The sequence below is a fragment of the Pseudomonas sp. PvP009 genome, assembly GCF_017832995.1.
Taxonomy (GTDB): domain Bacteria; phylum Pseudomonadota; class Gammaproteobacteria; order Pseudomonadales; family Pseudomonadaceae; genus Aquipseudomonas; species Aquipseudomonas syringae.
The window spans coordinates 4,116,179-4,172,861 of record NZ_JAFIBG010000001.1 but is presented as its reverse complement, the minus strand read 5'-3'; the positions used below and the strand labels follow the sequence as shown (position 1 = coordinate 4,172,861).

53 protein-coding genes and 2 tRNA genes (2 of these 55 cut by a window edge) are annotated in these 56,683 nt (G+C 58.7%); 35 read left to right on the top strand and 20 right to left on the bottom strand.

Going from position 1 to position 56,683, the window contains the following annotated elements; translation table 11 throughout:
* The 8 genes from dnaE to ispD form a co-directional block, all read left to right on the top strand.
* Positions 1-2,149 carry the 3' portion of a DNA polymerase III subunit alpha gene (gene dnaE, locus JOE29_RS17875; protein WP_003314309.1) on the top strand. Its footprint begins 1,373 nt before the window's first position, so the window shows 2,149 of its 3,522 coding nt (coding positions 1,374-3,522); its start codon lies off the left edge, out of view; it ends in the stop codon at positions 2,147-2,149.
* A 128-nt stretch (positions 2,150-2,277) separates the two neighbouring features.
* Entirely contained in the window at positions 2,278-3,225 is a 948-nt protein-coding gene (gene accA / locus JOE29_RS17870) for an acetyl-CoA carboxylase carboxyl transferase subunit alpha (RefSeq protein ID WP_003364825.1), read from the top strand.
* 136 nt (positions 3,226-3,361) lie between these two features.
* Positions 3,362-4,699: a tRNA lysidine(34) synthetase TilS gene (tilS, locus tag JOE29_RS17865; RefSeq protein WP_210079728.1), complete on the top strand. Its 1,338-nt coding sequence runs from the start codon at positions 3,362-3,364 to the stop codon at positions 4,697-4,699.
* Between the two features lie 263 nt (positions 4,700-4,962).
* Positions 4,963-6,594 (top strand): CTP synthase, encoded by a 1,632-nt coding sequence (locus tag JOE29_RS17860; RefSeq protein ID WP_003364819.1) that lies wholly within the window; start codon positions 4,963-4,965, stop codon positions 6,592-6,594.
* A gap of 14 nt (positions 6,595-6,608) precedes the next feature.
* A complete protein-coding gene (gene kdsA / locus JOE29_RS17855) occupies positions 6,609-7,454 on the top strand; it encodes a 3-deoxy-8-phosphooctulonate synthase (protein WP_003314314.1) in 846 nt (281 codons plus the stop codon).
* Between the two features lie 139 nt (positions 7,455-7,593).
* Complete coding sequence (eno, locus tag JOE29_RS17850; protein WP_003339565.1) at positions 7,594-8,880, top strand: phosphopyruvate hydratase; 1,287 nt, start codon at positions 7,594-7,596, stop codon at positions 8,878-8,880.
* 190 nt (positions 8,881-9,070) lie between these two features.
* Complete coding sequence (gene ftsB / locus JOE29_RS17845; protein WP_003314315.1) at positions 9,071-9,349, top strand: cell division protein FtsB; 279 nt, start codon at positions 9,071-9,073, stop codon at positions 9,347-9,349.
* Between the two features lie 13 nt (positions 9,350-9,362).
* Positions 9,363-10,073: a 2-C-methyl-D-erythritol 4-phosphate cytidylyltransferase gene (gene ispD, locus JOE29_RS17840; protein WP_003314316.1), complete on the top strand. Its 711-nt coding sequence runs from the start codon at positions 9,363-9,365 to the stop codon at positions 10,071-10,073.
* Between the two features lie 9 nt (positions 10,074-10,082).
* Here the strand turns inward: ispD and JOE29_RS17835 are convergent, their stop codons facing one another.
* Positions 10,083-10,979 (bottom strand): LysR family transcriptional regulator, encoded by an 897-nt coding sequence (locus tag JOE29_RS17835; protein WP_210079727.1) that lies wholly within the window; start codon positions 10,977-10,979, stop codon positions 10,083-10,085.
* A 104-nt stretch (positions 10,980-11,083) separates the two neighbouring features.
* On the opposite strand from JOE29_RS17835, the gene JOE29_RS17830 reads away from it, so the two are divergent.
* The 8 genes from JOE29_RS17830 (at position 11,084) to rpoS (ending at position 18,319) form a co-directional block, all read left to right on the top strand.
* Positions 11,084-12,196 carry an S-(hydroxymethyl)glutathione dehydrogenase/class III alcohol dehydrogenase gene (locus JOE29_RS17830; protein ID WP_003339560.1) on the top strand — a complete coding sequence of 371 codons (1,113 nt, stop codon included), beginning with the start codon at positions 11,084-11,086 and terminating at the stop codon, positions 12,194-12,196.
* Between the two features lie 96 nt (positions 12,197-12,292).
* On the top strand, positions 12,293-13,138 hold the full coding sequence (fghA, locus tag JOE29_RS17825) for an S-formylglutathione hydrolase (protein ID WP_003339558.1): 846 nt from the start codon (positions 12,293-12,295) through the stop codon (positions 13,136-13,138).
* Between the two features lie 53 nt (positions 13,139-13,191).
* Positions 13,192-13,665, top strand: coding sequence for a 2-C-methyl-D-erythritol 2,4-cyclodiphosphate synthase (gene ispF / locus JOE29_RS17820; RefSeq protein ID WP_044311820.1), 474 nt, complete (start codon positions 13,192-13,194; stop codon positions 13,663-13,665).
* Complete coding sequence (gene truD / locus JOE29_RS17815) at positions 13,662-14,720, top strand: tRNA pseudouridine(13) synthase TruD (protein ID WP_058443948.1); 1,059 nt, start codon at positions 13,662-13,664, stop codon at positions 14,718-14,720. The genes ispF and truD overlap by 4 nt, the downstream gene beginning before the upstream one ends.
* Positions 14,708-15,457 (top strand): 5'/3'-nucleotidase SurE, encoded by a 750-nt coding sequence (surE, locus tag JOE29_RS17810; protein WP_003314323.1) that lies wholly within the window; start codon positions 14,708-14,710, stop codon positions 15,455-15,457. Before truD ends, surE begins: the two co-directional genes overlap by 13 nt.
* A gap of 41 nt (positions 15,458-15,498) precedes the next feature.
* Positions 15,499-16,134 (top strand): protein-L-isoaspartate(D-aspartate) O-methyltransferase, encoded by a 636-nt coding sequence (locus JOE29_RS17805; RefSeq protein WP_002554702.1) that lies wholly within the window; start codon positions 15,499-15,501, stop codon positions 16,132-16,134.
* 207 nt (positions 16,135-16,341) lie between these two features.
* Positions 16,342-17,208 carry a peptidoglycan DD-metalloendopeptidase family protein gene (locus JOE29_RS17800; RefSeq protein WP_003391034.1) on the top strand — a complete coding sequence of 289 codons (867 nt, stop codon included), beginning with the start codon at positions 16,342-16,344 and terminating at the stop codon, positions 17,206-17,208.
* A gap of 103 nt (positions 17,209-17,311) precedes the next feature.
* Positions 17,312-18,319 carry an RNA polymerase sigma factor RpoS gene (gene rpoS, locus JOE29_RS17795; protein WP_003314325.1) on the top strand — a complete coding sequence of 336 codons (1,008 nt, stop codon included), beginning with the start codon at positions 17,312-17,314 and terminating at the stop codon, positions 18,317-18,319.
* 544 nt (positions 18,320-18,863) lie between these two features.
* On the opposite strand, the gene fdxA is transcribed toward rpoS, so the two are convergent.
* Together fdxA and mutS are read right to left on the bottom strand one after the other, a co-directional pair.
* On the bottom strand, positions 18,864-19,187 hold the full coding sequence (fdxA, locus tag JOE29_RS17790; protein ID WP_003339547.1) for a ferredoxin FdxA: 324 nt from the start codon (positions 19,185-19,187) through the stop codon (positions 18,864-18,866).
* A 258-nt stretch (positions 19,188-19,445) separates the two neighbouring features.
* Entirely contained in the window at positions 19,446-22,013 is a 2,568-nt protein-coding gene (gene mutS, locus JOE29_RS17785; protein WP_210080023.1) for a DNA mismatch repair protein MutS, read from the bottom strand.
* A gap of 274 nt (positions 22,014-22,287) precedes the next feature.
* Here mutS and JOE29_RS25605 point away from each other — a divergent pair, with 274 nt between their 5' ends.
* The 4 genes from JOE29_RS25605 to recX all read left to right on the top strand — a co-directional run bounded on the left by JOE29_RS25605 (position 22,288) and on the right by recX (position 24,632).
* Positions 22,288-22,416, top strand: a complete 129-nt coding sequence (locus JOE29_RS25605; RefSeq protein WP_004406207.1) for a hypothetical protein — start codon at positions 22,288-22,290, stop codon at positions 22,414-22,416.
* An 84-nt stretch (positions 22,417-22,500) separates the two neighbouring features.
* Positions 22,501-23,001, top strand: coding sequence for a nicotinamide-nucleotide amidohydrolase family protein (locus tag JOE29_RS17780; protein ID WP_024650261.1), 501 nt, complete (start codon positions 22,501-22,503; stop codon positions 22,999-23,001).
* A gap of 93 nt (positions 23,002-23,094) precedes the next feature.
* Entirely contained in the window at positions 23,095-24,159 is a 1,065-nt protein-coding gene (gene recA / locus JOE29_RS17775; protein ID WP_002554688.1) for a recombinase RecA, read from the top strand.
* 5 nt (positions 24,160-24,164) lie between these two features.
* A complete protein-coding gene (gene recX / locus JOE29_RS17770) occupies positions 24,165-24,632 on the top strand; it encodes a recombination regulator RecX (RefSeq protein ID WP_003339537.1) in 468 nt (155 codons plus the stop codon).
* A 14-nt stretch (positions 24,633-24,646) separates the two neighbouring features.
* Here recX and JOE29_RS17765 read toward each other — a convergent pair whose 3' ends face one another.
* Both JOE29_RS17765 and JOE29_RS17760 read right to left on the bottom strand, forming a co-directional pair.
* Complete coding sequence (locus JOE29_RS17765; protein ID WP_003422071.1) at positions 24,647-25,759, bottom strand: LOG family protein; 1,113 nt, start codon at positions 25,757-25,759, stop codon at positions 24,647-24,649.
* Between the two features lie 192 nt (positions 25,760-25,951).
* Positions 25,952-26,368 carry a quorum-sensing-regulated virulence factor family protein gene (locus JOE29_RS17760; protein ID WP_003314332.1) on the bottom strand — a complete coding sequence of 139 codons (417 nt, stop codon included), beginning with the start codon at positions 26,366-26,368 and terminating at the stop codon, positions 25,952-25,954.
* 254 nt (positions 26,369-26,622) lie between these two features.
* Between JOE29_RS17760 and JOE29_RS17755 the strand changes: the two genes are divergently transcribed.
* From JOE29_RS17755 to JOE29_RS17740, 4 genes are all read left to right on the top strand, one after another.
* Complete coding sequence (locus JOE29_RS17755; RefSeq protein WP_003391009.1) at positions 26,623-27,333, top strand: tRNA-uridine aminocarboxypropyltransferase; 711 nt, start codon at positions 26,623-26,625, stop codon at positions 27,331-27,333.
* 46 nt (positions 27,334-27,379) lie between these two features.
* Positions 27,380-27,562, top strand: a complete 183-nt coding sequence (locus tag JOE29_RS17750; RefSeq protein WP_004418676.1) for a hypothetical protein — start codon at positions 27,380-27,382, stop codon at positions 27,560-27,562.
* Between the two features lie 15 nt (positions 27,563-27,577).
* The gene (erdR, locus tag JOE29_RS17745) at positions 27,578-28,225 is read left to right on the top strand and encodes a response regulator transcription factor ErdR (protein ID WP_003319664.1); all 648 of its coding nucleotides are present in this window, start codon (positions 27,578-27,580) and stop codon (positions 28,223-28,225) included.
* Positions 28,226-28,308: 83 nt separating this feature from the next.
* Positions 28,309-28,674 (top strand): diacylglycerol kinase, encoded by a 366-nt coding sequence (locus tag JOE29_RS17740; RefSeq protein ID WP_003314336.1) that lies wholly within the window; start codon positions 28,309-28,311, stop codon positions 28,672-28,674.
* Positions 28,675-28,693: 19 nt separating this feature from the next.
* Here JOE29_RS17740 and JOE29_RS17735 read toward each other — a convergent pair whose 3' ends face one another.
* On the bottom strand, positions 28,694-29,620 hold the full coding sequence (locus JOE29_RS17735; protein ID WP_003339525.1) for a LysR family transcriptional regulator: 927 nt from the start codon (positions 29,618-29,620) through the stop codon (positions 28,694-28,696).
* Between the two features lie 123 nt (positions 29,621-29,743).
* On the opposite strand from JOE29_RS17735, the gene fpr reads away from it, so the two are divergent.
* Positions 29,744-30,523 (top strand): ferredoxin-NADP reductase, encoded by a 780-nt coding sequence (gene fpr / locus JOE29_RS17730; protein ID WP_002554680.1) that lies wholly within the window; start codon positions 29,744-29,746, stop codon positions 30,521-30,523.
* A 94-nt stretch (positions 30,524-30,617) separates the two neighbouring features.
* Here fpr and tsaA read toward each other — a convergent pair whose 3' ends face one another.
* The 6 genes from tsaA to JOE29_RS17700 form a co-directional block, all read right to left on the bottom strand.
* Complete coding sequence (gene tsaA / locus JOE29_RS17725) at positions 30,618-31,310, bottom strand: tRNA (N6-threonylcarbamoyladenosine(37)-N6)-methyltransferase TrmO (protein WP_024650264.1); 693 nt, start codon at positions 31,308-31,310, stop codon at positions 30,618-30,620.
* A 10-nt stretch (positions 31,311-31,320) separates the two neighbouring features.
* Positions 31,321-31,782, bottom strand: coding sequence for a DUF1456 family protein (locus tag JOE29_RS17720; RefSeq protein WP_003409371.1), 462 nt, complete (start codon positions 31,780-31,782; stop codon positions 31,321-31,323).
* 79 nt (positions 31,783-31,861) lie between these two features.
* Complete coding sequence (locus JOE29_RS17715; RefSeq protein ID WP_003339519.1) at positions 31,862-32,572, bottom strand: rRNA pseudouridine synthase; 711 nt, start codon at positions 32,570-32,572, stop codon at positions 31,862-31,864.
* Positions 32,573-32,664: 92 nt separating this feature from the next.
* Positions 32,665-33,105, bottom strand: coding sequence for a GNAT family N-acetyltransferase (locus tag JOE29_RS17710; protein WP_003390997.1), 441 nt, complete (start codon positions 33,103-33,105; stop codon positions 32,665-32,667).
* A 102-nt stretch (positions 33,106-33,207) separates the two neighbouring features.
* Complete coding sequence (gene rimO, locus JOE29_RS17705; RefSeq protein WP_003390994.1) at positions 33,208-34,551, bottom strand: 30S ribosomal protein S12 methylthiotransferase RimO; 1,344 nt, start codon at positions 34,549-34,551, stop codon at positions 33,208-33,210.
* Positions 34,552-34,862: 311 nt separating this feature from the next.
* Positions 34,863-35,954, bottom strand: a complete 1,092-nt coding sequence (locus JOE29_RS17700; protein WP_058443954.1) for a catalase family protein — start codon at positions 35,952-35,954, stop codon at positions 34,863-34,865.
* Between the two features lie 333 nt (positions 35,955-36,287).
* Here JOE29_RS17700 and JOE29_RS17695 point away from each other — a divergent pair, with 333 nt between their 5' ends.
* Positions 36,288-38,183, top strand: coding sequence for a potassium transporter Kup (locus JOE29_RS17695; protein ID WP_003409377.1), 1,896 nt, complete (start codon positions 36,288-36,290; stop codon positions 38,181-38,183).
* A gap of 87 nt (positions 38,184-38,270) precedes the next feature.
* On the opposite strand, the gene JOE29_RS17690 is transcribed toward JOE29_RS17695, so the two are convergent.
* From JOE29_RS17690 to JOE29_RS17675, 4 genes are all read right to left on the bottom strand, one after another.
* Entirely contained in the window at positions 38,271-39,605 is a 1,335-nt protein-coding gene (locus JOE29_RS17690; protein ID WP_210079726.1) for a virulence factor family protein, read from the bottom strand.
* Complete coding sequence (gene mprF, locus JOE29_RS17685; protein WP_003409381.1) at positions 39,605-42,247, bottom strand: bifunctional lysylphosphatidylglycerol flippase/synthetase MprF; 2,643 nt, start codon at positions 42,245-42,247, stop codon at positions 39,605-39,607. Before mprF ends, JOE29_RS17690 begins: the two co-directional genes overlap by 1 nt.
* Before the next feature lie 349 nt (positions 42,248-42,596).
* Positions 42,597-42,673 (bottom strand) — tRNA-Met (locus JOE29_RS17680).
* Between the two features lie 302 nt (positions 42,674-42,975).
* Positions 42,976-43,052 (bottom strand) — tRNA-Met (locus JOE29_RS17675).
* A 261-nt stretch (positions 43,053-43,313) separates the two neighbouring features.
* On the opposite strand from JOE29_RS17675, the gene dinB reads away from it, so the two are divergent.
* Positions 43,314-44,375, top strand: a complete 1,062-nt coding sequence (gene dinB, locus JOE29_RS17670; protein ID WP_003364753.1) for a DNA polymerase IV — start codon at positions 43,314-43,316, stop codon at positions 44,373-44,375.
* A 48-nt stretch (positions 44,376-44,423) separates the two neighbouring features.
* Here dinB and JOE29_RS17665 read toward each other — a convergent pair whose 3' ends face one another.
* The 3 genes from JOE29_RS17665 to JOE29_RS17655 form a co-directional block, all read right to left on the bottom strand.
* Positions 44,424-45,380, bottom strand: coding sequence for a lipoprotein (locus JOE29_RS17665; RefSeq protein WP_003390980.1), 957 nt, complete (start codon positions 45,378-45,380; stop codon positions 44,424-44,426).
* A gap of 65 nt (positions 45,381-45,445) precedes the next feature.
* Entirely contained in the window at positions 45,446-47,161 is a 1,716-nt protein-coding gene (locus JOE29_RS17660) for a proline--tRNA ligase (protein ID WP_003390978.1), read from the bottom strand.
* A gap of 171 nt (positions 47,162-47,332) precedes the next feature.
* On the bottom strand, positions 47,333-48,655 hold the full coding sequence (locus JOE29_RS17655) for an OprD family porin (protein WP_016567430.1): 1,323 nt from the start codon (positions 48,653-48,655) through the stop codon (positions 47,333-47,335).
* Positions 48,656-49,513: 858 nt separating this feature from the next.
* On the opposite strand from JOE29_RS17655, the gene JOE29_RS17650 reads away from it, so the two are divergent.
* Together JOE29_RS17650 and JOE29_RS17645 are read left to right on the top strand one after the other, a co-directional pair.
* Positions 49,514-49,945, top strand: coding sequence for an HIT domain-containing protein (locus tag JOE29_RS17650; RefSeq protein ID WP_210079725.1), 432 nt, complete (start codon positions 49,514-49,516; stop codon positions 49,943-49,945).
* Positions 49,942-50,148 (top strand): SlyX family protein, encoded by a 207-nt coding sequence (locus tag JOE29_RS17645; protein WP_003304583.1) that lies wholly within the window; start codon positions 49,942-49,944, stop codon positions 50,146-50,148. Before JOE29_RS17650 ends, JOE29_RS17645 begins: the two co-directional genes overlap by 4 nt.
* Before the next feature lie 65 nt (positions 50,149-50,213).
* Here the strand turns inward: JOE29_RS17645 and JOE29_RS25600 are convergent, their stop codons facing one another.
* Complete coding sequence (locus tag JOE29_RS25600; RefSeq protein WP_003422106.1) at positions 50,214-50,822, bottom strand: cold-shock protein; 609 nt, start codon at positions 50,820-50,822, stop codon at positions 50,214-50,216.
* Positions 50,823-51,303: 481 nt separating this feature from the next.
* Here JOE29_RS25600 and JOE29_RS17635 point away from each other — a divergent pair, with 481 nt between their 5' ends.
* The 6 genes from JOE29_RS17635 to ruvA all read left to right on the top strand — a co-directional run.
* Positions 51,304-51,777: a Dps family protein gene (locus JOE29_RS17635; protein WP_003314356.1), complete on the top strand. Its 474-nt coding sequence runs from the start codon at positions 51,304-51,306 to the stop codon at positions 51,775-51,777.
* Positions 51,778-52,118: 341 nt separating this feature from the next.
* The gene (locus JOE29_RS17630; RefSeq protein ID WP_003314357.1) at positions 52,119-52,463 is read left to right on the top strand and encodes a ribbon-helix-helix domain-containing protein; all 345 of its coding nucleotides are present in this window, start codon (positions 52,119-52,121) and stop codon (positions 52,461-52,463) included.
* 292 nt (positions 52,464-52,755) lie between these two features.
* Positions 52,756-54,531, top strand: coding sequence for an aspartate--tRNA ligase (aspS, locus tag JOE29_RS17625; RefSeq protein ID WP_002554661.1), 1,776 nt, complete (start codon positions 52,756-52,758; stop codon positions 54,529-54,531).
* Between the two features lie 116 nt (positions 54,532-54,647).
* Positions 54,648-55,394, top strand: coding sequence for a YebC/PmpR family DNA-binding transcriptional regulator (locus JOE29_RS17620; RefSeq protein WP_003314360.1), 747 nt, complete (start codon positions 54,648-54,650; stop codon positions 55,392-55,394).
* Positions 55,395-55,524: 130 nt separating this feature from the next.
* The gene (gene ruvC, locus JOE29_RS17615; protein ID WP_210079724.1) at positions 55,525-56,049 is read left to right on the top strand and encodes a crossover junction endodeoxyribonuclease RuvC; all 525 of its coding nucleotides are present in this window, start codon (positions 55,525-55,527) and stop codon (positions 56,047-56,049) included.
* 86 nt (positions 56,050-56,135) lie between these two features.
* Positions 56,136-56,683: the 5' portion of a Holliday junction branch migration protein RuvA gene (gene ruvA, locus JOE29_RS17610; RefSeq protein ID WP_003364731.1), read on the top strand. The gene runs 61 nt beyond the window's last position; only the first 548 of its 609 coding nucleotides appear in the window; it begins with the start codon at positions 56,136-56,138; its stop codon lies off the right edge, out of view.

The window sequence follows — 56,683 nt, the reverse complement described above, 5'->3', positions numbered from 1 at the left end:
CGATCGTCTGTCGAAGATGATCCCGTTCGAAGTCGGCATGACCCTCGAAAAGGCCTACGAGCAGGAAGAGATTCTTCGCGATTTCCTCAAGGTGGATGAGGAAGCGGCGGAAATCTGGGAGATGGCGCTCAAGCTCGAAGGCATCGTGCGTAACGTCGGCAAGCACGCCGGTGGTGTGGTTATTGCCCCGACCAAGCTGACTGACTTCTCGCCGATCTATTGCGACGAGGCCGGTGACGGTCTGGTGACCCAGTTCGACAAGGACGATGTCGAGGCTGCGGGGCTGGTGAAGTTCGACTTCCTCGGTCTGCGTACCCTGACCATCATCGACTGGGCGCTCAAGACCATCAACCGCGACCGCGCCAAGGTCAACGAAGAACCGCTGGACATCGCGTTCATCCCGCTCGACGACATGCCGACCTATCAGTTGCTGCAGCGTGCCGAGACCACGGCGGTGTTCCAGCTCGAGTCGCGCGGCATGAAAGAGCTGATCAAAAAGCTCAAGCCCGACTGTCTGGAAGACTTGATCGCACTGGTGGCCCTGTTCCGTCCCGGCCCGCTGCAATCGGGCATGGTCGACGACTTCATCAACCGTAAACACGGTCGCGCCGAGCTGTCCTATCCGCACGTCGACTACCAGTACGAAGGCCTCAAGCCGGTACTGGCACCGACCTACGGCATCATCCTGTATCAGGAACAGGTGATGCAGATCGCCCAGGTCATGGCCGGTTACACCCTTGGCGGTGCGGACATGCTGCGTCGTGCCATGGGCAAGAAAAAGCCCGAGGAAATGGCCAAGCAGCGCGGTGGTTTCATCGATGGCTGCAAGACCAATAACATCGACCCGGACCTTGCCGGTAACATCTTCGACCTGGTGGAAAAGTTCGCCGGTTACGGTTTCAACAAGTCCCACTCCGCAGCCTACGGGCTGGTGTCGTACCAGACTGCCTGGCTGAAGACTCACTACCCGGCGCCGTTCATGGCGGCGGTGTTGTCGGCGGATATGCACAACACCGACAAGGTCGTGACCTTGATCGAAGAAGTGCGCACGATGAAGCTGCGCCTCGACGCGCCGGACGTGAACACCTCGGAGTTCAAGTTCACGGTAAGCGACGATGGCCGTATTCTTTATGGCCTTGGTGCGATCAAGGGCGTAGGCGAGGGGCCGGTCGAGGCGATTACCGATGCGCGCCAGGACGGGCCGTTCAAGGACTTGTTCGACTTCTGCGCTCGCGTCGACCTCAAGCGGGTCAACAAGCGCACCCTGGATGGCCTGATTCGCAGCGGTGCGCTGGATCGTCTCGGGCCGTACTTCGAACTGGAGCCCAAGGCCTATCAGGCCAATATCGACCGTAACCGTTCGGTGCTGCTTGCCGCGCTGGAAGAAGCCATTCAGGCGGCAGAGCAGACTGCACGCAGTCATGACAGTGGTCACGCCGACCTGTTCGGCGGTCTGTTCGTCGAAGCGGATGCCGATGTCTACGCCAATCATCGCAAGACCCGCGAGCTGAGCCTCAAGGATCGTCTGCGTGGTGAAAAGGAAACCCTGGGGCTGTACCTGACCGGGCACCCGATCGATGAGTATGAAGGCGAGATCCGCCGTTTCGCTCGTCAGCGCATCATTGATCTCAAGCCGGCAAGAGACACCCAGACAGTCGCGGGCCTGATCATTGCCCTGCGCGTCATGAAGAACAAGAAGGGCGACAAGATGGGGTTCATTACCCTGGACGATCGCTCGGCGCGCATCGAGGCGTCGCTGTTTGCCGAAGCGTTCCATTCGGCTCAGTCACTGTTGCAGACCGATGCTATGGTGGTAGTCGAGGGCGAAGTCAGTAATGATGACTTCTCCGGTGGGCTGCGCTTGCGGGCCAAGCGTGTCATGAGTATCGAGGATGCCCGCACCAATCTGGCCGAGAGCCTGCGTGTGACGGTGCGTGCCGAGGCGCTCAAGGGCGACCGGCTGCGCTGGCTGGGCGATCTGTGCAAGCGCCATCGCGGTGCCTGTCCGATCACGGTGGACTACACGGGGCAGGACGCCCGCGCATTGCTGCAATTGGGAGAAGCATGGCGGATTGATCCTGCGGACAGCTTGATTCAAGCTCTGCGTGACCAGTTCGGACGTGAGAACGTCTTTCTCCAGTATCGTTGAACGTCGCAGGCTCGACTTGCGCTCAACCCTGAATTTTAATTTCGACCTGAACGCGCCGGTTCCGAACAGGAACGGCGCAGACGGATCAACCGGCCGGCCTCTTGGCCGTCGACCCAAGACGGATGCCTATGAACCCGAATTTTCTTGATTTCGAACAGCCTATCGCTGACTTGCAGGCCAAAATCGAAGAACTGCGCTTGGTGGGTAACGACAACTCGCTGAACATCGGCGACGAGATCTCCCGGCTGCAAGACAAGAGCAAGACGCTCACCGAAAGCATCTTCGGCAACCTGACCAGCTGGCAGATCGCGCGCATGGCGCGCCATCCGCGTCGTCCTTACACGCTGGACTACATCGAAAACATCTTTACCGAGTTCGATGAGCTGCACGGTGATCGGCATTTCTCCGATGATGCGGCGATCGTCGGCGGTATTGCCCGTCTGGACAACCAGCCAGTCATGGTCATCGGTCATCAGAAGGGCCGGGAAGTGCGCGAGAAGGTTCGCCGCAACTTCGGCATGCCGCGCCCCGAAGGCTATCGCAAGGCCTGCCGTCTGATGGAAATGGCCGAGCGCTTCAAGATGCCGATCCTGACCTTTATCGATACGCCGGGCGCCTATCCGGGTATCGACGCGGAAGAGCGCAACCAGAGCGAAGCGATTGCCTGGAACCTGCGCGTGATGGCCCGTCTCAAGACGCCGATCATCGCTACCGTCATCGGTGAAGGCGGTTCTGGTGGTGCGCTGGCGATTGGTGTCTGTGACCAGTTGAACATGCTGCAGTACTCGACCTACGCGGTGATCTCTCCGGAAGGCTGCGCGTCGATTCTGTGGAAGACCGCCGAGAAGGCCCCGGATGCTGCAGAAGCGATGGGCATCACCGCTGACCGCCTGAAAGGCCTGGGTATCGTCGACAAGGTCATCGCCGAGCCACTGGGTGGCGCGCATCGTGATCCGGTCGCTGCCGCTGCCTTGATTCGCGAAGAGCTGAGCAGTCAGCTGGCGATGCTCAAGGAGTTCGATAACGACGAGCTGCTGGCGCGCCGTTATGACCGCTTGATGAGCTACGGTCTGTAAGCTGCGTCGCCCCGATTGTTCCCACGTCTTGCGGGTGTCTGCCCGAAGGGCGTGGGAGCGAACCTGTTCGCGAAAGGGCGGGTTTGAGCATTGCAGCACTTAGTGTGCGAACCCGCCAAGCCGGTGAAAAACATTCATGACCACTCCCTCACGCACCGGTCATGATCTTTCTGCCAGGCTTCTTCAAGTCCTGGCCCCATGGCGCAATGCGCCTGTCTGGCATGTCGGTTTCTCCGGCGGCCTCGACTCAACCGTGCTTTTGCATCTTCTGGCTGAACTCGCCAGGCGCGAAACCCTGCCTGCGCTCAACGCCATCCATGTGCACCACGGTCTGCAGACTGCTGCCGATGGCTGGCCAGAGCATTGTCAGCAGGTCTGCAAGACGCTCGGGGTGGCATTCGAGTCTGTTCGCGTTCAGGTCGAGCCCGCTGCGAGTCTCGAGCAGGCTGCCCGGCAGGCGCGTTACAGCGCCTTCAGTGAGCGGCTGGTTGAGGGCGAGGTGCTGCTGACGGGGCAGCATCGCGATGATCAGGCCGAAACCCTGTTGTTCCGTCTGCTGCGCGGCGCAGGCGTACGCGGTCTGGCTGCCATGCCCGATCAGCGCGTGCTGGGGTGTGGGCATCTGCTGAGGCCGCTACTGGATGTGTCGCGAAAGCAGCTGGAAGACTACGCGCATCGGCACGGCCTGAACTGGATCGAAGATCCCAGCAATGACGATCAGCAGTTCTCGCGCAATTTTTTGCGCAGTCAGGTATTGCCGTTGCTGACCTCCAGATGGCCGCAGGCAGCGGCCAGTCTGGCGCGTACTGCGCGCCACCTCGGCGAAGCGCAGCAATTGCTCGACGAGCTCGCGCTGCAGGATATTGCCAACGCGCAGGCTGCAACGTCGTTCACTTGGGTTGGCCTGCCGGTGTTGAGTCTTGGGCCGATTGCCGCATTGTCCGCAGCCCGGCAGCGCAATGCACTGCGTCACTGGCTTGCGCCACTGACGCGCCTGCCGGACACCGATCACTGGGCTGGCTGGGAGGCATTGCGCGATGCGGCGCATGACGCAGGTCCGTTATGGCGGCTTGCTGATGGAACGCTGCACAGGGCGCAGAATTGTATCTGGTGGGTGCCCGCTGACTGGCAGCCGCTCTGTCGTCAGGCAATGGACTGGCCGGACCCTGGTGTGCCGCTGGACTTGCCGGGTAATGGCTGCGTGGTTCTGGAAGGCGAGGCGCCGTCGGGGTGTCTGCAAGTCCGCTATCGGCAGGGTGGTGAAGTGTTACGCCTGAACGGGCGTGGCAGCCGTGATCTCAAGCGCTTGCTCAACGAGCAGTCAGTGCCGGCGTTTCTGCGCGGCAGATTGCCGCTGCTGTACCTCGATAACGTGCTGCTGGCCGTCGCCAACCTGCCTGGACTGGACGGTTCGCCCAATGAAAACTGGCGTTTGCGCTGGGTTACGCCGACCGGCGACCAAAGTTTGAGCTGAAAGGCCCTTTCAGGTAGACTACGCTCCCTTCTTGATACAGCTTCTGTCGGCTCTTTTGAAACGACATGAGTTGCCGGTTACCAACCAGTGTTTACTGGGTAATTCTTAAAATGTAGCGCACACCACACGGGCTTCGGCCGGTCGGTTTCAACGCAGCAGTTTCGGGAGTGCACCGTGAATTTTGTCGGTAATCGGGGGCTTCGGCCTTCCTTCGCTATCCCCGGCGGCTCTGACCGCTTTAACGCAGACTTCTAGGGTTTTTCATGACGCGCTACATCTTCGTCACGGGCGGTGTTGTTTCTTCATTGGGGAAAGGCATTGCCTCGGCTTCATTGGCGGCCATCCTGGAGGCGCGGGGACTCAAGGTCACCATGCTCAAACTGGATCCGTACATCAACGTGGACCCAGGCACCATGAGCCCGTTCCAGCACGGTGAGGTGTTCGTCACTCACGACGGCGCCGAGACCGACCTGGACCTTGGTCACTATGAGCGGTTCATCCGCACCACCATGACCCAGAACAACAACTTCACCACCGGCCGTGTGTACGAGCACGTCCTGCGCAAAGAGCGCCGTGGTGATTACCTGGGCGCGACCATTCAGGTCATCCCGCACATCACCGATGAAATCAAGCGCCGCATCATCAAGGGTGCTGGCGATGCCGACGTGGCGCTGGTCGAGATCGGCGGTACGGTAGGCGACATCGAGTCGCAACCCTTCCTTGAAGCCATCCGCCAGTTGCGCTTCGAAGTCGGCGCACGCCGCGCGATGCTGATGCACCTGACGCTGGTGCCGTACATCGCCACTGCCGGCGAGACCAAGACCAAGCCGACCCAGCATTCGGTGAAGGAATTGCGCTCCATCGGCCTGCAGCCTGATGTGCTGGTCTGCCGTTCCGACCACCCGATCGACGTTTCCTCGCGTCGCAAGATCGCTCAGTTCACCAACGTCGAAGAGCGTGCGGTCATCGCCCTCGAAGACGCGGACACCATATACAAGATCCCGGGCATTCTGCATTCGCAAGGCCTGGACGATTTTGTGGTCGAGCGCTTCGGCCTGCAATGCGGTGGTGCCGACCTGTCCGAGTGGGACAAGGTCGTCGACGCCAAGCTCAACCCGGAACACGAAGTGACCATCGCGATGGTCGGCAAGTACATGGAACTGCTCGACGCCTACAAGTCGTTGATCGAAGCCATGAGCCACGCCGGTATCACCAATCGCACCAAGGTCAACCTGCGTTACATCGACTCTGAAGACATTGAAAACCAGGGCACCGGCCTGCTGGAAGGCGTGGACGCGATCCTGGTTCCGGGTGGCTTCGGTCTGCGCGGCGTCGAAGGCAAGATCACTGCCGTTCAGTTCGCCCGTGAGAACAAGGTTCCGTACCTGGGCATCTGCCTGGGCATGCAGGTCGCGGTCATCGAGTTCGCGCGTAACGTGCTGGGCTGGAAAGACGCCAACTCCACCGAGTTCGATCGCACCAGCGCGCACGCTGTAGTGGGTCTGATCACCGAATGGGAAGATGCCACCGGCGCAGTCGAAACCCGTACCGAAAGCTCCGATCTGGGCGGCACCATGCGTCTGGGCGCGCAAGAGTGCCAGCTTGAAGCCGGTTCGCTGGTCCACGACTGCTACACCAAGGACGTGATCGTCGAACGTCATCGTCATCGCTATGAAGTGAACAACAACCTGTTGCCGCAACTGATCGAGGCGGGCCTGAAGATTTCCGGCCGCTCCGGCGACGGCGCGCTGGTCGAAGTGGTCGAAGCACCGGATCACCCATGGTTCGTCGCTTGCCAGTTCCACCCGGAATTCACCTCCACGCCCCGTGACGGTCATCCGCTGTTCAGCGGCTTCGTCAAGGCGGCACTGGCTCAACATCAGAAAAATTCCTGACAGGGACTGCAGACATGGCTCAGAAAATCATCCGCGTAGGTTCGATCGAGATCGCCAACGACAAGCCAATGGTGCTGTTCGGCGGCATGAACGTACTCGAATCCCGGGATATGGCCATGCAGGTCTGTGAAGAATACGTAAAGGTCACCGAAAAGCTCGGTATCCCTTACGTGTTCAAGGCCAGCTTCGACAAGGCCAACCGCTCTTCGGTGAACTCCTACCGTGGGCCGGGCCTTGAAGAAGGCATGCGTATTTTCGAAGAGATCAAGCGCACCTTCAACGTGCCACTGATCACCGATGTTCACGAGCCGCATCAGGCCGCCGTGGTGGCTGAAGTCTGCGACATCATTCAGCTGCCGGCTTTCCTGTCGCGGCAGACCGATCTGGTTGTCGCGATGGCGAAAACCGGCGCAGTCATCAACATCAAGAAAGCCCAGTTCCTTGCACCCCAGGAAATGAAACACATCCTGACCAAGTGCGAAGAGGCCGGTAACGATCAGTTGATTCTCTGTGAGCGGGGTTCCAGCTTCGGTTACAACAATCTGGTCGTGGACATGCTCGGCTTCGGCATCATGAAGCAGTTCGAGTACCCGATCCTGTTCGACGTGACCCACGCCCTGCAGATGCCGGGCGGTCGTTCCGATTCTGCCGGCGGCCGTCGCGCCCAGGTGCTGGATCTGGCCAAGGCCGGTATCAGTCAGAATCTGGCCGGTCTGTTCCTTGAAGCCCATCCGGATCCTGACAACGCCAAATGCGACGGGCCATGTGCCTTGCGTCTGGACAAGCTCGAGCCGTTCCTGGCGCAACTCAAGTCACTGGATGAACTTGTAAAGAGTTTTCCGATCGTAGAGACCGCTTGAACAGGGTTCTCCGGTAAAGTGCCGTTCCCCGTCATTCGTGACGGGGTTGTCGCATTCAGACCTGCCTTTTTCTGCGTCTGATTGCGAGCATTGTTTCCCCAGCTGCGTCGTTTTCGTCAATCTTGGAGTGTTTACAACAATGGCAAAAATCGTCGACATCAAAGGTCGTGAAGTTCTCGACTCCCGTGGCAATCCCACCGTAGAAGCAGATGTGCTCCTCGATAACGGCATCATCGGTAGCGCCTGCGCGCCGTCTGGCGCTTCAACCGGCTCGCGCGAAGCGCTGGAGCTGCGTGATGGCGACAAGAGCCGTTACATGGGCAAAGGCGTTCTGAAGGCTGTTGCCAATATCAATGGTCCGATCCGTGACCTGCTTCTGGGCAAGGACCCGGTTGACCAGAAGGCGCTGGATCACGCGATGATCGAGCTGGACGGCACCGAAAACAAGGCAAGCCTGGGCGCAAACGCCATCCTCGCGGTCTCCCTGGCAGCTGCCAAGGCGGCGGCACAGGATCAGGACCTGCCGCTGTACGCGCACATCGCCAACCTCAATGGCACACCGGGCGTGTACTCCATGCCGGTGCCGATGATGAACATCATCAACGGTGGCGAGCATGCCGATAACAACATCGACATCCAGGAATTCATGATCCAGCCTGTCGGCGCCAAGTCCTTCGCTGAAGGCCTGCGCTGGGGCACCGAGATTTTCCATCACCTCAAGGCGGTCCTCAAGGCGCGTGGCCTGAACACCGCAGTAGGCGACGAAGGTGGTTTTGCGCCTAACCTGGCGTCCAACAAGGAAGCGCTCGACGCTATCGCCGAGGCTGTTGCCAATGCGGGTTACACGCTGGGCACCGACGTGACCCTGGCGCTGGACTGCGCAGCGAGCGAGTTCTACAAGAACGGCAAGTACAAACTGAGCGAAGAGGGCGAGTACAGCTCTGCCGAGTTCGCCGAATACCTTGCCGAGCTGACTCGCAAGCACCCGATCATTTCCATCGAAGACGGTCTGGACGAGTCCGATTGGGATGGCTGGAAAATCCTCACCGACAAGATCGGCGAGAAAACCCAGCTGGTAGGTGACGACCTGTTCGTGACCAACACCAAGATCCTCAAGGAAGGCATCGACAAGAAGATCGCCAACTCGATCCTGATCAAGTTCAACCAGATCGGTACGCTGACCGAAACCCTGGAAGCCATTCAGATGGCCAAGGCTGCCGGTTACACGGCGATCATCTCTCACCGTTCCGGCGAGACCGAAGATTCGACCATTGCCGACCTCGCTGTGGGCACCTCTGCCGGTCAGATCAAAACCGGTTCGCTGTGCCGCTCCGATCGCGTGTCCAAGTACAACCAATTGCTGCGCATCGAGGAGCAATTGGGCTCCAAGGCTGTGTATCGTGGTCGTGCCGAGTTTCGCGGCTGAGCCATAGATGGTAAAAAGACGCAGAGTGCTGCACGGATTCGAGTCCCCTGACTCGCCTGTGCAGCTCCGATGCTGACGCTCCGCGGTAATCTGGAGTGATTGAGCCTGGCTTATGTCAGGCTCAATGCCCTCAGTCGTTTGTTGTTCACGTTGGCTCTGCTGTCTTTTTTACTGGGTACCTGATATTTCAATGCGCAGTCCTAACTGGTTGTTCCTCGTCCTGCTCCTGTTGCTGGCTGGCTTGCAGTACCGCCTTTGGGTCGGTAACGGAAGCCTCGCGCAAGTGGCCAGCCTGACTCAGCAGATTGCCGACCAGCACGCTGAAAATCAGGTGCTGCTTGAGCGCAACCGCGTGCTTGATGCCGAGGTCATGGAATTGAAAAAAGGTCTGGAAACCGTCGAAGAGCGTGCCCGACATGAATTGGGCATGGTCAAGGACGGCGAAACCCTTTACCAGCTCGCGCAATAATCAAGTTGGTGCGATGAAAGACTTTCTTCCTGCCTTCTGGGCAGTGATACCTGCAGCGGGCATTGGTGCTCGCATGGCAGCCGACCGTCCCAAGCAGTACCTGCCACTGGGCGGCCTGACAATTCTGGAACACAGCCTGCTTTGCTTTCTCGATCACCCCCGGCTCAAGGGGCTGGTGATCAGTCTGGCTGTGGACGACCCTTACTGGGCTGCATTGCCCTGCGCGCATGACACCCGCATTCAGCGCGTGGACGGCGGCAGCGAGCGCTCAGGCTCGGTGCTCAATGCGCTGCTGCACCTGCATGCGCAGGGCGCCAGTGACAATGACTGGGTGCTGGTTCATGACGCTGCGCGTCCGAACCTGGCGCGCAGTGATCTGGATAATCTGCTCGGCGAACTGGCCGATGATCCTGTTGGCGGCCTGCTGGCCGTGCCGGCCCGCGACACGCTCAAGCGTGCCGACAGCAGCGGTCGCGTGTTGGAAACAGTGGATCGCAGCCTCATCTGGCAAGCCTTCACGCCGCAGATGTTTCGTCTTGGGGCCCTGCATCGCGCCCTGGCGGACAGCCTGGTCTCTAACGTCAGCATCACCGATGAGGCATCGGCCATCGAGTGGGCGGGTCAATCGCCACGCCTGATCGAGGGGCGCTCCGATAACATCAAGGTCACTCGCCCCGAGGACCTGGAATGGCTACGTCAACGCCGCAGCGAATTCGGCCGCTGAACACGTCTGCTACTGGCGATACTCATCGCGCATCGCCAACCCTGCCTTAAGATAATCCACCAGCTTGCGCACCTTGGGTGACAGGTGCCTTTGCTGCGGATAGAGCCCCCACACGGCGGTGTTGGGCGGTTGATGCGCCTCCAGCAATGAGACCAGCGTGCCGTCGTTGAGATGTTTCTGCACGTAGTAATCGGGCAACTGACACAAACCGACGCCATGCAACGCGGCATCCAGCACGGCCTGGCCGCTGTTACAGCGCCAGTTGCCTTGCACGCGCTGGGAAAATTCACGCCCGTTCTGCTGGAGCTGCCAGGTATCGCTGCCTCCGATCAGGCAATTATGGCGATTGAGTTCCGAAAGGCTGTGCGGCCTGCCGTAACGCTCGATGTAGGACGGCGAGGCGCACAGGTACATCTGCCGTGGCGCGAGGCGGGTTGCGACCAGGCGCGAATCCTGTAACCGGCCAAGACGAATCGCCAGGTCCATGCCTTCATGAACCAGGTCCAGCGTTTCATTGCTCAGCTCAATATCGACCCGCAGGTGCGGGTACAGGTCCATGAAGCGTGTGACCAGCGGCGTGATGAAGCGCTCGCCATAGGCCACGGCGCAGGTCATGCGCAACAACCCCTTCGGTTCGCTGGCCAGATCGCCCACCGCGCGCAGTGCTTCTTCGCGGCCGTCCTGCAGGCGCTGGCAGTGATGCAGAAAGGTCTGACCGGCTTCGGTGAGCGCGACCTTGCGGGTACTGCGGTAGAGCAGTCGAGTCTGCAGGCGTTCTTCAAGGCGCACGATCTGACGGCTGACATGCGACGAGGAGACCCCGAGCCGCAGAGCCGCGGCGGTGAACTGCCCGCATTCCGCGACGGCAACGAACTCATCCAGACCTTCCCAGCGATTTGTGTACATCAATTATCCCTGTACAGCATTAATGTTTTGCTTTTAGCCGTATTACTCGTCAATTGGCACTGTACTACACTGCAATCCTTGTTTTTACCCGTCGGAGAAGATTGATGATCAAGTCGCGCGCTGCTGTCGCTTTTGAAGCCAAAAAGCCATTGGAGATCGTTGAAGTCGATGTGGCCATGCCCAAGGCGGGAGAAGTGCTGCTCAGAGTAGTGGCCTCCGGCGTCTGCCACACCGATGCCTACACACTGTCCGGGGCTGACCCTGAAGGGATTTTTCCATCGATCCTCGGCCACGAAGGTGGTGCGATTGTAGAGGCGGTGGGTGAGGGCGTGACCTCGGTAGTGGTCGGTGACCACGTGATTCCGCTGTACACCCCGGAATGCCGTCAGTGCAAGTTCTGCCGCTCGGGCAAGACCAACCTGTGCCAGGCGATTCGTACCACTCAGGGTAAAGGCCTGATGCCGGATGGCACTACGCGTTTTTCCTACAAGGGCGAGCCAATTTTCCACTACATGGGCACCTCGACCTTCTCCGAATACACCGTACTGCCGGAAATCTCGGTGGCCAAAATCGACAAGCAGGCACCGCTGGAAAAAGTCTGCCTGCTGGGTTGCGGTGTCACCACCGGTATCGGTGCGGTGCTCAACACCGCCAAGGTCAAGCCTGGCGATACCGTAGCCATCTTCGGTCTGGGCGGTATTGGCCTCTCGGCATTGATCGGTGCGGTCAAAGCCAAGGCGGCTCGCATCATCGCCATCGACATCAACCCTGCCAAGTTCGAGATCGCCAAACAGCTGGGCGCGACTGATTGCGTCAATCCGAAGGATTTCGACCGTCCGATCCAGGAAGTCATCGTCGACATGACCGATGGCGGCGTCGACTTCTCGTTTGAGTGCATCGGTAATGTGCAACTGATGCGTGCAGCGCTGGAATCCTGCCACAAGGGCTGGGGCGAGTCGGTCATCATCGGCGTGGCCGGTGCCGGTCAGGAAATCGCTACCCGTCCGTTCCAGCTGGTGACCGGGCGCGTCTGGCGCGGTTCTGCGTTTGGTGGCGTGCGTGGCCGTACCGAATTGCCGAGCTATGTGGACATGGCGCAGACCGGTGAAATCCCGCTGGATACGTTCATCACCCACACCATGGGCCTGGAAGACATCAACAAGGCGTTCGACCTGATGCATGAAGGCAAAAGCATCCGCACGGTCATTCATTTTTAAGGAGCAGCGGCAAGCTGTCAGCTCCAAGCGGCAAGCACGAAGGTCTCTTACCTGCTTGTAGCTTGCGGCTTATAGCTTGCAGCTGGAGGACATCACATGCCTTTGGAAAATATTTCCTGCCAAAAGAGCTTCGGCGGCTGGCACAAGCGCTACAAGCACCATTCTCAGGTGCTCGGTTGTGACATGGTGTTTGCCGTCTATCTGCCGCCACAGGCGGAGCAGGGCGGCAAGCTGCCGGTGTTGTACTGGCTGTCCGGCCTGACCTGCACGGATGAAAACTTCATGCAGAAAGCCGCCGCCCATCGACTGGCGGCCGAGCTGGGCATCATCATCGTGGCGCCTGATACCAGTCCACGCGGTGCTGACGTGGCAGATGACCCTGACGGCGCCTGGGACTTCGGTCAAGGCGCGGGCTTCTACCTCAACGCCACCGAGCAGCCTTACGCGCGGCATTACCAAATGCATGATTACGTGGTCAAGGAGCTGCCGGCGCTGATCGAGGGGCATTTCCCGGCGTCACAGGTGCGCAGCATCAGCGGGCACTCGATGGGCGGTCACGGCGCGCTGGTCTGCGCATTGCGCAATCCAGGTCGCTATCGGTCAGTATCAGCGTTCTCGCCGATCAGTAATCCGATCGATTGCCCGTGGGGGCAAAAGGCATTCTCCCGTTATCTGGGCGAAGACCGTTCTCGCTGGCGCGAGTGGGATGCCAGCGTGCTGATTGCGCAGGCGTCCGAAAAGCTGCCGACCCTGGTCGATCAGGGCGATCGTGATGATTTTCTGGTCAACCAGCTCAAACCCGAGGTGCTGGTTCAGGCGGCCAAGACTGCGGACTATCCGCTGACCCTGCGCATGCAGCCAGGTTACGACCACAGCTATTTCTTCATCGCCAGCTTCATCGAAGACCATCTCAGGCATCACGCAGCAGCCTTGAACAGCTAACGCGCGCCAAAGCAGGTAGAATCACGCCCTGACTTTTTTCAGGGCGTTTTTTTATGCGTATTGGCCATGGCTTTGATGTGCACCGTTTCGCTGAAGGCGACTTCATTACCTTGGGCGGCGTGCGGATTGCACACGGGTTCGGTCTGCTGGCCCATTCCGATGGCGATGTCCTGCTGCATGCCTTGAGCGACGCGCTTCTGGGTGCCGCAGCGCTGGGTGATATCGGCAAGCACTTTCCCGACACGGATCCGCAGTTCAAGGGCGCCGACAGTCGCTTGCTGCTGCGTCATGTCCTCACGCTGATCCATGGCAAAGGCTGGAAGGTCGGTAATGTCGACGCCACCATCGTCGCTCAGGCACCGAAAATGGCGCCGCACATTGATGCCATGCGTGCATTGATCGCTGCAGACCTTCAGGTTGAGCTGGATCAGGTCAACGTCAAGGCCACGACGACTGAAAAGCTTGGCTTTACCGGGCGTGAAGAAGGCATCGCGGTGCATGCCGTTGCGTTGTTGCTACGCGCATGAATGAGCGTGAACTGCTGGGCCCGCGAGCTTACGGCGAGGCATTGGGGCGTGCAGTCCTCAAAGCGACTGCCGAAGACTTTCAGGTCGACGAAGTGCTGGACATTCCGCTTTCCGGGGATGGCGAGCACTTGTGGCTATGGGTCGAGAAACGCGGTCTGAACACGGAAGAGGCGGCCCGCCGACTGGCCAGGGCTGCGGGCGTCCAGCTGCGCACAGTCAGCTATGCCGGGCTCAAGGATCGTCAGGCACTGACCCGCCAGTGGTTCAGCATTCAATTGCCTGGCAAGGCCGATCCTGACCTGTCCGCTGCGCAGGACGACACGCTGCAGATTCTCAAGAGCGGCCGCCACAAACGCAAACTGCAACGCGGCGCCCATGCGGCCAATGGCTTCACGCTGCGTCTGACCCAGCTGGATGCAGACAAGGGCGCCTTGAATCAGCGTCTTGAAACCATTGCCCTGCAGGGCATCCCTAATTATTTCGGCACGCAGCGTTTCGGCTATCAGGGTGGAAATCTTGGCGAGGCACGCGATTACGCCGCCCGCAAGGCGCTGCCTGAGCAACGCGCGGTGCGTTCGCGACTCTTGTCCACGGCGCGCAGTTACCTGTTCAATCGGGTGCTGGCCGCTCGGGTTGTCGATGGCAGCTGGCAGAAGGCTCAGGTCGGTGATTTGCTCGCGTTCACCGACAGCCGCAGCTTTTTCCCGGCCGGGGTGGATGAATGCAGCGATCCTCGTCTGGCGATCCTCGATCTGCACCCCACCGGACCTCAATGGGGTGAAGGCCCTTCGCCAGCTGGCGGTGCGACGGCAGCGCTGGAAAATACCGTTGCCGACGACGAATCTGTATTGCGTGACTGGCTGGTCAGAGCGGGCATGGAGCACGAACGTCGCATCCTGCGACTGCCCATTGGGCGGCTGACGTGGCATTATCCCGAGTCTGACATTCTGCAACTGGAATTCGTCCTTCCGCCCGGATGTTTCGCGACCGTTTTGGTCCGCGAACTCATCGATCTGGTGCCGGTTGGGCAGACGGACAGCTCATGCGTATTCTGATATCAAATGATGACGGGGTGAATGCGCCCGGTCTTGTCGCGCTCCATGCGGCGTTGGCGAACTACGCCGACTGCGTGGTGATTGCGCCTGATCAGGACAAAAGTGGTGCCAGCAGTTCTCTGACACTCGACCGGCCCTTGCATCCGCACACCCTGGAAAATGGCTTCATCAGTGTCAACGGTACGCCCACCGACTGCGTGCATCTGGGCATTCACGGGCTACTGGAACGTCAACCGGACATGGTGGTTTCAGGCATCAATCTGGGGGCCAATCTGGGCGACGATGTACTGTATTCCGGAACGGTCGCTGCAGCCCTTGAAGGGCGTTTTCTGCAGCGCCCGTCGTTTGCCTTTTCGTTTCTGTCACGTCAGCCGGATAATCTGGCGACGGCGGCGCATTACGCGCGCTTGCTGGTCGAGGCCCATGAGCAACTCGACCTGCCACCCCGCACGGTATTGAACGTGAATATTCCCAACCTGCCGCTCGAGCATATCCGCGGCATTCAATTGACCCGATTGGGGCATCGTGCCCGCGCTGCGGCACCGATCAGAGTCGTCGATCCGCGTGGCCGCGCCGGCTACTGGATCGCTGCTGCAGGCGACGTCGAGGACGGCGGTGCCGGGACCGACTTTCATGCGGTCGTACAAGGCTACGTATCGATCACGCCGTTGCAGCTGGATAGAACCTATCAGGACGGATTCAGCAGCCTGAACACCTGGCTGGAGGGACTTCGTTGATGTCACGCGAGCAGGATGATCTATTGCGTCGAGGGATCGGAATGACGTCGCAGCGTACCCGCGAGCGTCTGATTCAACGCCTCTGCGAAGAGGGCATTTCCAACCAGCGGGTACTGGACGTCATTCGCAAGACGCCCCGGCATCTGTTTGTCGATGAAGCGCTGGCGCATCGCGCCTACGAAGACACCGCATTGCCCATCGGCCACAACCAGACTATTTCCCAGCCTTACATGGTCGCGCGGATGAGCGAGTTGCTGTTGGCAGCCGGGCCGCTGGACAAGGTCATGGAGATCGGTACAGGGTCCGGCTATCAGACTGCTGTGCTGGCGCAGCTGGTAGAACGAGTGTTTTCGGTAGAACGCATCAAGGTGCTTCAGGATCGCGCCAAGGAGCGTCTGGTCGAGCTCAATCTGCGCAACGTGGTGTTCCGTTGGGGTGACGGTTGGGAAGGCTGGCCAGCGCTGGCGCCGTATAACGGCATCATCGTTACGGCGGTGGCCACCGATGTGCCGCAGGCATTGCTCGATCAACTGGCACCGGGAGGCCGATTGGTCATCCCCGTGGGCTCGGGAGAGGTTCAGCAGTTGATGCTGATCATTCGTGAAGAAAACGGTTTTTCCCGACATGTGCTGGGGGCTGTGCGCTTCGTGCCACTGCTCAATGGACCCATCGCTTGAAGATTGTCTGCGGTAAACAATGAATTCTGGCGTCAGTCATCGGTCTACAGCGCGCGGCCACAAATGTTAAATGGCCTGATGGCATCATTTCCATGCAGCTGATTGATACTTAACAGCGTTTTTCAGCGGATATCACTGGCTGCCCGTCGCTATTACGGCACAATAGGCATCTTTTTTGAATTCAGTCACCAGTAAAGGGAGTGGCGGGTGAGTCTCACAGTCATTCAGCAGCTCAGGTCTTCAAGAAGTTATCAGCGTCTGGTGATTGGCATTGCTCTCAGTGTCCTTTTGGTCGGCTGCTCCAGCTCGCCTTCAGGCGGCGTTCGCGTCGTTGATCGCAACGGCAACGCCGTGGCCCAGCGCCCGACAGTGACCACTGGCCAATATGTGGTCAGGCGCGGCGATACGCTTTTTTCCATTGCATTTCGTTACGGCTGGGACTGGAAGGCGCTGGCTGCCCGCAACCAGATCCCCGAGCCGTTTACCATCAAGCCAGGTCAGACAATTCGCTTTGACGGGCGCTCCTCGTCAACGCCGAGCGTCGCTTCAACGTCGGGCGCCGGGCGTCCAGTGACGTCCACATCGACCACCACCAGCAGCTCCGGATCCGTCAAAACCACGGTCATGTCCAAACCTGTTGCGGTTGTACCTGTGGTTATACCGCCGTCGGCGACCACCGGGACAGGCCCGGCCGGCAAGTCTCCGACGGGTTGGACCTGGCCTTCGAGTGGCATTTTGATAGGAAAATTTTCCTCAAACGGCAGTTTGAATAAAGGAATTGATATCGCTGGTGATTTGGGACAGCCTGTTTTGGCAGCGTCTGATGGTTCAGTTGTTTACGCCGGAAGTGGATTACGGGGCTACGGCGAATTGATCATCATCAAACACAGCGATACCTACGTCAGTGCCTACGGTCATAACCGCAGGCTTTTGGTACGGGAAGGACAACAGGTCAAGGCAGGGCAGACGATTGCCGAAATGGGGTCAACAGGAACTGACCGGGTGAAACTGCATTTTGAGATTCGCCGCCAAGGGAAACCTGTAGATCCGTTAGGATTCTTGCCACGTCGTTGATAGTTGTCAGCCTGTTCCTGGCGTAGTAGGAACAGGCTCAAGCGTTGCCATGGAATCAGGCGATGCTGGAGCTTGAGGTCGAACTCACCAAAGGACTAAAACAATGGCTCTTGGCAACGAAGCGCCGGAGTTTGACATCGATGATGAAGTGCTCCTTATGGAAGCCGGCATTGTCCTGAAGGAAGCGTCAAACGAGAAGCAGCCAGCCGCTGTCTCGGGACGTACCAAGGTCAAGCATTCAACATCGCTCAAACAACACAAGTACATTGACTACACGCGGGCGCTCGATGCTACCCAGCTGTACCTCAATGAAATCGGTTTTTCTCCTCTATTGTCCCCGGAAGAAGAAGTTCATTTTGCGCGCCTGTCGCAAAGTGGAGACCCGGCCGGGCGCAAACGCATGATTGAAAGCAATCTGCGGCTGGTAGTGAAAATTGCCAGACGCTATGTCAATCGTGGGCTGTCATTGCTTGATCTGATCGAGGAGGGCAACCTGGGGTTGATAAGGGCGGTCGAGAAGTTCGACCCGGAGCGCGGCTTTCGTTTCTCTACCTACGCCACCTGGTGGATTCGTCAGACCATCGAACGCGCGATCATGAATCAGACACGGACCATCCGACTGCCGATTCATGTGGTCAAGGAGCTGAACGTTTATCTGCGTGCGGCCAGAGAGCTGACCCAGAAGCTGGATCACGAACCTTCTCCTGAAGAGATCGCCAACCTGCTGGAAAAACCGGTAGGCGAGGTCAAGCGCATGCTGGGCCTCAACGAGCGTGTCTCGTCAGTGGACGTTTCGCTAGGACCGGATTCGGACAAGACGCTGCTTGATACGTTGACCGACGACCGTCCGACAGACCCCTGTGAGCTGCTGCAGGACGACGATCTCTCACAGAGCATCGATCAATGGTTGTCTGAACTGACCGAGAAGCAGCGCGAGGTAGTGATTCGCCGCTTTGGCTTGCGCGGACATGAAAGCAGCACTCTTGAAGATGTAGGGCTTGAAATCGGTCTGACGCGTGAGCGTGTAAGGCAGATTCAGGTCGAAGGACTCAAGCGCCTGCGCGAGATCCTCGAGAAAAACGGTCTGTCCAGCGAGTCTCTCTTCCAGTAGTCCCCTTCCTCAGCATCCATCCAGGGCCGATATAACACAGTGCGTGTATATCGGCCTTTTTATATGTCTTTCGTCATCTCAACGTTACTGAGCACCCTGCCAGCCAACGCAGTTCTGCTTGGACGGCAGCGGCATGCTTGTACTCAGAGAGCTCAAAGCCTGTAAGTCATTGCGCACGCTTGCTGTAAGTCATTCAGGTAACCGGAGTGAGGCTTGTCGCCAATTCATCGGTTTTTTTATCGCAAGATATTGTTTTAGAATGGATTTTAATTCTGAAAGGCAATTGTCCAGGAAATATTCTGGAGCGTTTCGGGTGTTGCTCTCCAGCGTGATATCTCTAATATCGGAGCTGTGCCAACGGACCGGCACAGGCTATCAAGGATGACGGCCAAGGACATCGCGGGATGCGATTCATCAGGATGATGACAAGGGAATACAGGGATCAAGGAAAAATGTGGGCGGTTCATACCGCCCCTTTTTTTGTCTGCAGAAAAGCGTATCCAACAAAAAAGGCCCTCTTGGGGGCCTTTTGTCTGCGTGGAATCTAGCGTTCCAGTTCAGCGATCTTGCCGGTTTTGCCATCCCACTCTGCCGCATCCGGCATAGCGTCTTTCTTTTCGGTGATGTTGGGCCAGACTTCGGCAAGCTCGGCATTCAGCTCGATGAAGTTTTCCATGCCGGCAGGGATCTCATCTTCCGAGTAAATGGCTACGGCAGGGCACTCTGGCTCGCAGAGCGCGCAGTCGATGCACTCGTCCGGGTGGATCACCAGGAAATTCGGGCCTTCGTAAAAGCAGTCCACCGGACAGACTTCTACGCAGTCGGTGTACTTGCACTTGATGCAGTTGTCGGTGACGACGAAGGTCATTTCTAATTTTCTCCTCAGGCGGCTGCGGCAGAGCCCTTCCAGACAGGGGTGCCAGGTTCGGGAGGTTTCCCGGCCCTATGAAAACACGTGCTTTTGGTGGGTGGCCTTGAGGCAGTAAGACCGCGTCGTCTACTACCTGTCCTGCTACCTACCGGCGGTTCGCTGCATTTTCACGCGGCTCGAAAAACGTCTCGACCAGGCTAAAAGCCGAGAGCGTCCCAAACCGCGCGGGATTCTAACAGTATGTAACGCTTCGCGTCACAGGCGAGTTTGCAATGTGTATAGCAAATCCAGCGCCTGCCGCGGGGTCATATCGTCGACCTTGACCTTCGACAGCTCGTCGAGCACCGGGTGCGGCAGACTTGCGAACATATCGCTCTGTTGCGGGACTGCGGGCTTGCCGGGTTTGGCGCGCGGCTGCTCGTGCGGCAGGCTGGTGGTTTCCAGACGCTGCAAATGCTCCTTGGCGCGGCTGATGACCTTGCCCGGCACGCCGGCCAGTTGCGCCACGGCCAGACCGTAGCTCTGGCTCGCAGGCCCTGGCAGGACGCGGTGCAGGAACACGATGCGCTCATTATGCTCGGTGGCGTTGAGGTGCACATTGGTCACCAGCGGCTCGCTTTCCGGCAACACCGTCAGTTCGAAATAGTGCGTGGCGAACAGTGTGTAGGCGCGCAGTTGTGCGAGGCACTCAGCCGCCGCCCAGGCCAGCGAAAGGCCGTCGAAAGTACTGGTGCCGCGCCCGACTTCGTCCATCAGCACCAGACTTTTATCGGTCGCGTTGTGCAGAATGTTTGCCGTTTCGCTCATTTCCACCATGAACGTCGAGCGTCCGCCCGCCAGGTCGTCGCTGGAGCCGATGCGGGTGAAGATCCGGTCGACCAGCGACAGTTCGCAGCTGGCAGCAGGGACGAAGCTGCCGATATGGGCCAGCAGCACGATCAGCGCCGTCTGACGCATATAGGTCGATTTACCGCCCATGTTCGGGCCGGTGATGACCAGCATGCGCGTGCTGTCGTCCAGCGCCAGGTCGTTGGCAACGAAAGGCGTACTCAGCACCTGTTCCACGACCGGATGGCGGCCCTGCTCGATGCGCATGCAAGGTTCGGCGACAAAGCGTGGGCAATTGAGGTCCAGGTTCAGTGCGCGCTCCGCAAGGTTGCTCAGCACGTCCAGTTCGGCCAGCGCCGCCGCTGTGTCCTGAAGCGGCGCAAGATGACCGATCAGGTCTTCGAGCAGTGTTTCGTAGAGCATCTTTTCCCGACCCAGCGCGCGGCTCTTGGCCGACAACGCCTTGTCTTCGAACTCTTTGAGCTCGGGTGTGATAAAGCGTTCGGCACCCTTCAGGGTCTGGCGGCGTATGTAATCAGCCGGCGCCTGCTCGGCCTGCTTGCTTGGCAGCTCGATAAAATAGCCATGCACGCGGTTGTAGCCAACTTTCAGGTTGCCGAGGCCGGTGCGGGCTTTTTCGCGGGCTTCCAGGTCGATCAGGAACTGACCGGCGTTTTCACTCAGCGACTGCAGATCATCCAGTTCAGCGTCGTAGCCGGTCTTCAAGACACCGCCGTCACGGATGACCGCAGGCGGATTGTCGATGATCGCGCGCTGCAGCAGGTCGGCCAGCTCGGGATAGGTGCTGGCAGTCTGCGCAAGTTGCTGCAGGTGCGGCGCGTCCAGATCGGTCATCGCCTGTTGCAGTTCGGGCAGGGCGCTCAGGGCGTCGCGCAGGCGGGCGAGGTCACGTGGCCGCGCATTACGCAGGCCGATACGCGCCAGAATCCGCTCGATGTCGCCGATTTCCTTGAGCTGTGGTTGCAGGTTTTCGAAGCGATAGCGTTCCAGAAAGCAGGTGATTGACGTCTGGCGTGCCTGAAGGATGGTCAGGTCGCGCAATGGCCGGTTCAGCCAGCGGGTTAGCAACCGTGTCCCCATTGCGGTCTGGCAGCGGTCCATCACCGATTGCAGGGTGTTGTCACGGCCCCCGGACAGGTTGGTGTCCAGTTCCAGGTTACGGCGACTGGCTGCATCGAGGATCACGGTATCGTCGAGACGTTCGTGACGCAGGCTGCGTAAATGGGGCAGGGCGGTGCGCTGGGTTTCCTTGGCATAGCTGAGCAGGCAGCCGGCAGCGCCGATGGCCAGCGTCAGGTTTTCGCAACCGAAACCCTTGAGGTCCTGGGTTGCAAACTGCTGACACAGACTTTTATGGGCTGAGTCGCGCTCGAAATCCCAGGGCGCGCGACGTCGAGAACCGCGGCGCTTCTCGGCAGGCAGACCTTGTGGCCAGTCATCCGGAATCAGCAACTCGACCGGGTTGATGCGCTCGAGCTCGGCCAGCAGGTTCTCCCAGCCCTTGATCTCCAGCACACTGAAGTTGCCACTGGTGATATCCAGTACCGCCAGGCCGAACAGGCGTTCGTCACCCAGCACGGCGGCGATCAGGTTATCGCGGCGCTCGTCGAGCAGGGCCTCATCGCTGATGGTCCCTGGCGTGATGATCCGTACCACCTGACGATCCACCGGCCCCTTGCTGGTGGCGGGGTCGCCGATCTGCTCGCAGATCACCACCGATTCGCCCAGTTTCACCAGCTTGGCCAGATAACCCTCGGCTGCGTGGTAGGGAATCCCGCACATGGGAATGCTCTGACCTGCCGACTGGCCGCGTGCGGTCAGGGTTATATCCAGCAGCTTGGCGGCTTTCTTCGCGTCTTCGTAGAAGATCTCGTAGAAATCGCCCATGCGATAAAACATCAGTTGATCCAGGTGCTGGTTTTTGAGTTTCCAGTACTGCTGCATCATCGGAGTGTGTGCGGAGAGGTCGGAAATTGCTTTATTCATCAGTGGCTTAGGCAAGTTCTTGAGAGGAGTGAGGCAACCTTGAGACGCGACGGGTGGCCCTTGTCTGAAGCAAGGGGCGTCTGCCGGGTATGTGCGATGGCGGCAAGGTTATCACGCTAGACCGGGTGGTGCAGTGACAGCGTGGCTTCCCGCGTATTGGTGACCGGGCGTTTCCAGACAGCCATGCATCCCGATTTGCCGTATAGACTTTCATCGCTGCCACTCGATCACCGGGCGGTAACTTATAAAAAAGGACTTTTATATGAAGAACAAACGAGCAAGGGATTCTGTCAGCGGGCGCTTCATCCCTTTGGAAGAAGCCAGAAAAAGGCCGAGAGAAACCACGGTGGAAACGGTCAAAAAGCCCGGGCGCAGGAAAAATGACAAGTAAAGCAGCATGCTCAGCCCTGTTGCGCGGCAGGTGCGCCGCCTCAAGATTCACCTTTACAGGCTTTCCAGCATGAATGATTACACCGTGAATGAGATAACCGGGCTTGCCGATACGCTTGGCAGGCTTCTGGGTGCAATGAACGCGCAGGTGACTACTGCCGAATCCTGTACGGGGGGCGGAATCGCTGAAGCGATCACGCGCATTGCCGGAAGCTCGGCGTGGTTCGAAGCGGGCTACGTGACCTATTCGAATGCCCAGAAGACCCGCCAGCTGGGAGTGCCCGAGATGTTGTTCGAACAGGTCGGGGCGGTCAGCCAGGCGGTTGTCGAAGCTATGGTGCGAGGCGCACAGCGTGAAAGTGGTGCACGATTCGCCGTTGCGGTCAGCGGTGTCGCAGGGCCCGGCGGCGGTTCGCCGGACAAACCGGTCGGTACCGTGTGGCTGTGCTGGGGCAAGGATGATGCGCTGATCGCCCGGCGTTGCCACTTCGATGGCGACCGTGATCAGGTCCGTCGACAGACGGTTGAAGCCGCGCTGCACGGGCTGATACAGCTTGCACGCGGAGAAATGCCAAAACAGGGGTAGGCGCGCGCTCACTGCTGTGGAATAATACTGTCTACTTATACAGGTGTTGTGGCCATCAAGGCCCTAATTGAATTTGATTACGTGAGGACTTCAATGGACGACAACAAGAAGAAAGCCTTGGCTGCGGCCTTGGGTCAGATCGAGCGTCAGTTCGGTAAAGGTGCCGTGATGCGCATGGGCGATCATGATCGCCAGGCGATCCCTGCCATCTCCACCGGTTCGCTGGGTCTGGATATCGCTCTCGGTATTGGTGGTCTGCCGAAAGGCCGAATCGTGGAAATCTACGGTCCTGAGTCTTCCGGTAAAACCACGCTGACACTGTCGGTCATCGCTCAGGCCCAGAAAATGGGTGCTACCTGCGCCTTTGTCGACGCCGAGCACGCACTGGATCCGGAATACGCCGGCAAGCTGGGCGTCAACGTCGACGACCTGCTGGTTTCGCAGCCGGACACCGGTGAGCAGGCGTTGGAAATCACCGACATGCTGGTGCGCTCCAATGCCATCGACGTGATCGTGGTCGACTCCGTTGCTGCGCTGGTGCCCAAGGCAGAGATCGAAGGCGAAATGGGTGACATGCACGTGGGTCTGCAGGCGCGTCTGATGTCGCAGGCGCTGCGCAAGATCACCGGCAACATCAAGAACGCCAACTGCCTGGTGATCTTCATCAACCAGATCCGCATGAAGATCGGCGTGATGTTCGGCAGCCCGGAAACCACCACCGGTGGTAACGCGCTGAAATTCTACGCTTCGGTACGTCTGGACATCCGCCGTACAGGCGCGGTCAAGGAAGGCGATGAAGTTGTCGGCAGCGAAACCCGCGTCAAGGTCGTGAAGAACAAGGTAGCTCCGCCGTTCCGTCAGGCCGAGTTCCAGATTCTTTACGGTAAGGGTATCTACCTGAACGGTGAAATCGTCGATCTGGCTGTTCTGCATGGTTTTGTCGAGAAGTCCGGCGCCTGGTACAGCTACCAGGGCAGCAAGATTGGTCAGGGTAAGGCCAACTCGGCCAAGTTCCTGGCAGATAACCCGGAAATCTGTAAAGCGCTCGAGAAGCAGATCCGCGACAAGCTGCTGACCCCTGGCGTCGATACCAAGGCTGTCGGCTCCCGTGAAGCAGTGGCTGCCGATGATATGTCTGAAGCAGATGTCGATATCTGATAGCCATGCCTGCCGTGCTCGATACACCCGTCGCCGTCAGGCGCACTGCAATGGACCTGCTCGCACGTCGCGAGCACGGTCGAGTCGAGCTGACGCGTAAACTGCGTCAGCGCGGCGCTCCCCCCGAGCTTATCGATGCAGCCCTTGATCGTCTGGTCGAGGAAGGACTGCTCTCTGAATCCCGTTACCTCGAAAGCTTCGTTTCTTACCGGGCACGTTCGGGCTACGGTCCCGTTCGTATTCGCGAAGAGCTTGGTCAGCGTGGCTTGCAACGTGCCGACATTGAGCAGGCTCTAAGGGAGTGCGGCGTTGATTGGCAGGAGAAGCTTCACGAGCTCTGGCAGCGCAAGTTTGCCGGTGCTTTGCCTGTCGATGCGCGCGAGCGAGCCAAGCAGGGGCGTTTTCTGAGTTATCGCGGCTATCCGCTGGAAATGATCGGCCGCTTGTTAAGCGGCCGTGGCGGAGATGACTGATATATCCGGGGGGCTTACTGTGGCGTCCGGTTCCGAGCTGCGTCCCTTGTCGCTGAAGCGTCTTCCCAGTTTTCCTGTTGATTGATGTAATCCACCAGTTCCCGAAGTCTGCCCTGATTGCGCCCTGTGAAGGTGAACGCCAGTCGTGTCAGGTGACTGAATTGCGCTTCATCGTGCTCTTCGCCCTGATAACTGTGTTGATGAAAGTTTTCATTGATGCACAGGTCAGCGAACGCTTCCTGCATGTGCTCCAGGGCCTGTTCGTTCAGCGCATGATGCATACGGATCACGAACTTGTTTTTCAACCAGCGGCTGGAATGGAAGTTGGCGTAAAACCGGTTGATCTCTTCCACCGCTTCGTCGGCGCTGTAAACCAGCCTCATCAGCTTCATGTCGGCTGGCAGAATGTAGTGATTGTCCTGCAACTGATGCTTGATGAAGTCCAGCGCACCTTGCCAGAAACTCCCGCCAGGCGTATCCAGCAATACAACAGGCACCAATGGGCTTTTGCCGGTTTGTATCAGCGTCAGCACTTCCAGGGCTTCATCCAGAGTTCCGAACCCGCCTGGGCATAGCACCAGCGCGTCGGCTTCCTTGACGAAGAACAGCTTGCGCGTGAAGAAGAAGTGGAAGGGCAGCAGGTTTTCGCTGCCTTCTACCGTCGGGTTGGCGTGCTGTTCGAAAGGCAGGGTAATGTTGAACCCGAGGCTGTGTTTCAAGCCTGCACCGGCGTGAGCTGCCGCCATGATGCCGCCGCCTGCGCCGGTGATGACCATCATGTCGGCGCGGGCCAGTTTTTCACCCAGCTCTGTGGCTTGTGCGTATAGCGGATGTTCCATTGGTGTACGGGCGGAGCCGAACACAGTGACTTTGCGGCGGCCCTTGAAGCGTTCGAGCACCCGAAAGGCTTTGTCCAGTTCGCGCAGGGTTTGCAGCGTTATCTTGACGTCCCAGCGGTTGCGGTCATCCTGGGCCATGCGCAGCACCGTGAGCATCATGTCGCGGTACAGCGGCAGGTTTTTCGTGCCCGGAGCCACCTCATTGATGTGCTCTTCAATCTTGCTGGTCAGGTCGAGACCGTCGCTTTGAAAGTGTCGGGATAGAAGATCGTCAGGTACATACGGCATTCGGGATTTTTCCTCCTGCAGGATCAATGGCCCAGTGGGGCGTGTTGAACCGATGATGTCCCGGTTTGCAGAGAAAGGCTACCCATTGCCTGTTCATTGCCAGGGTGGATTAGTTGCAGGATGTCTTGAGTATTGATCGACTGACGCGCCTGAGGGACAGGCGCGCGGGGGCGGCTACATGTCGGGCGTGGCTTATTGCTTGGGCTTTACAGTGCAGTCGGAAGCCTGAAAGGTCTGCGTCACAACCGGGCGGTTGGTCTTGTACTCGGTGAACTGATACTTGAGTACGGCCCCCTTGGTCATCAACTGGCGGAAACCATTGTTGTGGCAAACGCTATTACCCAACTGGTTGCGCATCACGTCCGGATTGGCGCGCATCTGCTGGGCCTGGCCTTCACGAACGCTCAGGTGGTTGATCAACTGGTTGCCGCTGACGGTATAGCCCTGATCGAGGATGTCTTCGTTGATCGCTCGCGGCGTGCCGACACTGCTTTCCTTAGCGACTTTTTCCAGCATCTTGCTGAGTTCGAACTCCTGTTTCGACGCCGCTTGGGCGCACAGTGGAGCAACGAGCAAAAGCGTAAGGGTGGGTACGATAAGGCGCAGCATTAAACTCTCCTGATTAAGTCACTGGCCGTTGGACCAGCGACTTCAAAGTGCGTTCCGGGCAGCCCACCGATAGCGCGGGGTGCTGTGGCGCAGCAGTATAGAGCAGGAGCCTTGATCGGGCCTAGGCTCTGTGCGAAAAGAGGCCTCGGTACCGAAAGCGCGTTGAAGTGCCGGGCCTCTGATAAACTGCGCGGACTTTAATCCTGCCGAGTCTTTGTGGTGTCGATGTCTTTCCCCCGCAGGCGTGTCCTGTAATGAGCCATGCCGTTTCCCGCCTGCGCGATGAGCGTCTGGCCCGCAGTACCAGGCCTTTTATTGCCCGTGGCTCGCGCGCGCCGCGCTGTCCAGAATGTCGGGTTATCTCCAGCTATTGTCTGTGCGAATGGCGACCCAGCGTCGCTGCCGACTCAGGCATCTGCCTGCTGATGTATGACACTGAGCCCTTGAAGCCGACCAACACCGGTTGGCTGATTGCCGATGTCATCCAGGACACTCATGCCTTCCTCTGGTCGCGGATAGAGGTCGATGAGCAATTGCTCGCCTTGCTGGACGACCCGCAGTGGCAGCCCTACATCGTCTTTCCCGGAGAATTTGTCGCCGAGGAGCGCGTGGTCAATAAGGTCTCGCGCCTGGATGGCAAGCGCCCGTTGTTCATTCTGCTGGATGCTACCTGGACCGAAGCGCGCAAGATGTTTCGCAAGAGTCCTTATCTGGAGCGGTTTCCGGTCTTGAGTCTGGAACCCGAGCAGATCTCGCGCTACCGTTTGCGTCGATCCAGGCGCGACGACCACTTCTGCACGGCGGAAGTGGCCGCCCTCTGTCTGGAACTGGCTGGTGACGCCAGTGCCAGCGGCGTGCTGGATGCTTATCTGGACGTGTTCAGCGCTCATTATCTGGGCGCCAAGTATCAGAACCCGATTGATCCCGACGACGTGGCGCATACCCATTTGAAGGCCTTCATTTGAAGGCTGTTCATAACCAGTGGCGGTCGAACTGCGCGGGTTTGGCTAATTGCCATCTATGTTCCCGGGTATCGACGCTTCGCGCTTGACCGTCATGGCCATGCTGGGCATGCTTGGCGCCGCCTGGAAGCCGATTCATCTGGTCTGGCAGTGCGCCGGAGCCCGCTACGGGTTTCGCGCCGAGCGTTCGCCAGCCTCGCTGGGCGGCCGATTCTTCGGCCCCTCACTATAAAAACAGGATCATTACATGACCTACGACATCCTGATCGCTGATGATCATCCCCTGTTTCGCAGTGCGCTGCATCAGGCGCTGAGCATCGGCCTGGGGCCTGACGCAAGGCTGGTCGAGGCAGAAAGCATTGCCCAGCTTGAGTCGCGCCTAGGGGAAAAGGCTGATTGGGATCTGGTTCTGCTGGACCTGAACATGCCTGGTGCCTATGGCTTCTCCGGTCTGGTCCTGTTGCGTGGCCAGTACCCGCAGATACCGGTGGTCATGGTCTCGGCGCAGGAAGAAGCCTCTATCGTGGTGCGCTCCAGAGAGTTTGGTGCCAGCGGCTTCATTCCCAAATCCAGCTCGCTGGAAGTCATTCAGCAGGCGGTACGCACGGTGCTTGATGGTGACGTCTGGTGGCCGCCGCAGGTCAATGAAGTGATCAGTGTTTCAGACGAAGCAAAGGCTGCCAGCGCAGGCCTTGCCAGCCTGACGCCGCAGCAGTTTCGAGTGTTGACGATGGTCTGTGAAGGCTTGCTGAACAAGCAGATCGCTTCCGAGCTCAGCGTGTCCGAAGCCACCATCAAGGCACATGTCACGGCGATTTTCCGCAAGCTTGGCGTACGCACGCGTACCCAGGCAGCATTGTTGTTACAGCAGCTTGAGTCCATTTCGTCCAGCTGACGGCTTTCAGGTTGCGAGCATTCACGCTTTTTTGACCTTTATTGCCTTAGCTTTCCTCATCTTTTTTACACAGCAGCCTCTCTATGTCGCCCTTCAAAGGCCAAACCGGTCTGAAACGTATTCTTAACGCCGCTGGTTACTCACTGGACGGTATGCGCGCAGCCTTCAAAGGTGAAGCGGCCTTCCGCCAGTTGGTACTGCTCAACGTGGTCCTGATTCCGCTGTCGTTTTTTCTGCACGTCAGCAAGGGCGAGCATGCCCTGCTGGTAGCCGTGTGCCTGCTGGCGCTGATCGTCGAGCTGCTTAATTCGGCCGTAGAGGCGGCCATTGACCGTATCTCCCTGGACTTGCACCCGCTGTCCAAGAACGCCAAGGACATGGGCAGTGCTGCCCAGTTCATTGCCTTGAGCATGATCGGTCTGGTGTGGGCGATCATTTTGCTGGGCTGACGCCTTTCGATACAGACCGTCAATACAGGCTGGGCAGCACGATCTCGTCGCTGCGCTGCACCCCGGCGGTGAACGCGCGGCACAGCTCGAGAAACTCGCGCATGGCCGAGGTCTGGTATTTCTGTTTATGCCAGATGAAGTAGAACTGCCTGGCCAGGTCCAGCTCCGGCGTGGCCAGTTCGACCAGATTGCCGCGACGAAAGGCGTCGCGCAGCGCCAGTCTGGAGATGCAGCCAATGCCCAGCCCGGATTCGACTGCGCGTTTGATGGCTTCGGTGTGCTCGAGCTCCAGTCGGACATTCAGCCCGTTACGATGATGACGCATCGCCTGATCGAAGGTCAGGCGTGTGCCGGAGCCCTGTTCCCGGAGAATCCAGGCTTCATGGGTCAGCTCTTCCAGGGTTACCTGGGCGCGCTTGGCCAGCGGATGCTGCGGGGCGCAGAACACCACAAGTTCGTCTTCGACCCAGGATTGCACTTCGATGTCCGGGTGGCTGCAATCGCCTTCGATGAGGCCCAGATCGATCTCGTAGTGCGCGACCTGTTGCACGATATGCGCGGTGTTCTGGACATGCAGCTTGACCTGGCTTTCCGGATGCCGCTGCATGTAGCCGCCGATCAGCAGGGTCGCCAGGTAATTGCCGATCGTCAGCGTCGCCCCGACCGCCAGCGAGCCGAAGCCTGATTTACCATTGAGCAGGTCTTCGATTTCCTTGGCCTGATCGAGCAGCGCGACGGCTTGCGGCAGCAATTGCCTGCCGGTGGCGTTAAGGCTGAGGCGCTTGCCGGCGCGGTCAAACAGCTGGCAGCTCGACTGGCGCTCCAGCTCGGTGATGGAGGTGCTGGCAGCCGACTGCGAAAGCGAAAGCAGTACCGCGGCTTTGGAGACGCTTTCTTGCCGGGCGACGGCCACAAATACCTGGAGCTGACGGAGAGTAAATCGCATATCTATATAACCGATAACCTATATCTTGATAATTCATTTAACAGATATTGTGTCTGCCACTAGAATGTCGCGCAATAGCGCAGTGCTTCTGCGCGCACTATTTTTTCAGGAGTCCTCACGTACATGAGCAACATGAACCACGAGCGTGTCCTCAGCGTCCACCACTGGAACGACACCCTCTTCAGTTTCAAGTGCACCCGCGACCCTGGTTTGCGTTTCGAGAACGGTCAGTTCGTGATGATCGGTCTGCAGCAGCCAAACGGTCGTCCGCTCATGCGTGCCTATTCGATTGCCAGCCCGAACTGGGAAGAGCATCTGGAATTCTTCAGCATCAAGGTGCCGGACGGCCCGCTGACCTCCCAGTTGCAGCACCTCAAGGAAGGCGATGAGATCATCATCAGCAAGAAGCCTACGGGTACGCTGGTGCTGGACGATCTCAAGCCGGGCAAGCATCTTTACCTGCTGAGCACCGGTACCGGCCTTGCGCCGTTCATGAGCGTCATCCAGGATCCCGAAACCTACGAGCGTTTCGAGAAAGTCATCCTCTGCCACGGCGTGCGTTACGTGAACGAAGTCGCCTATCGCGAGTTCATCACCGAGCATCTGCCGCAGAATGAGTTCTTCGGTGAAGCGCTGCGTGACAAGCTGATCTACTACCCGACGGTCACCCGCGAGCCCTTCGAGAACGAAGGCCGTCTGACCGACCTGATGCGCAGTGGCAAGCTGTTCAGCGACATCGGCCTGCCGCCGATCAACCCGCAGGATGACCGTGCGATGTTGTGCGGCAGCCCGAGCATGCTCGACGAGACCAGCGAAGTGCTCAACAGCTTCGGCCTGACCGTTTCGCCGCGTATGCGTGAGCCGGGCGACTATCTGATCGAGCGTGCGTTCGTCGAGAAGTAAGCCGGCTGCACAAGACCCGCCTCGTCCTTGAGTGGATCAGGCGGTTTTTTTGCGCGGATTTTTTCGCCCCAATCAGTTCAGACCAGCAGCAGCTTCAGGCGAGCAGTACTTCCAGCACGCAAATCACGCCGGCCTGCGGGTAGTGCCAGCGCACGTCCAGATCCCAGAACTGAGCGCCATAGCGACGTTCCGGCGTGGGTAGCTGGTAGGCCGGGCGCGGGTCTTGGGCCAGACACTGCTCGATCAGTTCGACCAGCGGCTCATTCAGGCGCAGCGCGTGTTCACGAGCCTGTTGCAGCGCGGCGTTTTGCCAGTGCACCGGTATCAGGGCTGGCGCAGCACTGGCGATGTGGTTGGTCGCATCGCCAATTGCATCGGCGTAGGGTACGTAGGGCTTGATGTCCAGCACCGGCGTGCCATCCAGCAGGTCGATGCCGGACAGCCAGAGTCGCCCGGCCTCGACCTTGTCCAGCTTGACCACCGACTGGCCGATGCCATTGGGGCGATGGGTTGCGCGGGTGGCGAACACACCCATCGACTGGTTGCCACCCAGGCGCGGCGGGCGCACCTTCAGGCGGGGCTTGTCTTCCAGCGCCAGGTGGAACAGAAACAGCAGCCAGACGTGACTGACTTGTTCCAGCCCCTGAACCGCTTCACCCTGATCGAAAGGTGCCAACAGCTCCAGCACCCCGCGTGCCGCCGGGGCCAGCTGTGGCTGGCGCGGGATGGCGAATTTCTCCTTGAAGCAGGAGCGCACGAAGCCGACAGGGGAGACGTTGTAGCTCATCGAGGCTGGTTCAGCCGCGCACGCGCAGGGTCAGGCCCTTGAGGAAATTGCGCAGCAGTTGATCGCCACAGGCGCGATAGTTGGTGTGTCCGACCTTGCGGAACAGAGCGCTCAGTTCTGGTTTGGAAACCGGGAAGTCGACCGATTTGAGGATGGCGTGCATATCGTCTTCTTTCAGTTCGAACGCCACGCGCAGTTTTTTCAGGACGATATTGTTGGTGATCGGCAAATCGATCGCCTGTGGCGGGCGGCTGTCGTCCTTGCCACGCTTGAAGTAGACCAGGCCATCGAGGAAGTGCGCCATGATTTCATCGCTGCAATCCAGGTAGCCTTCTTCTTCCTCTTTTTTCATGAAAGCGATGACATCGCTCTTCGACACTTCAAAACCGGTCAGTGCGGTGATTTCGACAATCTTGCTGTCGCTGATATCGAGCATGTAGCGCACGCTGCGCAGTACGTCGTTGTTCATCATGAGGCGTGGTTCCTGATAAGTCGTAGGGCAGCGCATGACGGTGGCCATGCGCGCTGTAATAAGGTGGGTGGCGCGAGGATCAGAACTTTTCCTTGGCCGTCATGTAGCGCCACTGGCCCTCGGGTAGTTTGCCCATGGACACGCCGCCGATGCGGATGCGGCGAATGGCGACGATCTTCAGGCCGACGGCCTCGCACAGCAGGGCGATGATGCCGGGCTGCGGATTTTTCATCGCAAAACGCAGGCGGTTCTCGTTCTGCCAGCTGGCTTTCACGGCTGGCAGCTCCTTGCCTTTGTAGGTCAGACCGTGGTTCAGCCGGTTGAGGCCATGAGCAACCATCTCGCCCGAGATCTCCACCACGTATTCCTGCTCGATCTTGCTGCGGTCATCGGTGAGCTTGCGCAGGATCTTCCAGTCCTGGCTGAACACCATCAAGCCGCTGGCATTGGCCTGCAGGCTTGAAATCGCCTCAAGGCGCATGAAATGACCCTTGAGCGGACGCTTGCTGTAGCTGTGCTCTACGGAGAGCGTGCCCGGCGTAATCATCTGCAAAGCCTCTTCGGCGCTTGCCGAGGCGGGTTTGTGCAGGATGATCGTCACAGGCTCCGGGGAGTCGGCCTTGGCGTCCGGGCTGAGCTCGATTTTCTGGGTGCTGACCTTGAAGTGCGGCTCTTCGATGACCTCGCCGTCCACAGTGACCCAGCCACCCTCGATAAACAGTTCGGCCTCCCGGCGGGAGCAACCGACCAGCTCGATAAGGCGTTTGGAAAGGCGAATGGGGTCTGTCATGACAAAAAAGCCGTTTGCTAAAATAAAGTCGCCATTGTAACCGCCCGGCGACGGTTAATCGCGGCAACATTGCATTTGCGCTGCAATCGATGTCAGTGACGGCCGGTCAGGCGCATTCTGAGCATGGGGTAAGGCTGGCCCAGACCATCGACTTCAGAGCGGCTGACAACCTCGAAACCATGCCTGCGGTAAAACCCCAACGCCTGCGTATTCTGCTCGTTGACGTCCAGTTCACGGATATTGAACTGCTCGATTGCATGATTCAGCAGCTGTGTGCCCAGTTTCTGGCCGCGATGGTCAGGTTCGATGAACAGAATATCCAGACGGCTGTTACGCGTGCCTGCAAAGCCGGTGATGTTGAGCTGCTCATCCCGGGTACAGAACAGGGTCACACTGCCCAGATATTGCGGCAGCAGCACCTTGAGCCGGGTGATGTAGGCGTCTGGCAGAAAGTCATGGGTCGCGCGCACCGAGCGTTCCCATACCTCGGTCAATTCCGGGTAATCATGGGTATCCGGCGTATACAACGGCATCTCGTGTCCTCCTTTCAGCTTGTCCTGGATAGACAGCAGCCAGAGACGAAAAAGCCCTGCCGGTTAAAGGACAGGGCTTTCGCTTGCGACCAGGGAGAGCGCTTAGAGCATTTCGGCCCACAGGTCGTATTCGTCGGCATCGGTCACCCGGCACATGATCTTGTCGCCGGGCTGAACGGTGCTGCCGTCTTCCAGGCCGATGAACACGTTGCCGTCGATTTCCGGGGCGTCGAAGAAGCAGCGGCCCACGGCACCACGATCGTCGACTTCGTCGATCAGCACTTCGATCTCCTTGCCGATCTTCATCTGCAGGCGAGCAGCGCTAATTGCCTGTTGATGAGCCATGAAACGATCCCAGCGATCCTGTTTGACGTCGTCCGGCACGATGGCCGCGTCCAGCAGATTGGCAGGCGCGCCCTCAACCGGCGAGTACTGGAAGCAGCCAACCCGGTCCAGCTGCGCTTCGGTCAACCAGTCCAGCAGGTACTGGAAGTCTTCTTCGGTTTCGCCGGGAAAGCCGACGATGAAGGTCGAACGGATGATCAGGTCAGGGCACTGCTCGCGCCAGTTCTTGATGCGTGCCAGGGTCTTGTCTTCGAAGGCCGGACGTTTCATAAGCTTGAGGATTTTCGGGCTGGCGTGCTGAAACGGAATGTCCAGGTACGGCAGGATCTTGCCAGCGGCCATCAACGGGATCAGTTCGTCGACGTGCGGGTACGGGTAGACATAGTGCAGGCGCACCCAGACACCCATCGAGCCCAGCGCCTGGCACAGCTCGGTCATGCGGGTTTTGACCGGCTGGCCGTCCCAGAAACCGGTGCGGTATTTGACGTCAACGCCATAGGCACTGGTGTCCTGGGAAATAACCAGCAGCTCCTTCACACCGGATTTGACCAGGCGCTTGGCCTCGTCCAGCACATCACCCACCGGGCGGCTGACCAGCTTGCCGCGCATCGACGGGATGATGCAGAAGCTGCAACTGTGGTTGCAGCCTTCGGAAATTTTCAGATACGCGTAGTGACGCGGGGTCAGCTTGACGCCTTGTGGCGGCACCAGGTCGATCAACGGATTGTGATCCTTGCGGGGCGGCACGACATCGTGCACCGCGTTGACCACCTGCTCGTACTGCTGCGGGCCGGTCACCGACAGCACGCTCGGATGCACATTGCGAATGACACTCGCATCGACGCCCATGCAGCCGGTCACGATGACCTTGCCGTTTTCCTTGATGGCTTCGCCGATCACTTCCAGCGACTCGGCCTTGGCCGTATCGATGAAGCCACAGGTGTTGACCACTACTACGTCGGCGTCCTCGTAGGTCGCAACGACTTCGTAACCTTCCATGCGCAGTTGGGTCAGGATGCGTTCAGAGTCAACGAGTGCCTTTGGGCAACCCAGTGAAACGAATCCAACCTTGGGGGCGGACGGCGTGGTGACGGTGGACATGGCAAACCTCGGCGTGAAGGGCGCCCGGGCGCGAAGCGCAGGCGCTGACTGGGCGCTTGCTGCGCCTCTGATCAAAAAGTGCGCAATTCTAGCGGCGAGTGGGCAGGATGACCAGCGTTTGCATGAGAATTACGACGTACGCGAGAGGCAGCCGGGGCCAGCGCGTGCTTAGCCGATTGCATCACCACCGACAATAAGTCGGTTACACGCAGTGTATCGAGGAGGATGGCCGATGTTGCAACGGGTGACGGTGACATTTTGAATGAAGTCCAGGCCCACCTGTGCAGGCCTGAACTGACTTTCACATGCTCTCAGCGGCGCGGCTCATGCATCGGACAACCGTTGTGCTGACTGCGAAAGCCCGCCGAGTGTTCATAGGCAGGTTTGCGTACGCGCATGACGCCGCCCAACGGACGATGCGCCTCAAGGCCATGCCATGGGCTGAATGCCATGGCTTCGTCGATTTCCTGGATGTTTTGCTCGGACCACGAAGACTGGCGGGGCACATCGATTCGAGCGACGGCTACGTAAGGGCTGAGGTCTTCCGGCCAGATCGCCGAGGCGTCCTCGATCGGCATTTTCTCCAGGTCCGTGGCCAACTGGACGCGGACTTCCCAACTGGCATCGTGCTCAAGAAAGAACGCTTTGACCGCTTCGCGCAGACCGTCCGGGTTGTCTTTCAGGTCCACAGCCTTGTCGGTCAGCGCAGTCAGCTCGGCAGAGACGGGCACGACGCTGAGTTTGGCGTAGTAGGGGCCGTATAGAAACGGTACGACGGTGTAGAACGTCTCGCCGAGGATATGGGTCATCGGGTGCCCGCCGAGACTTCTCAGTGTGCCACTTTCGCCACCGGCAGACTCGATCACCGACTCGATGCCGCGCAGGACGGCAGACAGCGCGCGTTTCATGCTCGGCGCCTTGTCGGTCGTCTTGGCCAGCAGCTTCAAGGTCTTCAGGAAGGCCTTGGGGTCCTTGGCGGTAAAGGCCTTGGCGTTTTGCATGACGAAATCCTGAGTGGTTGCCTCTGCGCTGCCAGGCAAGCGCGGGCCTTCGACGCCGACCAGTTTGATGGCCAGGCCTCTGGGCGTGGACACTTTGTCGTCGAGGATGTCGCCCGGGTTGGTCGAAAAGCGCATGACCACCGGGAAGTTGCCGGGCCTGGCAAAGGCCCCCTGGGCCAACGGCTCGGGCAGGTCGCCGTAGACCTGAATCTGACCGTGGAGCAAGCCATGGGCCTTGGCGTGCACACTGCGAATGGCGTGCCCTGTGTCTTGATACGTGGTCTCTAGGATGGAGTGCATGGCTTCGACCAGCTCTTTGCTGGTCTGCGCTTCATCGTCCGGGACGACTTCAAATGAGGGCTGGAAGGGCAAGGGCTGGACAGTCAGGTTTTGTGTAGTCATCAGGACATCTCGGTCAGAGGTAATCAGGGTGCCCGGGCGTCGATGCGGTTCTTGAAGACCCCTGATGCGGCAGGCTTAATTAATGACCGGCCGATATTTTTGTCGTTCCATGAGAAACGTTGCCTCGAAAAACGCCTTCAACAGAGAGTGATCAAGGCAGGGAGGCAGGCCGGATCGTTGCGATGATCTGCGTTTCACCAAGAATTACGACGAGTGCTGCGTTATGCTTCGCGCCATCGCGCCGAGGCATGTCAATGTCTGGCTGAATCTGAATTGTTACGCCTTGTGATGTTCTCAGTGTTGAACCTCATGTCTGGTTTCCGGGAGTAGTGGATGAGTCAAGCAAACAGTCATGCGGAGGCCGGAGGCGCTGCCAAGCCCATCGGGTTGCTGATCGCCGCGGTAGGGGTGGTTTACGGCGACATCGGCACCAGTCCGCTGTACACCCTCAAGGAGGTGTTTCAGGGGGGGTATGGTGTGGACGTGACCCATGACGCGATTCTCGGCGTGCTGTCGCTGATCTTCTGGTCGCTGATCTGGGTGGTTTCCTTCAAATACATGGCGTTCGTCCTGCGTGCCGATAACCAGGGCGAGGGCGGCATCATGGCGCTGATGGCCCTGGCGCGGCGCGCGTCGGCCAAGCATCCCCGGCTGCAAATGATGATGGTGGTGTTCGGACTGTTCGGCGCCGCATTGTTCTACGGTGACAGCATGATCACCCCGGCAGTTTCGGTGTTGTCGGCGATGGAAGGGCTGGAACTGGCGTTCGATGGCCTCGATCACTGGATCGTGCCCATGGCGCTGGTTGTGCTGGTAGGGCTGTTTCTGATTCAGCGTCATGGCACCGCGCGCATCGGCGTGCTGTTCGGCCCGGTGATGGTGACCTGGTTTCTGGTGCTCGGCGCGCTGGGTGTCTACGGCATCATGCAGTCGCCGGAAGTGCTGAAAGCGGTCAATCCGGCATGGGGTGTGAATTTCTTCATCATCCATCCGGGCATTGGTGTGGCCATTCTGGGTGCTGTGGTGCTTGCCCTGACGGGGGCCGAAGCGCTGTATGCCGACATGGGCCACTTCGGCCGCAAGCCGATTTCACGCGCCTGGTTCATCCTCGTGCTGCCTGCGCTGCTGCTCAACTATTTCGGCCAGGGTGCGCTGGTGCTGGGCAATCCTGAAACGGTTCGTAACCCTTTCTACCTGCTGGCGCCGGGCTGGGCGCTGCTGCCACTGATCGGTCTGTCGACGATGGCCACCATCATTGCCTCGCAAGCGGTGATCTCCGGCGCCTTCTCGATGACACTGCAGGCGATCCAGCTGGGCTACATTCCACGCATGCACATCCAGCACACCTCCAGCGACGCACAAGGCCAGATCTACATCGGTGCCGTCAACTGGGCGCTGATGGCGGGCGTGATTCTGCTGGTGATCGGCTTTGAGTCGTCTGGTGCGCTGGCGTCTGCCTACGGCGTCGCGGTGACCGGGACCATGCTCTGCACCACCATTCTGGTGTCGACGGTCATGCTGATGCTCTGGAAATGGCCGCCATTGCTGGCCGTTCCGCTGCTGATCTGCCTGCTGCTGGTGGACGGTCTGTTCTTCGCGGCCAACGTGCCGAAGATCTTCCAGGGCGGGGCTTTCCCGGTACTGGCGGGCGCGGTGCTGTTTATCCTCATGACCACCTGGAAGCGCGGCAAGCAATTGCTTGCGGAGCGAATCGACGAGGGCGGCCTGCCATTGCCGATCTTCATCGGCAGTATTCGCGTCCAGCCGCCGCATCGGGTACAGGGCACGGCAGTGTTCCTGACAGCACGTTCGGACGCCGTGCCCCATGCGCTGTTGCATAACATGCTGCACAACCAGGTGTTGCATGAGCAAGTGGTGCTGTTGACGGTGGTGTATGAAGATTCGCCGCGTGTGCCGTCCGCTCAGCGCTTCGAAGTCGAATCCTATGGCGAAGGCTTCTATCGGGTGATCCTGCACTTCGGCTTTATCGATGAGCCCGATGTGCCGGCTGCACTGGCCTTGTGTCACTTGCCGGAGCTGGACTTCAGTCCGATGCGCACCACGTACTTCCTCAGCCGCGAGACGGTGATCCCGTCCAAGATGGATGGCATGGCGCGCTGGCGTGAAGCGTTGTTCGCCTTCATGCTCAAGAACGCCAACGGCAACCTGCGCTTCTTCAAGCTGCCGTTCAACCGGGTGATCGAGCTGGGTACCCAAGTGGAGATGTAAACGTTGGCCGGGTTGTCCGGCAGCGCAGATAAAAAAATCCCGGCAACCTCACGGTGCCGGGATTTTTTTGGGTCGCAGACTGCAGCGTTACTGAGCGGTAGTCTTGCCCTGACGCTTGTTGATTGCGTCGATCAGGCGTTTGGCCAGCGCCGGATAGTCCTCATCGAAGTGATGACCGCCTGGCAACTGGACCGCTTCGCCCACGGCGGTGGTGTCAGTGCAACCGCTGTCTTTCTTCTCTTCGACGCCGTAAACGCAGAACACCTTGGCGGCTGGCAGCTTGGCCATTTCCTGTCCGGTGGTGGCTTCCTTGCCTGCGTTGCCAAGCCAGCCGTCAACGTGAATCTCGAAGCTGCCGGTGCGCGCGAAGGCCAGCAGAATGATTGCGTCAACCCGGTTCTGATCGTCCGCTGCCAGGCGATTGTAGATCGCCGGCATGACGTCCGCACCGAACGAGTAGCCAGCCAGAATGAAGCGCTTGGTGCCCCATTTCTGACGGTAATGGTTCATCAGGTCGGTGAGGTCGACGGCGGTCTGTTCCGGCGTCTTGTGTTCCCAGTAGTAACGCAGTACGTCGATGCCCACCACCGGGTAGCCCATCTTGGCCATATCACCGGCCACGACTTTGTCCAGGTCGCGCCATCCGCCGTCACCGGACATGAACAGCGTCACGGTATCGGAAGGCTGGCTGGCCGGGACTTCGACCGTCGGTATGCCCAGTCCGCCACTGTCATTTTCGCCGAGCAGCAGATGACGAAGTTCGGTGTTGAGCACCTGAGGCAGCGGAATGTCGTAGTCGCTGATGCTGGTGTCGGCGTTGGTCTGGTCGCGCACGAAGGCTGCGCTCGGATCATCCGGCGCGTCGTTCCAGGCGGCCAGCCAGTGCCCGTGCGCAGCCTTTTGTGGCAGCGGTACGTCGCAGATCTGTGGCGGCTTTTCGTCTTCTTCCAAAACGGGCGGTGGGTTCGAGGCATGCTCGAGCGCGAAATCTACTGAAATGGCCTGCGCCTTGTCATCGGTCTGTCCGGCCAGCCAGCGCCAGGCCAGTGTCGCGCCAGGGCCTATGCCACCGACGACCGTTGCCGGGCCGTCGAGCTTCGTCAGAGCGTCCTGAAAGGTCTTCTGCTGCAGGACGCAGTCGTCCTTGGGCAACACCACCTGAATGATGCGTGCCGACGCATCCTTGCTGATCGCCAGCAATTGCTTGTCGGTCAGCATGTCTTCAGCGGTGACGGCCAGTGCGATACGGGTTTTGATGCTGGTGGCCGGCGTTACGCTGGTCAGCGGCGCGCCACCGTCAAGGTTGGAGTGCTCCAGTGACGCGGGCGGAGCGGGGCGGGTCCAGACCCAGACTCCCAGCGCCACGATTAAAAGAACAATTACCAGAGCTGCGAGCAAAAGGCGCCAGGAGCGTCGAATCATCAGCGTTTCACCAATCCAGTCAGGCCGCCCGCAATCAGGGCGGCGGTGTCAGCCAGTGCCACAAGCGGATCAAGTCCGGCAGGCACGGCCATATAACGAGGTTCCCAATCGGGCTGAAACTTGTCCTTGAAGCGACGCAGCCCCTGGAAGTTGTACAGCTGTTCGCCACGGCGGAAGATCATCGAACCCAGACGCTGGGTGATGGGTGCGCCGCGTCGTGGCTGCAGGCCCGACAAAGGCACCATGCCCAGGCTGAAGCGCGCGTAGCCTTGGGCTTTGTAATGCAGGATCAGGCCTACCATCATGAACTCCATGGTCAGCTTGGGTGCATCCGGGTGAGAGCGCATCAGGTCCAGGCTGGCCAGTTCCGGGCTGGTGGTTTCCAACAGGTTGGAGAACGCGACCGGCTTGCCCTGGAAGTGCACGATGGCAATGCGGAAGTACTTCAGGTACTCAGTACTGAAGCGGCCCAGCGAGAAGCCTTTTTCACGGACATTCTTGCCTGTCAGCCAAGCGTCGGAAATCACTTTCAGCTCGTCGATCGGCGCCTGGCCCGGTTCGTAGATTTCCAGCGAAAGCCCGTCGCGGCCACCCCGGTTCCAGGTGTAACGCAGGTCTTTCATCTCCTTGCCCTTGGCGTCGATGTCGAAGCGACGCAGGTCGACGCGCGCCTCTTCACCCAGCTTGATGGCCGTGAGACCGATGTCCATGTAGAACGGCAGGTTTTCTGCACGTACCTGGTAGAACACCGGACGCGCATGGTGCACGTCGCACAGGTCGCGGAATTGCCAGATCAGCTCGGCACGCTGCTGTGTGGGGCCGATCGGGTCGTAAAGCGCTACCAGGCTGCGGCCGCGATGCGAGTACATCAGGAACGCATTGCCGGCCGGATGGAACAGGATTGCCTTGTCGCCGGTCAGCACCAGGCCGCCATCCGGCTGTTTGGATGCTTTGAGGATCTCGGCTGCCTTGTCCAGGTCTGCCGCGTCGGGCAGCTTGATGACCGGTCTGGCGGTACGCAGCAACCAGGTCAGCGAAACCACGACCAGCAGCACTGCGCTGCCCAGCGCCGAACGCAGGCCGCGCGGGGCGTCTGCATCGAGGGTGAACTGCCACCACAACTGATGACTGTAGGGCACGTCCTGATAGGCGAACAGCAGCAGCCAGATCGAGGCACCGACCACACAGATGCTGGCAATCAGGTAGACCGGCGAGAACGGCAGCTCCAGCAGGCGACTTGGACGGTAGAACGAACGGCGGAAGGTCAGCAGCAGGCAGGCGGTCAGCAGCAGCATGCTGGCTTCCTCCCAGTCGAAGCCCTTGAGTATCGACAGCACTGCACCGACCAGCAGCAAAATAGAGGTCAGCATCCATGCAGCCGACAGTCGACGACGCAGGCCTTGGGCGAGCAGCAGGCACAGCACACCCACCAGACTGGCCCCGAAGTGCGACGCATCGATCAGCCGATGCGGGATCATGAAGCCGACGTTTTCCAGACGGGTGTCGATTTCAGGGGTGGCACCAGAGAAGAGCAGCACCACCCCCGACAAGAAAACCAGTAGTGCCAGAATCGGTGCCGCCAGCCCTGAAGCGACGCGCATGGCCTGCCGGGTCGGCAGCAGGCGCTGGGCCTCGGTAAACAGCAGGGTAAGGCAGGCCAGCAGCAGCGGCAGGATCACGTAGATCAGGCGATATAGCAGCAGCGCAGCGGCGAGCGGGGCGGCACCCAGCTCGTTGGCAAAGGCCGCAAGCAGAATCGCCTCGAACACGCCGACGCCGCCAGGCACATGGCTGAGCACGCCGGCCGCGAGCGCCAGCAGATAGATAAGGATGAATGCACCCAGCGGCGGCGCATGCGGCAGCAGCAGGTACAGCACCATCGCTGCGGCGGCGACGTCCAGCGCGGTGATCACCAGCTGAATCAGCGTCAGCTTCAAATCCGGCAGGCGCAAGGTGCGACGACCGAGACGAACCAGAATATTGTGCGGGATGTCCTGTTCCGGCAGGCGGCGACGGTAGACGAACACCGCCAGCAACAGACTGCCGATCAACACCGCTGTAGCGACTACAGCCAGCACGTCCACGGGAAGTTTGAGTGCCAGTGACGCGCCTGACAGGTTGCTCAACGTGGCCAGTGCAGCCAGTGGAGGCAACGCACAACCCAGTGACAGGCTGGCGAACACGGTCATGCGGGCGATTTCGATTGCGCCTACGCCATGGCGTGAATAAAGCCTGTAGCGCACCGAGCCACCGGACAGCATCGACAGGCCGACCGCATTGCCGATGGCAAATGAGGTGAAGCCGCCGAGAAGCAGCGTCTTGATTGGCAGGTCGACATTGGCGTACCGACTGGCGGACAGTTCATAGCCCATCAGGATGATATAGCCGACGATTGCCGCGAGCAGCGCACCGCCCAGGGCGGGCAGGGGGACTGCGAACAGCGAATCGTGCAGCGCATACCAGTCCATTTCGACCAGCATGTGGCGGCAGGCTATAAGGGCCAGGCTGAACAACAGCAGCATCACCGCCAGCCCTATGGGCTGTCGGTATTTGCTCAGCAGCTCCCGCCAGTTATGGCGCGGTGGGCTGACGGGTTGCTCTGCATCAATGGTTTCATTGGAATCGGACATGTTGTCGCGCATCAATCACTCCTTGGATCGTGCGCGACAGGATGGAGGTATGCAGCCAAGTTACCAATCCCTACGCAGAAAATATTTCAGGATGTTAGCGCGTCAACGTCTAACGAGCGAATAGCGAATCGAGCCGGGTGATGCTGTTCAGCTACGGTTCAGTCGTGATTCAGCTTAGTAACACCTATCGGCAGCGCACGCAAAAACTGTCGTAAATGCACGTATTACGTTACAGATGTGATGATAGGGTTTCAAAGGGCTTTGGAAATAGTCTTTTTTGTCAGACAGTTAGCCGTTGCCCGCGCTGCTTTTCTACCGGAAACAAAAAAGGCCACTCTTTCGAGTAGCCTTTCTTGATGTTTGGTTGCGGGAGCCGGATTTGAACCGACGACCTTCGGGTTATGAGCCCGACGAGCTACCAGACTGCTCCATCCCGCGTCTGTGTGGCGGCATTCTACAGCCGAACGCTGAAGTGTCAACCCTTAATCCGCAAAGCATGCAAATGAGTAGCGGATTTTGCAGATTTTGCACGCTTGGGGGCGGGTGACCGGTTTTCAGAGCAGCATGCCTGCGTGGAGCATTATCAGGAAAGTGTACGGCCAGGCCGTCAGGATTCGCCGCAGGGTGCCGGAGAGCGCTGTATATCTGCGCGAGGCATGGCCCAATGTCCGGGCTTGAGAAGGGTGCTTTTCAGGCGCGCACAAAAAAGGCCACTCTTTCGAGTAGCCTTTTTTGATGTTTGGTTGCGGGAGCCGGATTTGAACCGACGACCTTCGGGTTATGAGCCCGACGAGCTACCAGACTGCTCCATCCCGCGTCTGTGTGGCGGCATTCTACAGAGAGATGACGAGGTGTCAATGGTTAGTTTCAAAAAAGTGCTTTTTCTTCAAATGCTTAGCGGATCCAGATGATCGGTCTGCATGGTATTGGCGCTTGCATGACGGGGCTTTGCAGCTGTTTCGGTCATGCATGATGGGCGTTTGACTACTTTTCATGGCGACCTTTCGCATCATTGGATGTTACTTGACGGTACGAATGAGATACTGCGCGGCCATTGATTGCAAAATCCCATCAGGTCATGACGCAGCGCAAAATCATCCACATCGACTGTGACTGCTTTTATGCAGCCATTGAAATGCGTGACGAGCCCGACCTCGCTGGCAAGCCGCTGGCGGTAGGCGGCTCTGCGGAGCGGCGCGGGGTGATTGCGACCTGTAATTACGAGGCGCGCGCGTATGGCGTGCGCTCGGCCATGTCCTCCCGGCATGCGCTCAAGCTCTGCCCGGACCTGACCATCGTCAAGCCGCGCATGGATGCTTATAAAGAAGCATCGCGGGAAATCCACACGATCTTTCGGGATTACACCGACCTTATAGAGCCGTTGTCTCTGGATGAGGCTTTTCTGGACGTGTCCGAGGCCGGGCACTTTTCCGGCAGCGCCACGCGCATCGCGCAGGACATCCGTCGCCGTGTCTCGAATCAGTTGCACATCACTGTGTCGGCGGGCGTTGCGCCCAACAAGTTTCTCGCCAAGATCGCCAGCGACTGGAAAAAGCCCAACGGCTTGTTCGTCATTACGCCGGATCAGGTCGAGGATTTCGTCGCTTCCTTGCCGGTCACCAAGCTTCATGGCGTAGGAAAGGTCACCGCAGACAAGCTCGGCCGGCTGGGCATCGTCGACTGCGCCGACCTGCGAAGCCGCAGCAAGCTCGCGCTGGTTCGGGAATTCGGCAGCTTTGGCGAGCGCCTCTGGAGTCTGGCGCACGGGATCGATGACCGACCGGTGCAGAATGACAGCCGACGTCAGTCAGTCAGCGTTGAAAATACTTACGACACGGATCTGCCCGATCTGGCGGCCTGCCTGGAAAAACTGCCCGACCTGCTGGAAACCCTGAGTGGCCGTATGGCCAGAATGGAAGGGCAGTACCGGCCCGGCAAGCCGTTCGTTAAAGTGAAGTTTCACGACTTTACGCAGACGACTCTCGAACAATCCGGAGCCGGAAGGGATCTGGGCAGTTATGAGCAGCTGCTGGCTCAGGCGTTCGCCCGCGGTGGCAAGCCGGTGCGATTACTGGGCATAGGCGTGCGTCTGCACGATCTGCGTGCAGCCCATGAACAGCTGGAATTGTTCTCTCGATAATGACTGGCCGCGGTTATACGCCGCGGCCTTTCATGTTACAGGCACTTGTTACTGGCTCTGGGCAGGAACGGCGACCAGGCGGCCAGCGTCTCTGGCGAGTGACTTGAGAAATTCACCCTGCAACTGTGGATCGTTGCGCGTCAGTTCGATCAGGTTCTGTTCCAGCTCGCTGGCTTCTTCTTCCAGCCCCATATCAGAAAGACGCTTGACCCGATGCACCCACTGGCTGACCTCATCATCTTCAAGGTCGTCGTAGATCAGGGCGTGCGCCTCCAGCAGCTTGCCGCGTAGCGAATGGCTGATGGGCAAACTGGCGCTCGTGTGCGCGCTGTCCTGATCGTCTTCGACGTTGATATAAATGCGAGTGATGCGGCTGAGGTCCTGTTCGGCAAACGGACTGTCCAGCAGGTTCAGGCGGAGGATGCCGTTGCGGTCAGTGCTCATTTCATGAGTTTCATTGCCGGCCTTGACCATCACCGGGCGTTCATTCCAGGGCAGGGTGGAGTTCTCGATCCGCTTGTCCTTCTGAACCTCGTCGATGCTCGCCAGATTCTGCTCGGCGCGACCGTGGGACGGGGCATTCATGAACGGGTTGAGACCTGCCACGCCATAGTGAATCCAGTCCTTGGTCATGCTTTCCGGCAAATTGCCCAGCGCAAACACGTTGACCACGTTGGCCCCGACACCTGCGACAACAGCGACTGCGCCGAGCGGGATCTCGTAGACCTCCCGCCACGGTTGGTAAGGCGTGTAGCGGTCATAGTGGCGGGTGACTTCAAAGTCGGTGACCTCGAACGATTTGTGCTCGTGAATCCGCACGCGGCGTTGCGGCAACTCCAGTGTCTTGGGTTCGCCGATATCGACTTGCAGGGTATGTTCGAGCAGTTTGCGTTCGACTCGCTCCTCGTGCTCGCTGCGCTGAGAGAGCTGGTTGGCACAGCCGCCGACGAGAAATGAGCCGCACAGAACGGCGCTGCCGAGGCTTAAGGTGCTTCGTTTGAGCATGGGATCTCTGATGCGGATTGGGCGAGTGAAGAGCGGCGCACCTGCGAGCAGGTGCGCCTTTTGACTCAGCGGTTCACTTTGCCCTGGATGAACGACAGCACGTCCGCGACTGCAATGGCTTGCGGTTGCGATTCGGTACGGCTCTTGTATTCCAGATTGCCTTCGGCCAGGCCTCGGTCGCTCACCACGATGCGGTGCGGGATACCGATCAGTTCCATGTCGGCGAACTTGATGCCCGGGCTGGTCTTCTTGTCGCGGTCGTCGAGCAATACTTCAAAACCGGCAGCCGTCAGGTCAGCGTACAGTTTGTCCGTCGCTTCACGAACGGCGTCTGTCTCGTAGCGCAGCGGGACCAGCGCAATCTGGAACGGCGCGAGGGTATCGTTCCAGATGATGCCGTTTTCGTCGCTGTTCTGTTCGATGGCAGCTGCAACCACTCGGGAAACACCGATGCCGTAGCAACCCATCGCCAGATTGACCGGCTTGCCGTTCTCACCCAGCACCTGGCACTTCATCGCTTCGCTGTACTTGGTGCCCAGCTGGAAGATGTGACCCACTTCGATGCCGCGCTTGATTTCCAGCGTGCCCTTGCCATCCGGGCTCGGGTCGCCCGCAACCACGTTGCGCAGGTCGGCAACGGTCGGAACCGGCAGATCGCGCTCCCAGTTGACGCCGAAATAGTGCTTGTCGTCGATGTTGGCACCGACGCTGAAGTCGCTCATCAGCTCGACGGAGCGGTCGATGATGCACGGCAGTGGCAGGTTCAATGGGCCCAGTGAGCCCGCGCCTGCGCCGATGGCGTCGCGCAGTTCGGCTTCGGACGCCATGACCAGCGGGTTGGCGACCTGTTCCAGCTGACTGGCCTTGATTTCATTGAGCTCGTGATCGCCGCGGATGATCAGGGCGATCAGCTTGCCTTCTTCGGCAGCATGCACCACCAGCGTCTTGACGGTTTTCTCGATTGGCAGACCGAAACCTTCGACCAGTTGGGCGATGGTCTTGGTGTTCGGCGTGTCGATCAGACGCAACTCTTCGGTCGCGGCAGGGCGCGTCTTCTCGCGAGGAATCGCCTCGGCCTTTTCGATGTTGGCTGCGTAATCGGAGCCGTCGCTGAACACGATATCGTCTTCGCCGGATTCGGCCAGTACGTGGAATTCGTGCGAGCCTGCGCCACCAATCGAGCCGTTATCCGCTTCGACCGGGCGGAACTTCAGGCCCAGTCGGGTGAAGATGTTGCTGTACGCCAGATGCATGCGGTCGTAGGTGACCTGCAGCGATTCGTGATCGGCATGGAACGAGTAGGCGTCTTTCATGACGAACTCGCGTCCACGCATCAGGCCGAAGCGCGGGCGGATCTCGTCACGGAATTTGGTCTGGATCTGGTACAGGTTGATCGGCAGCTGTTTATAGCTGTTGAGCTCATTGCGTGCCAGATCGGTGATGACTTCTTCGTGGGTCGGGCCCAGGCAGAACTCGCGGTTGTGGCGGTCGACCAGACGCATCAGCTCCGGGCCATACTGCTCCCAGCGTCCGGATTCCTGCCACAGTTCTGCGGGTTGAATGCCGGGCATCAGAATCTCGAGTGCGCCTGCGGCGTCCATTTCTTCACGAACGATGGCTTCGACCTTGCGCAGTACGCGCAGGCCCATGGGCAGCCAGGTGTAGAGGCCGGAGGCCAGCTTGCGAATCATGCCGGCGCGCAGCATCAGCTGATGGCTGACCACGACCGCATCGGAAGGGGTTTCTTTCTGTGTGGCGAGCAAAAATTGACTGGTGCGCATGGTTGGCCGTTGTCGGTTGCTGAGACAGGAAATGACCTGGCATTGTACGGCGCTGTGCCGGTCGCGTACAGGGCGCGGCTGGCTTGCAGGTGGCGTTGAAGCGCTTTCATGGGCTCATGAAAAAGCCCGGCATATGCCGGGCTTCTTCTATTAACGAGTGCTGAGCGGTGATTACAGGATCGAGATCGGGTAATCGACAATCAGGCGGAACTCGTTGACGTCGCCTTCGCCCTGGTCGGCGTTGGCGCGGTGCCATGCCTGACGCATACGGAAGGACAGGTCTTTGGCCGGGCCAGTCTGTACGACGTATTTGGCTTCAAGGTTGGTTTCGTGGTGCTCGCCGTCTGCACCGTACAGGCCAGCATAAGCGCTGCCGGTAGGTGTTTTGGTGCCGTCGATGTCAGTACCCTTGATGTAACGGGTCATGAAGCTCAGGCCTGGAACGCCGTACGGAGTCATGTTCAGGTCGTAGCGGACCTGCCAGGATTTTTCACCCGGACCGTTGAAGTCGGAGTACTGGATCGAGTTGTTCAGGAAGATCGAGTCGCCACCGCGGTTGTTGTCACCGATACCGATGTAGTCGAACGGAGTGTCACCGTTGATCTTCTGGAGCGCGAGGGTAACGGTATGCGCAGCAAGGAACGAGTAGGCTGCGGAACCGGAGAACGCGGTGTTGCTGATCGAGCCGGCTTTGGCGCTGCCTTCGTCAACGGTGCGATAGATGTTCGCATCGAATGCCAGAGACTGATCTCCACCCAGTGGCAGGGCGTAGTTCACGTTGGCGTAGTATTGATCCCAGATGTCTTCCAGCTTGGCGGCATAGAATGCAACGCCCAGGCTGTCGGTAATTGCGTATTTGCCACCAGCGAAGTCGGCACTGTTCGCACGAACACCCGCGTAGTTGGCGAAAATGCTGCCGTCGTGGCTGGTGTCATCCTGGCTGGTGCCGGAGTAGAAGTGACCTGCTTCAACGTCCAGGCCTGCCAGTTCACTGCTCTGCAAGCTGATACCGCTTGCGGTCTGAGGCAGCAGGCGCGAGCCGCCGACTGCGAACACTGGACTGGTCGGCTGCATGTCGCCCACTTTCAGCTCAGTCTTCGAAACGCGGAACTTGACTGCGCCGCCAGCTTTGGACAGCGTATCTTCGTTGTTACCGGCTGCGTCGGTGATCAGGTTGCCGGAACCCGAGTATTTGTCCGGGCCCCACAGCTTGACGCCAGCGTAGGCGAAAGCCTCGACGCCGACACCGATAGTGCCTTGGGTGTAGCCGGTGCTGAAGTTGGCCAAGATCCCCTGGGTCCAGTCGCGATCGTCGTCAGCGCCAGCTTTCTTGTCACGGTTGTAATAGTAATTGCGCAACTTCAGGTCAAGCGTGCTGCCTTCCACAAAGCCCTTGGCATCAGCCTGATCGCTGACGAAAGGTGCGGCTGTTGCCATTTGGGCGCTGGCTGCCGTAACGGCCAGTGCGATTGCGCTCCACTTCATCACTCTCATCGTGATTGCTCCTTTGGTTTTTAGAAGAATTGTCTGCCGTCCCACCTGTTTTTTTGTCTGGGCGGCTCTTTCTATTTTTGTCGGCGGAATCTATATCACGCTGACTTGGGTTGCTATAGCTACAGCCTTATCCTTTCAGAATCTTTACGACGCGCAGCCGAGCTAGCCTGTAGTGGCATTCTGCACCTTGTTGGATCGATCAAAGTGCGGTCCGTCACGGCGTCCCTCAGTGTCGCAAGCCTTATTTTCCCTTGATTCTGTCACCCCTGTTTTCCGCCAGGGATGTCGTGATCATATGGGTGATAAAGCAACAAGCGTGCACAAAGTTTCCGGAAATGAAAAAATTTTGTGAAAAATCAGAATCAAGATCGCATTTTTGCTCCATCTATCTGTTTTAAATGACTATTTTTATTTTTTTAAAATGCCTCTGGTTTTTCTGCGCCAAGGGTGTTCTCTGCCCCTCTCGCCCAAAAACGTTACCGGTACAGGCTTACATTGAGTAGAAAACGAATCCGTTGTGTTGCTGACGCAACAGCAGTGTGTGATTTTGGTGCATTCCCCATCGGGTTCGCCTGAACCTGGAGCATTGCTCTGGCTGGCGGTCATGGTGAGGCAATGAATGTTTCATTTTCATGTACGCGAGGCAGGCAATTGTAAGGCGGTGGTTTAAGGTGAGGCTGTTTACAGCGGGATCCGCGGTCAGTCAGTGGCGTCAAATCGGTGCGGCGACCGTTGCAGTGGATGCATTCTGGTGCACAGGTGAAGCCTTACGCGAAGCCTAGTATCCTGACTGCCTATCGCAGCACCCTGTTATCGACAGGGCAGGTGCATTCACCTGGCAGTCAGGAGCTTTTTATCGTGTTCGTTCTGGATTCCCGCCTTCAACAAGACACCCTGCCGATCGGCGACTTTCCGCTGTGCCGGTTGCTACTCTCCAATGACAGTCATTACCCATGGTTCATCCTGGTGCCGCGTCGGGCAGACATCACCGAAGTCTTTCAGCTCAATGCTGCAGATCTAATGCAGTTGTGGCAGGAGACGAGCGCGTTGTCCAAGGTGCTGAACGAGCTCTTCGATGCGGATAAAATCAATGTTGCCGCGTTGGGCAACGTGGTGAGCCAGCTGCATATGCACGTCATTGTGCGCAAACGTGACGATGCCGCCTGGCCTGCGCCCGTGTGGGGCAAGCATGCTGCCATTGCTTATACCGACGAACAGCTCTCGGCAATCCGTCGGCAACTGAAGCCGGTACTGACAAATGATTTTCGATTTGAGGAGGAACAATCATGAGCCTTGAAGAGCGAGTCATGGAGCTTGAAAGCCGTATGGCCTTTCAGGACGATACGATTCAGGCACTCAATGACGTGCTGGTAAAGCAGCAGCGCGAGCTTGATCATCTGCAACTGCAGATGGCGGCGATGCTCAAGCGTCAGGAGGAAATGGGCAGTCAGTTCGAGACCTTCGAGGAAGATGCGCCGCCACCTCATTATTGATGGGCTGCCATAAAAAAACCGCGACCTCCGTCAGGAGGTCGCGGTTTTTTTGTTGCTTGAAACAATCAGCGGCGGGGCAGGGCTGCAATGACATCTTCGGCCTGCAGGCCTTTGTCACGGTTCATTACGGAAAACTCGACGCGCTGTCCTTCGACCAGTACGCGATGACCCTCACCGCGAATGGCTCGGAAATGCACAAAAATATCGTCGCCGGAATCCCGGGAGATGAAGCCGAAGCCCTTGGAGGTGTTGAACCACTTTACGGTACCAGTATCACGATTTCCCATGTCGTGGCTTTGTGGCGCGGACGAAGGGGTGTAAGACCTGTAGAAGCTGACGCTCAGGTGCAGGGCGACGGCTACGATGGCGACAGCCAGGCTCACCAGAATAGCCGGTTGACCGGCGATACCGGGTAGAGGAACAAGCAAGGTTAGCGTTTGTACGATTACCGCAATGACAAGCAATGCACTGACCAGATTTTGCAGATTATGACGCGGACCTCTATTCCAGTAAGGAATGACCGGAGCGAGTATCAAGTTAAGCAGCCCTAGAAAAGCCAGGCAGATCGCGTCAGGATTTTGCAGGTAGAGAGATGCCGCTTCACTACGCAGGCTCGGTATGAAAGAAAGCAACAGGGCTGCTGCTCCCGTTACCAGATGGACAATTTTCAACATTTTAAAAAGCTCACATGCAAGAAGGATTACAAGAAATAGCTGGTAACGCCCGGTACGCTTCTGAAAAAGATGAGGCGTGATGCACGGACGCTGGGCCGGCCTATGTGCCAGCGCTGGATCACAACTCGTTGGCGACACGGCGTGTATTTAACAGCAAAGCCTGATCCTACTCAAATCAGCAATCGATAATGGTGCGCGTGCCTGTCCGGCGCTGGCAGCCCGCTGTCCTTTAGTGGCTCTGCCGCTAGCTCTGTAGATGCGCGAAACAGAGCGTCTCACGGATTTTGCTGACGACTCCTTCAGGCACGCAGGTATTTTCTGCCCCGGACGCCCGCTGCAGCCCCGTGTGAATAGCCCTGGCAGAGGCGTAGTCCGCTGCCAGCAGATAGCATCCTGCCAACGGAAAGCTGCGCCATTCGGGTTCTCTTGATAGAGTAGTCGTCTTTACTGCTTTTCAATCCTCACCAAAAGGGCATGAAACATGGCAATCGATATCGGTATCAGTGAAGAGGATCGCAAATCGATCGTGGACGGTCTGTCGCATCTGCTGTCGGATACTTATGTGCTTTACCTCAAGACTCACAACTTTCACTGGAATGTCAGCGGGCCGATGTTTCGCACGCTGCATTTGATGTTCGAAGAACAGTATAACGAACTGGCACTGGCGGTTGATTCCATCGCCGAGCGTATTCGTGCTCTGGGCTTTCCGGCGCCGGGTACTTATTCGACATATGCGCGCCTGTCTTCCATCAAGGAAGAAGAAGGCGTACCCAGTGCTGAAGATATGATCAAAAGTCTGGTGCAGGGTCAAGAGGCTGTTGTCCGTACTGCTCGTAGTATCTTTCCTCTTCTGGATAAGGTTAGTGATGAGCCGACGGCTGACCTACTGACGCAACGCATGCAGGTGCACGAAAAAACCGCCTGGATGCTGCGCTCGATGCTCGAGTCCAAGTAACGGCCAGGGACGAGTGGCTTCAAGTGCCACTCGTCCCGTTCCTGAGTTGTTCTTCGCCCGTCACACCTGTCACTTCCTGCACCCGCTTTCATCGCGCAATTGCTCGGGCAAGCCGAGGCCCAACAGTCGCGCGCTGCTCTGCAGTTTTCCTCGCTTTTATTGGCGTCCCCTTCAAGGTTAATAACGATATTCCGTTGTTTCCTGTAGCCATCTCCTACAGTGATAAGGTGTAGGGGCTTCTGGCTATAAAATCGCCAATCATGTTTTATACATCGGGACATTTATTTGTTTTTGAATATTTCTTTTGGTGTTTAAAATTCAATGATTCGAAGGTGGCGGTTATGATGTTACGAAGTGCTGAGCGAGAGCTTAAGTTGCTCCACCGAGAGGTGGAAATACGCCATGATCCTTTTGTCGAGGATTTCAATATGACGCTGGCGCAGCCGCACTCAAAATCCGTTCGACTTAACGGCCTGGCGACGTGCCTGCGTCTGGAGAAAGTGTACTGGAACATTCTTTCAGGCATCGCCAGTAGTAATGAGTGCTCCGTCAATGCGGTGCTGTCCTACATTGATCGGGAGGTTCACTTACGGTACGGGGGCGTGAAGAATTTCAGTGGTTTGATTCGTGTTGTCTGTGTGGCGCATCTTTTGAAGGGCGACTGCCTGGAAAATTCTCACGTCTAGCGTGGCTTTATCCTCATTCCTGTGGGCTCGCTCAGGTGGGCCTGCGCTTTCCCCCGCGGCGCGAGCGAACGGCTCGGCTGCGCGGGGTGATCATGAGCTTATCCGGTCGTTAATAGGTTCGTCCGGCTGCACGGTGCCAATTAACTCTATATAATCCTCCGTCTTGCTAGCGGGCGTGACTCTGCGTGGGCCAGGGCTGGCTTTAGTCTTGTGCCGGTGCCTTGTACCTCTGAGCGCAAGCCAGGAGCGAAATCGCCACCGAATTCGAATTACGAGAAGTGAAAACACCATCATGATGCGCAGCCATTATTGCGGCCAACTGAACGAGAGTCTGGAAGGCCAGGAAATTACCCTTTGCGGATGGGTCCACCGTCGTCGTGACCACGGGGGCGTTATCTTCCTCGATATCCGCGACCGTGAAGGCATGGCTCAAGTCGTGTTCGACCCGGATCGTGCCGACAGCTTCGCTGCCGCTGATCGCGTGCGCAGCGAGTACGTGGTCAAGGTCGTGGGCAAGGTTCGTGCTCGCCCGGCAGGTGCCGTGAACGCGAACATGGCGTCAGGCGCCATCGAAGTTCTGGGTTATGAACTCGAGGTGTTGAACGAGTCCGAAACGCCGCCGTTCCCGCTGAACGAGTATTCCGACGTCGGCGAGGAAACACGCCTGCGTTATCGCTTCATCGATCTTCGCCGTCCGGAAATGGCCGAGAAGCTGCGTCTGCGTTCGCGCATCACTACCAGTATCCGTCGCTATCTGGATGACAACGGCTTCCTCGACGTCGAGACGCCGATCCTGACCCGCGCCACCCCGGAAGGCGCTCGCGACTATCTGGTGCCAAGCCGCACACACCCGGGCAGCTTCTTCGCCCTGCCGCAATCGCCTCAGCTGTTCAAGCAACTGCTGATGGTGGCTGGCTTCGACCGTTACTACCAGATCGCCAAATGCTTCCGCGACGAAGACCTGCGTGCTGACCGTCAGCCGGAATTCACCCAGATCGACATTGAAACCAGCTTCCTCAACGAAGAGGACATCATCGGTCTGACCGAGAAGATGGTTCGTCAGCTGTTCAAGGAAGTTCTGGACCTGGAGTTCGGTGATTTCCCGCACATGACTTTCGAAGAGGCCATGCGCCGCTACGGTTCCGACAAGCCGGACCTGCGCAACCCGCTGGAACTGGTGGATGTTGCCGATCAGCTCACCGGCGTGGAATTCAAGGTGTTCAGCGGCCCGGCCAACGACCCCAAGGGACGCGTTGCCGCACTGCGTGTACCGGGCGCCGCCAGTATGGCGCGCAGCCAGATCGACGACTACACCAAGTTCGTCAGCATCTATGGTGCCAAAGGTCTGGCCTACATCAAGGTCAACGAGCGTGCGAAGGGGCCGGAAGGCTTGCAGTCGCCGATCGTCAAGTTCATTCCGGAAGACAACCTGAACGTCATCCTCGATCGCGTTGGTGCGGTTGATGGCGACATCGTTTTCTTCGGTGCGGACAAGTTCAAGATCGTCAGCGAGGCCCTTGGCGCGCTGCGCATCAAGATCGGCAATGACCTCAAGCTGCACACTTGCGAGTGGGCACCGATGTGGGTCGTTGACTTCCCGATGTTCGAAGAAAACGACGACGGCAGCTTCACCGCGTTGCACCACCCCTTCACGGCACCCAAGTGCACGCCTGAAGAACTGGAAGCCAACCCGGCGACCGCGCTGTCCCGTGCATACGACATGGTGCTCAACGGCACCGAGCTGGGCGGCGGTTCGATCCGTATCCATCGCAAGGAAATGCAACAGGCGGTCTTCCGTCTGCTGGGCATTGCCGAAGACGAGCAGCAGGAGAAGTTCGGCTTCCTGCTCGATGCCTTGAAATACGGCGCGCCACCGCACGGTGGTCTGGCTTTCGGTCTGGACCGTCTGGTGATGCTGATGACCGGCGCGCAATCGATTCGTGAAGTGATTGCGTTCCCGAAAACCCAGAGCGCTGCCGATGTCATGACCCAGGCGCCTGGCGTTGTCGATGCCAAAGCGTTGCGCGAGCTGCACATCCGTCTGCGCGAGCAGCCGAAGGCCGAGTGATGCCGGGCAGGGCGTATCGTCGATACGCCCTGTATCTGCCCTTATTGAGTGAAGCTTTTTGCCCGGTTTTTCAGGGCGAAAGGTGAAGGTGTTTCAAAAAGAATCTGGAGCGAAAAATGGCAGGTCATTCTAAGTGGGCGAACATCAAGCACCGCAAAGAGCGTCAGGATGCCAAGAAAGGCAAGATTTTCACCAAGTGGATCCGTGAGCTGACCGTTGCTGCGCGTCAGGGTGGCGGTGATCCCGGTTCCAACCCGCGTCTGCGGTTGGCGCTGGACAAGGCGCTTGGTGCGAACATGACCCGTGACACCATTGATCGTGCGGTGGCGCGAGGAGTAGGGGCCTCCGACGGTGATGATGTCGAAGAGCTGGGTTACGAGGGCTATGGTCCGGGCGGCGTGGCGGTCATGGTTGAAACCATGACCGACAACCGCAATCGTACTGCGGCGGCTGTACGCCATGCGTTCACCAAGTGCGGCGGCAATCTCGGCACCGACGGTTCTGTTGCGTACCTGTTCGATCGCAAGGGCCAGATATCCTTCGCCGCCGGTGTCGATGAGGATTCGCTGATCGAGGCTGCCATGGAGGCCGATGCTGACGATGTCGTGACCAACGAAGACGGCTCGATCGATGTGTTCACCTCGTTCTCCGGGTTTTATGCGGTGCGTAACGCATTGGAGGCAGCAGGCTTCAAGGCAGCAGATGCAGAGATCGTCATGCTGCCGACCACCAGCGCTGTGCTTGATCTGGAAACCGCTGAAAAGGTACTCAAGCTGATTGATATGCTTGAAGACCTGGATGACGTGCAGAACGTCTATTCAAACGCGGAAATCCCGGACGAAGTGATGGAACAGCTGGGCTGATCGCTCACAGGCAACACCAGGTCGGAAGCCGGGGGAACGAAGCTGTGAGCAACACGCAGCTATCGGCCCCCGGCTTCTGCCTTTATGCTGCACCTATTGTTTTGCGTGACCTCCTCAAGCTGCAGGCGTTATGACTCTTATTCTTGGTATCGATCCCGGTTCGCGAATCACCGGCTATGGCGTGGTACGCGACACCGGACGCGGCTGTGTCTATGTTGCGTCGGGCTGCATCCGCACTGGCAGCGGCGAGCTGCACGAGCGTTTACAGATCGTTTATCGCGGTGTGCGGGAGGTCATCAAGACCTACGGACCGGTGACGATGGGCATCGAGAAGGTTTTCATGGCGCGTAACGCCGATTCGGCATTGAAGCTGGGGCAGGCCAGGGGCGCAGCCATCGTGGCGGGTGCCGAAGAAGCGCTGGAAATTGCCGAATACACCGCAACCCAGGTCAAGCAGGCCGTTGCAGGAACCGGCGGTGCCAATAAAGAACAGGTGATGATTATGGTCATGCATCTGCTCAAGCTGACCCAAAAGCCGCAAATCGATGCTTCCGATGCCCTTGCCATCGCCCTGTGCCACGCGCATACGCGCTCCAGTCTGATTCCTCACGGGTTGGCCACTGCGCGCAGTCGCGGCGGCCGCTTGCGGCTCTGACTGGCATTATGTGTCCGCATATTTTCTATGATGACGGTGTTCAACTTCTTCGCGCGAGCGACAGGCAACACGAAAGGATCTGAAACGTGATTGGACGTTTACGCGGCTCTCTCGCCGAAAAGCAGCCTCCGCATCTGGTGCTGGATGTCAACGGTGTCGGCTATGAGGTGGAAGTGCCGATGACCACCCTGTACCGGTTGCCGCATGTTGGCGAGACGGTGACGTTGCACACCCACCTGGTGGTCCGTGAGGACGCGCACCTTTTGTACGGCTTCTACGAAAAGCGCGAGCGCGAGCTGTTTCGTGAGCTGATCCGGCTCAATGGCGTCGGCCCCAAGCTGGCACTGGCGCTGATGTCCGGTCTGGAAGTCGATGAGCTGGTGCGTTGCGTGCAGGCGCAGGACACTTCGGCGCTGACGCGCATTCCCGGCGTGGGCAAGAAGACCGCCGAGCGTCTGCTGGTCGAGCTCAAGGATCGTTTCAAGGCCTGGGAGTCCTTGCCAGGCACCTTTACGCTGGTTTCCAATGGCCCCAATCAGGCTGAGCCTGTAGCGTCGGCAGAATCCGATGCGGTCAGCGCACTGATTTCGCTGGGCTACAAACCTCAGGAGGCGAGCAAGGCTGTCTCCGCCAT

Bases quoted from the DNA above. Each gene is read 5' to 3' on its own strand.
- accA (WP_003364825.1), top strand. From the start codon at position 2,278: ATGAACCCGAATTTTCTTGATTTCGAACAGCCTATCGCTGACTTGCAG.
- tilS (WP_210079728.1), top strand. From the start codon at position 3,362: ATGACCACTCCCTCACGCACCGGTCATGATCTTTCTGCCAGGCTTCTT.
- JOE29_RS17860 (WP_003364819.1), top strand. From the start codon at position 4,963: ATGACGCGCTACATCTTCGTCACGGGCGGTGTTGTTTCTTCATTGGGG.
- kdsA (WP_003314314.1), top strand. From the start codon at position 6,609: ATGGCTCAGAAAATCATCCGCGTAGGTTCGATCGAGATCGCCAACGAC.
- eno (WP_003339565.1), top strand. From the start codon at position 7,594: ATGGCAAAAATCGTCGACATCAAAGGTCGTGAAGTTCTCGACTCCCGT.
- ftsB (WP_003314315.1), top strand. From the start codon at position 9,071: ATGCGCAGTCCTAACTGGTTGTTCCTCGTCCTGCTCCTGTTGCTGGCT.
- ispD (WP_003314316.1), top strand. From the start codon at position 9,363: ATGAAAGACTTTCTTCCTGCCTTCTGGGCAGTGATACCTGCAGCGGGC.
- JOE29_RS17835 (WP_210079727.1), bottom strand. From the start codon at position 10,979: ATGTACACAAATCGCTGGGAAGGTCTGGATGAGTTCGTTGCCGTCGCG.
- JOE29_RS17830 (WP_003339560.1), top strand. From the start codon at position 11,084: ATGATCAAGTCGCGCGCTGCTGTCGCTTTTGAAGCCAAAAAGCCATTG.
- fghA (WP_003339558.1), top strand. From the start codon at position 12,293: ATGCCTTTGGAAAATATTTCCTGCCAAAAGAGCTTCGGCGGCTGGCAC.
- ispF (WP_044311820.1), top strand. From the start codon at position 13,192: ATGCGTATTGGCCATGGCTTTGATGTGCACCGTTTCGCTGAAGGCGAC.
- truD (WP_058443948.1), top strand. From the start codon at position 13,662: ATGAATGAGCGTGAACTGCTGGGCCCGCGAGCTTACGGCGAGGCATTG.
- surE (WP_003314323.1), top strand. From the start codon at position 14,708: ATGCGTATTCTGATATCAAATGATGACGGGGTGAATGCGCCCGGTCTT.
- JOE29_RS17805 (WP_002554702.1), top strand. From the start codon at position 15,499: ATGACGTCGCAGCGTACCCGCGAGCGTCTGATTCAACGCCTCTGCGAA.
- rpoS (WP_003314325.1), top strand. From the start codon at position 17,312: ATGGCTCTTGGCAACGAAGCGCCGGAGTTTGACATCGATGATGAAGTG.
- fdxA (WP_003339547.1), bottom strand. From the start codon at position 19,187: ATGACCTTCGTCGTCACCGACAACTGCATCAAGTGCAAGTACACCGAC.
- JOE29_RS25605 (WP_004406207.1), top strand. From the start codon at position 22,288: ATGAAGAACAAACGAGCAAGGGATTCTGTCAGCGGGCGCTTCATCCCT.
- recA (WP_002554688.1), top strand. From the start codon at position 23,095: ATGGACGACAACAAGAAGAAAGCCTTGGCTGCGGCCTTGGGTCAGATC.
- recX (WP_003339537.1), top strand. From the start codon at position 24,165: ATGCCTGCCGTGCTCGATACACCCGTCGCCGTCAGGCGCACTGCAATG.
- JOE29_RS17765 (WP_003422071.1), bottom strand. From the start codon at position 25,759: ATGCCGTATGTACCTGACGATCTTCTATCCCGACACTTTCAAAGCGAC.
- JOE29_RS17760 (WP_003314332.1), bottom strand. From the start codon at position 26,368: ATGCTGCGCCTTATCGTACCCACCCTTACGCTTTTGCTCGTTGCTCCA.
- JOE29_RS17755 (WP_003391009.1), top strand. From the start codon at position 26,623: ATGAGCCATGCCGTTTCCCGCCTGCGCGATGAGCGTCTGGCCCGCAGT.
- erdR (WP_003319664.1), top strand. From the start codon at position 27,578: ATGACCTACGACATCCTGATCGCTGATGATCATCCCCTGTTTCGCAGT.
- JOE29_RS17740 (WP_003314336.1), top strand. From the start codon at position 28,309: ATGTCGCCCTTCAAAGGCCAAACCGGTCTGAAACGTATTCTTAACGCC.
- JOE29_RS17735 (WP_003339525.1), bottom strand. From the start codon at position 29,620: ATGCGATTTACTCTCCGTCAGCTCCAGGTATTTGTGGCCGTCGCCCGG.
- fpr (WP_002554680.1), top strand. From the start codon at position 29,744: ATGAGCAACATGAACCACGAGCGTGTCCTCAGCGTCCACCACTGGAAC.
- tsaA (WP_024650264.1), bottom strand. From the start codon at position 31,310: ATGAGCTACAACGTCTCCCCTGTCGGCTTCGTGCGCTCCTGCTTCAAG.
- JOE29_RS17720 (WP_003409371.1), bottom strand. From the start codon at position 31,782: ATGATGAACAACGACGTACTGCGCAGCGTGCGCTACATGCTCGATATC.
- JOE29_RS17715 (WP_003339519.1), bottom strand. From the start codon at position 32,572: ATGACAGACCCCATTCGCCTTTCCAAACGCCTTATCGAGCTGGTCGGT.
- JOE29_RS17710 (WP_003390997.1), bottom strand. From the start codon at position 33,105: ATGCCGTTGTATACGCCGGATACCCATGATTACCCGGAATTGACCGAG.
- rimO (WP_003390994.1), bottom strand. From the start codon at position 34,551: ATGTCCACCGTCACCACGCCGTCCGCCCCCAAGGTTGGATTCGTTTCA.
- JOE29_RS17700 (WP_058443954.1), bottom strand. From the start codon at position 35,954: ATGACTACACAAAACCTGACTGTCCAGCCCTTGCCCTTCCAGCCCTCA.
- JOE29_RS17695 (WP_003409377.1), top strand. From the start codon at position 36,288: ATGAGTCAAGCAAACAGTCATGCGGAGGCCGGAGGCGCTGCCAAGCCC.
- JOE29_RS17690 (WP_210079726.1), bottom strand. From the start codon at position 39,605: ATGATTCGACGCTCCTGGCGCCTTTTGCTCGCAGCTCTGGTAATTGTT.
- mprF (WP_003409381.1), bottom strand. From the start codon at position 42,247: ATGCGCGACAACATGTCCGATTCCAATGAAACCATTGATGCAGAGCAA.
- dinB (WP_003364753.1), top strand. From the start codon at position 43,314: ATGACGCAGCGCAAAATCATCCACATCGACTGTGACTGCTTTTATGCA.
- JOE29_RS17665 (WP_003390980.1), bottom strand. From the start codon at position 45,380: ATGCTCAAACGAAGCACCTTAAGCCTCGGCAGCGCCGTTCTGTGCGGC.
- JOE29_RS17660 (WP_003390978.1), bottom strand. From the start codon at position 47,161: ATGCGCACCAGTCAATTTTTGCTCGCCACACAGAAAGAAACCCCTTCC.
- JOE29_RS17655 (WP_016567430.1), bottom strand. From the start codon at position 48,655: ATGAGAGTGATGAAGTGGAGCGCAATCGCACTGGCCGTTACGGCAGCC.
- JOE29_RS17645 (WP_003304583.1), top strand. From the start codon at position 49,942: ATGAGCCTTGAAGAGCGAGTCATGGAGCTTGAAAGCCGTATGGCCTTT.
- JOE29_RS25600 (WP_003422106.1), bottom strand. From the start codon at position 50,822: ATGTTGAAAATTGTCCATCTGGTAACGGGAGCAGCAGCCCTGTTGCTT.
- JOE29_RS17635 (WP_003314356.1), top strand. From the start codon at position 51,304: ATGGCAATCGATATCGGTATCAGTGAAGAGGATCGCAAATCGATCGTG.
- JOE29_RS17630 (WP_003314357.1), top strand. From the start codon at position 52,119: ATGATGTTACGAAGTGCTGAGCGAGAGCTTAAGTTGCTCCACCGAGAG.
- aspS (WP_002554661.1), top strand. From the start codon at position 52,756: ATGATGCGCAGCCATTATTGCGGCCAACTGAACGAGAGTCTGGAAGGC.
- JOE29_RS17620 (WP_003314360.1), top strand. From the start codon at position 54,648: ATGGCAGGTCATTCTAAGTGGGCGAACATCAAGCACCGCAAAGAGCGT.
- ruvC (WP_210079724.1), top strand. From the start codon at position 55,525: ATGACTCTTATTCTTGGTATCGATCCCGGTTCGCGAATCACCGGCTAT.